This is a genomic window from Chloroflexota bacterium (genome assembly GCA_034717495.1).
Lineage (GTDB): Bacteria > Chloroflexota > Anaerolineae > JAAEKA01 > JAAEKA01 > JAYELL01.
The window spans coordinates 26,802-76,731 of sequence record JAYELL010000033.1 but is presented as its reverse complement, the minus strand read 5'-3'; the positions used below and the strand labels follow the sequence as shown (position 1 = coordinate 76,731).

At 58.1% G+C, this 49,930-nt stretch carries 41 protein-coding genes and 1 pseudogene; 20 read left to right on the top strand and 22 right to left on the bottom strand.

Annotated features, from left to right (window positions below; translation table 11 throughout):
• From U9R25_06560 to U9R25_06500, 13 genes and pseudogenes are all read right to left on the bottom strand, one after another.
• A partial coding sequence (locus U9R25_06560) for a S1 RNA-binding domain-containing protein (GenBank protein ID MEA3335555.1) occupies positions 1–1,659 on the bottom strand: 1,659 nt, incomplete at its 3' end.
• Positions 1,660–1,769: 110 nt separating this feature from the next.
• Positions 1,770–2,153, bottom strand: a complete 384-nt coding sequence (locus U9R25_06555) for a RidA family protein (protein MEA3335554.1) — start codon at positions 2,151–2,153, stop codon at positions 1,770–1,772.
• Positions 2,154–2,201: 48 nt separating this feature from the next.
• Complete coding sequence (glpX, locus tag U9R25_06550; GenBank protein ID MEA3335553.1) at positions 2,202–3,212, bottom strand: class II fructose-bisphosphatase; 1,011 nt, start codon at positions 3,210–3,212, stop codon at positions 2,202–2,204.
• 134 nt (positions 3,213–3,346) lie between these two features.
• Positions 3,347–4,810 (bottom strand): MFS transporter, encoded by a 1,464-nt coding sequence (locus tag U9R25_06545; GenBank protein MEA3335552.1) that lies wholly within the window; start codon positions 4,808–4,810, stop codon positions 3,347–3,349.
• Between the two features lie 70 nt (positions 4,811–4,880).
• A complete protein-coding gene (locus U9R25_06540) occupies positions 4,881–5,678 on the bottom strand; it encodes a phosphatidate cytidylyltransferase (protein ID MEA3335551.1) in 798 nt (265 codons plus the stop codon).
• A 3-nt stretch (positions 5,679–5,681) separates the two neighbouring features.
• Entirely contained in the window at positions 5,682–6,425 is a 744-nt protein-coding gene (gene uppS, locus U9R25_06535; GenBank protein MEA3335550.1) for a polyprenyl diphosphate synthase, read from the bottom strand.
• Between the two features lie 23 nt (positions 6,426–6,448).
• On the bottom strand, positions 6,449–7,006 hold the full coding sequence (gene frr, locus U9R25_06530; GenBank protein MEA3335549.1) for a ribosome recycling factor: 558 nt from the start codon (positions 7,004–7,006) through the stop codon (positions 6,449–6,451).
• Positions 7,003–7,779 (bottom strand): UMP kinase, encoded by a 777-nt coding sequence (gene pyrH, locus U9R25_06525; GenBank protein ID MEA3335548.1) that lies wholly within the window; start codon positions 7,777–7,779, stop codon positions 7,003–7,005. Before pyrH ends, frr begins: the two co-directional genes overlap by 4 nt.
• A 143-nt stretch (positions 7,780–7,922) precedes the next feature.
• Entirely contained in the window at positions 7,923–8,516 is a 594-nt protein-coding gene (gene tsf / locus U9R25_06520; protein ID MEA3335547.1) for a translation elongation factor Ts, read from the bottom strand.
• A gap of 633 nt (positions 8,517–9,149) precedes the next feature.
• A pseudogene (rpsB, locus tag U9R25_06515) lies at positions 9,150–9,821 on the bottom strand (30S ribosomal protein S2).
• A gap of 219 nt (positions 9,822–10,040) precedes the next feature.
• On the bottom strand, positions 10,041–11,336 hold the full coding sequence (locus U9R25_06510) for a Gfo/Idh/MocA family oxidoreductase (GenBank protein MEA3335546.1): 1,296 nt from the start codon (positions 11,334–11,336) through the stop codon (positions 10,041–10,043).
• Positions 11,337–11,397: 61 nt separating this feature from the next.
• Positions 11,398–12,648: a glycoside hydrolase family 2 TIM barrel-domain containing protein gene (locus U9R25_06505; GenBank protein MEA3335545.1), complete on the bottom strand. Its 1,251-nt coding sequence runs from the start codon at positions 12,646–12,648 to the stop codon at positions 11,398–11,400.
• 64 nt (positions 12,649–12,712) lie between these two features.
• Positions 12,713–15,436, bottom strand: a complete 2,724-nt coding sequence (locus U9R25_06500; GenBank protein ID MEA3335544.1) for a glycoside hydrolase family 78 protein — start codon at positions 15,434–15,436, stop codon at positions 12,713–12,715.
• A 116-nt stretch (positions 15,437–15,552) separates the two neighbouring features.
• On the opposite strand from U9R25_06500, the gene U9R25_06495 reads away from it, so the two are divergent.
• Genes U9R25_06495 through U9R25_06465 form a run of 7 tightly spaced genes read left to right on the top strand, consistent with a single transcriptional unit; the run spans position 15,553 to position 21,765 of the window.
• Positions 15,553–16,668: a LacI family DNA-binding transcriptional regulator gene (locus tag U9R25_06495; GenBank protein ID MEA3335543.1), complete on the top strand. Its 1,116-nt coding sequence runs from the start codon at positions 15,553–15,555 to the stop codon at positions 16,666–16,668.
• A gap of 24 nt (positions 16,669–16,692) precedes the next feature.
• Positions 16,693–17,448: an extracellular solute-binding protein gene (locus tag U9R25_06490; protein ID MEA3335542.1), complete on the top strand. Its 756-nt coding sequence runs from the start codon at positions 16,693–16,695 to the stop codon at positions 17,446–17,448.
• Between the two features lie 39 nt (positions 17,449–17,487).
• The gene (locus U9R25_06485; protein ID MEA3335541.1) at positions 17,488–18,576 is read left to right on the top strand and encodes a uroporphyrinogen decarboxylase family protein; all 1,089 of its coding nucleotides are present in this window, start codon (positions 17,488–17,490) and stop codon (positions 18,574–18,576) included.
• 1 nt (position 18,577) lies between these two features.
• Positions 18,578–19,549: a beta-galactosidase gene (locus U9R25_06480; GenBank protein ID MEA3335540.1), complete on the top strand. Its 972-nt coding sequence runs from the start codon at positions 18,578–18,580 to the stop codon at positions 19,547–19,549.
• Positions 19,546–19,857 carry a family 43 glycosylhydrolase gene (locus U9R25_06475; GenBank protein ID MEA3335539.1) on the top strand — a complete coding sequence of 104 codons (312 nt, stop codon included), beginning with the start codon at positions 19,546–19,548 and terminating at the stop codon, positions 19,855–19,857. Before U9R25_06480 ends, U9R25_06475 begins: the two co-directional genes overlap by 4 nt.
• Positions 19,784–20,350 carry a hypothetical protein gene (locus U9R25_06470; GenBank protein ID MEA3335538.1) on the top strand — a complete coding sequence of 189 codons (567 nt, stop codon included), beginning with the start codon at positions 19,784–19,786 and terminating at the stop codon, positions 20,348–20,350. The genes U9R25_06475 and U9R25_06470 overlap by 74 nt, the downstream gene beginning before the upstream one ends.
• Positions 20,347–21,765 carry a hypothetical protein gene (locus tag U9R25_06465; protein MEA3335537.1) on the top strand — a complete coding sequence of 473 codons (1,419 nt, stop codon included), beginning with the start codon at positions 20,347–20,349 and terminating at the stop codon, positions 21,763–21,765. The genes U9R25_06470 and U9R25_06465 overlap by 4 nt, the downstream gene beginning before the upstream one ends.
• A gap of 106 nt (positions 21,766–21,871) precedes the next feature.
• Here U9R25_06465 and U9R25_06460 read toward each other — a convergent pair whose 3' ends face one another.
• The 6 genes from U9R25_06460 to U9R25_06435 form a co-directional block, all read right to left on the bottom strand.
• Complete coding sequence (locus tag U9R25_06460) at positions 21,872–22,849, bottom strand: ribonuclease Z (GenBank protein ID MEA3335536.1); 978 nt, start codon at positions 22,847–22,849, stop codon at positions 21,872–21,874.
• Between the two features lie 17 nt (positions 22,850–22,866).
• On the bottom strand, positions 22,867–23,982 hold the full coding sequence (locus U9R25_06455) for an RNA 3'-terminal phosphate cyclase (GenBank protein MEA3335535.1): 1,116 nt from the start codon (positions 23,980–23,982) through the stop codon (positions 22,867–22,869).
• Positions 23,979–26,030: an excinuclease ABC subunit UvrC gene (gene uvrC, locus U9R25_06450; protein MEA3335534.1), complete on the bottom strand. Its 2,052-nt coding sequence runs from the start codon at positions 26,028–26,030 to the stop codon at positions 23,979–23,981. The genes U9R25_06455 and uvrC overlap by 4 nt, the downstream gene beginning before the upstream one ends.
• An 812-nt stretch (positions 26,031–26,842) precedes the next feature.
• Complete coding sequence (locus tag U9R25_06445; GenBank protein ID MEA3335533.1) at positions 26,843–27,613, bottom strand: DUF4013 domain-containing protein; 771 nt, start codon at positions 27,611–27,613, stop codon at positions 26,843–26,845.
• 155 nt (positions 27,614–27,768) lie between these two features.
• Positions 27,769–28,545 carry a DUF4013 domain-containing protein gene (locus U9R25_06440; protein ID MEA3335532.1) on the bottom strand — a complete coding sequence of 259 codons (777 nt, stop codon included), beginning with the start codon at positions 28,543–28,545 and terminating at the stop codon, positions 27,769–27,771.
• Positions 28,546–28,764: 219 nt separating this feature from the next.
• Positions 28,765–29,616, bottom strand: coding sequence for a DUF2085 domain-containing protein (locus tag U9R25_06435; protein ID MEA3335531.1), 852 nt, complete (start codon positions 29,614–29,616; stop codon positions 28,765–28,767).
• A gap of 196 nt (positions 29,617–29,812) precedes the next feature.
• On the opposite strand from U9R25_06435, the gene U9R25_06430 reads away from it, so the two are divergent.
• Positions 29,813–30,814 (top strand): asparaginase, encoded by a 1,002-nt coding sequence (locus U9R25_06430; GenBank protein MEA3335530.1) that lies wholly within the window; start codon positions 29,813–29,815, stop codon positions 30,812–30,814.
• A 64-nt stretch (positions 30,815–30,878) separates the two neighbouring features.
• On the opposite strand, the gene U9R25_06425 is transcribed toward U9R25_06430, so the two are convergent.
• From U9R25_06425 to U9R25_06415, 3 genes are all read right to left on the bottom strand, one after another.
• Positions 30,879–32,204 carry a hypothetical protein gene (locus U9R25_06425; protein ID MEA3335529.1) on the bottom strand — a complete coding sequence of 442 codons (1,326 nt, stop codon included), beginning with the start codon at positions 32,202–32,204 and terminating at the stop codon, positions 30,879–30,881.
• Positions 32,201–34,075: a M14 family zinc carboxypeptidase gene (locus U9R25_06420; protein MEA3335528.1), complete on the bottom strand. Its 1,875-nt coding sequence runs from the start codon at positions 34,073–34,075 to the stop codon at positions 32,201–32,203. Before U9R25_06420 ends, U9R25_06425 begins: the two co-directional genes overlap by 4 nt.
• 434 nt (positions 34,076–34,509) lie before the next feature.
• Positions 34,510–35,313, bottom strand: coding sequence for an alpha/beta hydrolase (locus tag U9R25_06415; protein ID MEA3335527.1), 804 nt, complete (start codon positions 35,311–35,313; stop codon positions 34,510–34,512).
• Positions 35,314–35,577: 264 nt separating this feature from the next.
• Between U9R25_06415 and U9R25_06410 the strand changes: the two genes are divergently transcribed.
• The 12 genes from U9R25_06410 to gmhB all read left to right on the top strand — a co-directional run bounded on the left by U9R25_06410 (position 35,578) and on the right by gmhB (position 49,804).
• Positions 35,578–37,362: an alkaline phosphatase family protein gene (locus tag U9R25_06410; GenBank protein ID MEA3335526.1), complete on the top strand. Its 1,785-nt coding sequence runs from the start codon at positions 35,578–35,580 to the stop codon at positions 37,360–37,362.
• Positions 37,363–37,378: 16 nt separating this feature from the next.
• On the top strand, positions 37,379–38,884 hold the full coding sequence (locus U9R25_06405) for an O-antigen ligase family protein (GenBank protein MEA3335525.1): 1,506 nt from the start codon (positions 37,379–37,381) through the stop codon (positions 38,882–38,884).
• 166 nt (positions 38,885–39,050) lie between these two features.
• Entirely contained in the window at positions 39,051–40,079 is a 1,029-nt protein-coding gene (locus U9R25_06400) for a glycosyltransferase family 4 protein (GenBank protein MEA3335524.1), read from the top strand.
• Complete coding sequence (locus tag U9R25_06395; GenBank protein MEA3335523.1) at positions 40,076–41,578, top strand: sulfatase; 1,503 nt, start codon at positions 40,076–40,078, stop codon at positions 41,576–41,578. Before U9R25_06400 ends, U9R25_06395 begins: the two co-directional genes overlap by 4 nt.
• A complete protein-coding gene (locus U9R25_06390) occupies positions 41,575–42,780 on the top strand; it encodes a glycosyltransferase family 4 protein (GenBank protein MEA3335522.1) in 1,206 nt (401 codons plus the stop codon). Before U9R25_06395 ends, U9R25_06390 begins: the two co-directional genes overlap by 4 nt.
• Positions 42,781–42,794: 14 nt before the next feature.
• A complete protein-coding gene (locus tag U9R25_06385) occupies positions 42,795–43,511 on the top strand; it encodes a sugar transferase (protein MEA3335521.1) in 717 nt (238 codons plus the stop codon).
• An 18-nt stretch (positions 43,512–43,529) separates the two neighbouring features.
• Positions 43,530–44,648: an NAD-dependent epimerase/dehydratase family protein gene (locus tag U9R25_06380; protein MEA3335520.1), complete on the top strand. Its 1,119-nt coding sequence runs from the start codon at positions 43,530–43,532 to the stop codon at positions 44,646–44,648.
• A gap of 126 nt (positions 44,649–44,774) precedes the next feature.
• Positions 44,775–45,914, top strand: coding sequence for a nucleotidyltransferase family protein (locus U9R25_06375; GenBank protein MEA3335519.1), 1,140 nt, complete (start codon positions 44,775–44,777; stop codon positions 45,912–45,914).
• Positions 45,915–45,937: 23 nt separating this feature from the next.
• Entirely contained in the window at positions 45,938–47,071 is a 1,134-nt protein-coding gene (locus tag U9R25_06370) for a GHMP kinase (protein ID MEA3335518.1), read from the top strand.
• The gene (locus U9R25_06365) at positions 47,068–48,546 is read left to right on the top strand and encodes a sugar transferase (protein ID MEA3335517.1); all 1,479 of its coding nucleotides are present in this window, start codon (positions 47,068–47,070) and stop codon (positions 48,544–48,546) included. Before U9R25_06370 ends, U9R25_06365 begins: the two co-directional genes overlap by 4 nt.
• Before the next feature lie 33 nt (positions 48,547–48,579).
• Positions 48,580–49,206, top strand: a complete 627-nt coding sequence (locus U9R25_06360; protein MEA3335516.1) for an SIS domain-containing protein — start codon at positions 48,580–48,582, stop codon at positions 49,204–49,206.
• A 4-nt stretch (positions 49,207–49,210) separates the two neighbouring features.
• Positions 49,211–49,804: a D-glycero-beta-D-manno-heptose 1,7-bisphosphate 7-phosphatase gene (gmhB, locus tag U9R25_06355; protein MEA3335515.1), complete on the top strand. Its 594-nt coding sequence runs from the start codon at positions 49,211–49,213 to the stop codon at positions 49,802–49,804.
• Positions 49,805–49,930 lie beyond the last annotated feature (126 nt).

Here is a 49,930-nt window from a genome sequence, read left to right as displayed (position 1 = left end):
GCTGTCCGTTACTTCATCCTCGTCCTTCTCGGCCGTGACTGGCTCGACATTATCTTCCCCTTCGCGCCAGTCCAACTCGGCATACTCATCCTCGGTAGCGCGTTTGAGGCTCAAACCCATGCGCCGGCGGGCCGGGTCGATGCGAATAATGCGAAGACTCAAGGCATCGCCCTCGCTGACCACCTCTTTAGGATGAGTCACTCGATGGTTGGCCAGTTCGGAGATGTGGATCAGTCCTTCGATCATACCGTCGATGCGGGCAAAGGCACCAAAGCTGGCTAGCTTGGTGATCACGCCGTCCACGATCTGACCCACGGCATAGCGATCATGCACGACGCTCCACGGTTCGGGCTCGATGCGCCGCATGCTCAGACCAATCCTCCGGCGTTCCGGGTCGACGTTCAACACATAGACCTCAACCTCGTCGCCGACGCTGACGACCTCGCTGGGGTGGTTGACCCGGGACCAGGAAAGCTCGGAAACGTGGACCAGACCATCAGCACCACCCAGGTCGACAAATGCTCCGAATTTCGCCAGACTGCTAACGCGGCCCTTTCGGACGTCGCCCTTCTTCAACTCACTGAGCAACTCTTCCTTTTTTTGGCGCCGACGGTCGCGAACGGCCAGTCGCTCGGAGAGAATCAGGCGGTTGCGTCGACGATCCAACTCAACGACCTTCAGCCACAGATTTTCGCCAACCAGACCGGACCAGCGGTCCTCTTCGCCACCTTCGGCCGGACGTTCGGGTTTTGTGACCAACTGGGAAGCGGGGATGAAGCCGCGTACTTTGCCCAAACGACAGATAACTCCGCCGCGATTGAAGCCAATTACGCTGCTTTCAAATATCTGGCCAGACTCCAGGAATACCTCTGCTTCACGCCAATCGCGTTCCTGCTGGGCGCGGCTGAGAGACAAAACAACATTGCCATCGCGGTCTTCGGGCCGGACCACATAAACGACGACCGGATCGCCCACGTTGAGGCTTTCCCGGTATTCCTTGCCCATGCGCTCCATCTCACGGTTGTGGATGAAGCCCTCGGACTTGGCACCAACGTCGACCAGAATCTCGCTGGGGGTAATGCTAACGACGACGCCGTCGCGGATTTCACCGGAGCGCAGCGGCTTGAATTCGAAATCTGCCACGAATTCTTCCATTGAGATTTCCGTGGACTCGATGGACTCGAGATCGAATTCTACATCATCTTCATCTGCCGCTTCAACCTCTGCTTCGGCTTCAGCCTCGACCTCAGCTTCCGCCTCGGCGACTACCTCTGCCTCGACTTCCACTTCAACCTCTGCTTCGGCAACCGCTTCGGCTTCAGCCTCGACCTCAGCTTCCGCCTCGGTGACTACCTCTGCCTCGACTTCCACTTCAGCCTCTGCTTCGGCAACCGCTTCGGCTTCAGCCTCGACCTCAGCTTCCGCCTCGGCGACTACCTCTGCCTCGACTTCCACTTCAACCTCTGCTTCGGCAACCGCTTCGGCTTCTTCAGCGACGATTTCCTCAGGCATGGCTTCGCCGTTCGGCTCAACAGAGGTGGCCTCAGTGACGTCCGTCGAGTTCACCTGCGATTCGGCCTCGGCTTCAGGCGTGGTTGCGCTAGCCCCTTCAGCCATGTCCTCTTCCGGGACCGGTACAACTTTGCTGGAATCATTCATATGGTTTTAATGCTTCTCCTCCAAGAGTGTCGCATGATTATAACGGATAATCTTTCAAATGGCAAGCAGAAGATTGTTCGGAAGAGGGACGCGATCATACCCTCAATTGCCTATTTCTCACACAGGGCAATGGCCTCGACTTCGACCAAGGCGCCCAGGGGCAGGCCTGCCGCCTGCACCGTCGATCTGGCAGGTGGCGCGCTGGCGAAAACCTCGCCGTAAATGGCATTCATGGCGGTGAAATCCGCCATGTTTTGAAGGTACACGGTGGTCTTGACGACACCGTCGACACTGCTTCCCGCCGCTGTAAGCACAGCCTTGAGATTGGATAGCACCTGTCGAGTCTGCGCTTCCAGCCCTTCAGCCATGTCGCCGGTTTGGGGATCGATTCCAATCTGTCCAGCGGTGAATACCAGGTCTCCCACCCGAACTGCCTGCGAGTAAGGGCCAACCGCGGCAGGCGCTGCCGTCGTCTTGATTATTTCGCGGTCCATGATTCTTCTCCGTATCGAAAGAGAGTTTGTGTCGGTGGAAAACCAAGTTCAATCTGGCATGGCGAGATCAGAACTGGCGTAACTGATCTGGCTGATACGCATCAGTTTATCCCAGCGGTGCTGCGAGACGATGGTCCGGATCGTGCCCGACCTGGAGCGCATGACGATAGAAGAGGTGCTGGCACCGCCGCGCATGTAGCGGACACCTTCAAGGAGTTCGCCGTCGGTGATGCCGGTGGCGGCGAAAAAGACATTGTCACTGGCAACCAGGTCATCGATTCCGAACACCTTGTTCAGGTCGTGTCCATGCTGCTCGGCATAGCGTCGTTCGTCATCGTTGCGGGGCCAGAGTTTGCACTGCATGCCGCCTCCCATGCATTTCAGTGCTGCTGCCGTGATGACTGCCTCGGGTGAGCCGCCGACTCCCAGTAGAACATCGATGCCCGTGTCCGGACTGGCTGCTGCAATGGAGCCAGCCACATCCCCGTCTGCGATGAGACGGATGCGCGCCCCGACGTCGCGCACCTGGCCGATAAGTTCTTCATGGCGAGGGCGGTCCAGGATCATTACTGTAAGGTCGTCAACCTGTTTTCCGACGGCGTGAGCGACCGCGTGCAGATTGTAGGCGGCCGGTTGGTTGATATCGATCACGTGGCTGGCTTCAGGCCCAACTGCAATCTTATCCATGTAAACCAGACTGCCTGGTGAGTACATGCTGCCCCGTTCGGAAAGAGCCACCACGGCCAGCGCTCCTGAGCCACCCTTGGCCGTCAAGGTGGTACCATCGATGGGGTCGACAGCAATGTCCATTTCGGGCCCTGCGCCGGTGCCCAACTCCTCTTCGTTGAAGAGCATGGGCGCTTCGTCCTTTTCCCCTTCCCCGATTACGATGATACTGTTCATATCGATGGAGTTAAGGATCAAACGCATGGCATCGACGGCGGCCTGATCGGCGGCAATTTTGTCGCCACGACCCATCCAGCGGGAGGCTGCCAGGGCAGCGGCTTCGGTTACGCGGACAAGATCTAAAGCGAGATTGCGATCGGGTTGTTCAGCCATGGATGAACTCCTCCTTGATGATCCATCGGACATGATCCCGGGTCAGCTTTGACGCGGGCCGATTATAACACAGGAACGGTCGACAAGTGAAAGTCAGGTTTGGTGGCTTGCAGAGAGCGTCGGGCCCCTTGCGCTCAGGTGGACACCGATTCCTTCAACTCTGCGGGCCAGTCTCTTGGCGATTCGTCGATTCCCTGCAGGATCACGAAAGCGATGACGATGAAAACCAGCAGGCTAAGGATGGCCATCGGTCGTCCCAGCCCGATGGTTTCGGCAATGTAGCCCCACATGAAGGGACCGATGATGCTGCCAAAGCGGCCCACCATGCTGTACAGCCCATAGAATTCACCGATGAAACGGGGTGGAGCCAGTCGCAGCATGTAGGGACGATCGGCGGCCCAGGTGCCGCCCAGAGCAATCCCTGCCAGGGTGCCTACGACCCAAAACAGCCAGGGAGACAGGTCCATCATGGCGATTAAGGCAGCCAGGGCCAACACCACCATCCAGAGCACCAGCACCATGTTGAGGCTGCGTTTGGGACCGATCTTATCGACGACCACTCCCCACAGCAGACCTCCGATCACGGCGAAGACAATGGATATGAGCAGCAGGTACTGGGCCTGATCATCGCTGAAGCCGACCTCGTTAGTGACGTAGATGCCCATGAATACGATTACCGTGTTGACAGGATCGGTGTAGAAGACCCGCCCCAAAAGAAAACGGGGTAGCCCCTCGTAACGGGTGGCGTGCAGGACGGGGCCTACCACGGGCATCAGGATAATCGATTGGACCAGGCCGACACCGATACCTATGATCGGATACCACCAGGCGACCTGGCTCCCTGCCAGTGCCAGCAATCCGGTAACCAGCAAACCCTGCAGGATGCCCAGAACAGCCCAGAGTCCGAAGTAGCGAGTCCAGTTGTTGATTCTTCGAAAGCCCTGGACATAGGTTTGATTGATCGCTGCCCGTCCGATTTCAACCAGGCCGCGTTTCCCCCGGGTTGTCCGTTCCTTGACGAAGATGAAACAAGGTATGGCAAAGACCAGAAAGAGAACTGCGGTCAGGCGGAAGATTCCTGTGTAGCCAATCCTGTCCAGGAGCAGCAGTCCGGCTCCCACGCCAATGAAGGAGCCCATGTAACCCAGGCCGATCCCCAGGCCGCCAACTCGCCCCCGGTTTTCCTCGGTGCTGACGACGGGTAATAACGAGTCGTAGAAGATCAGGCCGGCCTGGAACATGTAGTTTGCGACGATGAAGAGCAACAGGCTGATCATCAGTCCCCAGGTTCCCAGCAGCGCGGTGAAGCCCACGCAGAGCAGGGTTGTGACAATGAGGAAGGGCATGCGACGCCCCGCCTGATCAGAAAGCGCACCCAAAATCGGCGCGGTGAAAAACATCAACGCCATCGAGATGCTGTTGGCATTGCCGTAATCGGCGTCATTGCCTCCCATCTGATTGACGACCCAAAGGCCGAAATAGAGGGAGACGATGTTCATGGAGAAGATCGTGTTGGCCAGGTCGTAAAGGGCCCACGACAGGACGGAAAGGCGAGACGGTTGAGGGGGTGGCGCAACGGCAACTTGTGCTGTAGTCATTGAGTCCTTCCTCAGATTGACCGGGGATGGTCGGCTGAACTACGGATAATGACAAGGGCGGGCTGACAGATTAGATTGGCCAACGCGGCATCAGCGATGCCCAGAAAAATACCAGAGGGATCGTTACCAGAAGGCTATCTATGCGATCGAGGATGCCGCCGTGGCCGGGGATCAGATTGCTGGAGTCTTTGGCGCCTACCTGGCGCTTAATCATCGACTCAGCCAAATCACCCAGCGGCGCGACCAACCCAATCAGTAAACCCAGTGCAGCGCCTTCGAGCCAGCCAAGGCCCAGTAGCCAGTGACCAAGCAGGGCGCTGGAAAGTGTGCTGGCAACCGCGCCTGAAAGGTAGCCTTCCCAGGTTTTTTTGGGACTATGCCTGGGCCACCAGGGATGCCGTCCGAAGGCGCGACCGGCAAAATAGGCGGTTACGTCGGCCGCCCAGATAGCGATTGCTCCCACCAGGAGCCAGAAAAGGCCATCTTCAAGAGCGCGCAGGCGGACGAATTGACTGAGCAACCAGCCCAGGTAAAGGGAACCAGCCAGCGCGATGGCCCAGTCGGTAGCAGGGGTCTCGGAATTGTGAAAGAGACTCCAGAAGATAGACCCGATGACCGCCACGGTCAACACCAGGCTCAGCGGAAAGAGATCGCTCCACTGGCCCTGGACAATGAATAACAGGGTAAGGATGATTGCGAGGACAAGGCTTGGCTCATAGCCACCTTGCCGAAAGAGGTTGACATGTTCCCAGGTGGCGAGGACGCCCACGGCAGCGATCAGTGCAAAGAAAGGCAGGCCACCAAGGACCGCAGGGACAGCCACGACGACCATCAAGACGGCGGCACTGAGGACGCGGGTGCGGAGCACGGGTCAGGTCACCTGGACATGGCCGAAGCGCCGGTCCCGATCGCTGAAAGCTTCAAGGGCTTTTCTCAATTCGGCCTCGTCGAAATCTGGCCAGTAGGTGGGTGTGGCGTAGTATTCGGCGTAAGCTGCCTGCCAGATCAGGAAGTTGCTTAACCGGTACTCGCCGCCCGTGCGGATGATCAGATCGGCATCTGGAAGATCGTGGGTGTAGAGGTAATGGCTGAAGATGTCCTCGGTGATCTGTTCCGGGGCAAGGCCATCCTCGATGACGCGCCGGATGCCGTCGATGATCTCGGCTCGACCGCCATAGTTGAACGCGACGTTGAGAATGATCCGGTCGTTGTTGCTGGTCAGTTCCAGAGCCCGGGTGATCTGCTTTTTCAGTGGCTCGGAAATGCCCACGAGACTACCACTGTGGCGGATTTGGACGCCGTTTTCATGGAGTTCCTGGAGTTGCTCTTCGATCGTGCGGCTGAGCAGCCGCATCAGGCCTCGCACTTCCGCCGGTGGTCGGCCCCAGTTTTCCGTCGAAAACGCGTAGATGGTGAGCACTTTGATCCCGAACCCAACAGATGCCTCCAGGACCTGACGAATATTGTCGGTACCGGCTCTATGGCCCATAAAGCGGGGCAATCCCTGCTCTTGCGCCCAGCGGCCATTGCCATCCATAATGATACCGACATGATGGGGAATCCGCAGTTGTCCCGCCATCACCTGTGTACCGTTGGTCTCGTCGTTCGAGGTCATAGGTCCGCTTCCGGGAAACTGGATCAGATTTCCAGGATCTCTTTCTCCTTGGCCTCACCGATCCCATCGATCTGTTCGATCATTCGGTCGACCAGTTCCTGGATTTCGTCTCGACCCCAATAGAAGTCGTCCTCCGGGATATCCTTGGATTTTTCGGCTGACTTGAGTTCCTCATTGGCATCCCGGCGGATGTTGCGGATCGAAATCCGGGCTTCTTCCACCCGTTTTCCCACCTGGCGCACCAATTCCTTGCGACGTTCTTCGGTCAGCTGTGGGATTGCCAGACGAATCACCTTGCTGTCGTTAGAGGGTGTGATTCCCAGATCGGAGCGCAAAATGGCCTTTTGGATGTCGCCAATGTCGCCAGGGTTGAAGGGGCGAATCACAATGAGGCGCGGTTCGGGCACACCGATGACTGCCAGTTGGTTCAACGGTGTCGGTGCGCCATAGTAGTCTACAGGGATATGTTCCACCAGCGCGGGAGTTGCGCGTCCTGTACGGATGGTACGAAGGTCAAAGTTCAGGGACTCGATGGATTTCTCCATGCGATCTTCGGCGTTAAGAAGGATGTCGTCAATCATCGTCGTTGGCGCTCCTGGCTGTTGGTCGTGGCTGGCTGTCGCTCTTGCCAAACTGCTTCATCTGCGATGATGGTGCCAACTTGCTCGCCCATCACCACCGATTCTAACACGCCTGGCTGCCACAAGTCAACCACGTAGATGGGCATGTGATTCTCCATGGAAAGGGTAATGGCTGTGCTGTCCAGCACCCCCACCCGAAGATTGAGTGCATCGAGATAGGGCAGGAACTCAAACCGGGTTGCATCGGGGTTTTCCAGGGGATCGTCATCGTAGACGGCGTCAACCTTGGTGGCTTTGATCAGGACATCGGCGCCCACCTCCATTGCTCGCAGGGCTGCCGCAGTGTCGGTGGTGAAATAGGGGTTTCCGGTACCGGCACCGATGATCACGACCCTGCCTTTCTCAAGATGACGGATGGCTCGCAATCGAATGTACGGCTCAGCCAGAGAACGCATTTCGATGGACGTCTGGACCCGCGTGATTACGCCGATACGTTCAAGAGCATCCTGTAGGGCCAGGGCGTTCATCACCGTGGCCAGCATCCCCATGTGATCGGCGGTGGCCCGTTCCATGCCATGGGCCAGGCCGGTTTTGCCACGCCAGATATTGCCGGCACCCAGGACAAGGGCCACCTCTACACCGAGATCCGTGACTTGTTTGACCTTATAGGCAAGATCAACAGCTCGCTCAGGGTCTATTCCATAACCCTCGGGACCAGCCAGCGATTCGCCACCTATCTTAAGAAGGATACGACTAAACTTGGGCTCGCTCAAGGCACTTTCTCCTGAACTGCTGGTGTCGAAGACACTGTTTGAAAAGCCTTGTCCATGGGTTCGACCCTTTTTCAAACAGCTACTAACTGCTAAAGTTGGGCCGGAAGCCATTCTGCCATGGCCTCCGGCCTATCAAACCTGTCTCATTCGCCTACTTCGTAGCGGGTGAAGCGGCGGATGACGATGTTTTCGCCTAGTTTGGCGATCGCCCGGGTGACCAGGTCATCGACGGTCATCGAGTCATCCTTGGCGAAGGGCTGGTCTACCAGGCAGACTTCCTGATAGTATTTCTCCAGTTTTCCTTCGACAATCTTATCGAGAATATGATCAGGCTTGCCCGAGTCAGCCATCTGAGCTGCATAGATCTCTCGTTCCTTTTGCAGGACCTCTTCCGGGATATCCTCGCGACTGACATAGATGGGCTTGAGCGCCACGATCTGCATCGCAAGATCCTTGACAAGCTGCTGGAAGTCATCAGTCCGTGCCACGAAATCGGTCTCACAGTTGACCTCGATCATGGATGCGGCTTTGGATCCCATGTGGACATAATTGCCGATCAGGCCTTCATTGGCCTCGCGACTGGCTTTCTTGGCGGCCGTGGCAAGTCCCTGCTTGCGCAGAAACTCAACCGCTTCGTCGAAGTTGCCATTGGCTTCAGTCAGCGCGTTCTTGCAGTCAAGGACGCCGGCGCCGGTGGCAGCTCGCAGTTCTTTTACCATCGCTGTTGTAACTGTCAACGTTTTTCTCCTGTATCTTGTTCGTCAGGCAGTCACAGCTTGTTGCCCCAGACCTAAGGCTACCGCGGAAGACCAGACCTGGCGACAGGGTACAGTTGCTTGTTTTTCCTGTTCTCTGCCGCTGGAGGGGGATGGGGTTTCTGGCTGTGCCGCGCCTGGTTAACTTTTCGCAATTAGGGCACCGGCGGTAAATTCACCGGTGCCCTCGTTTACTACGTAAAAAAGAGCTGCTCAGGCAGTTTCAACCGCTTCGGTTTCTTCCTGCTCCTCGGTGGCTGTTTCTTCTTTCTCATTCACGTCGACTTCTTCGACCACCTCAGCCACCTCGTCGACCTCGGTTTCCGCGATCACCTCTTTTTTAGCTTCCTCGGCCACCTCGGTTTGCTCTACCACCTCGGTCTCTTCGATTACTTCACCTTCTACTTCGGTCTCTTCAACTATTTCGGTTGTTTCGGTTTCGGCGACCACCTCGACCACCTTTGTCTCAGGGGTGTCACTGGCAGCGCCCACGCCGCTGGCGAGTTTCGCCAGGGTAGAGGGACCGAGATAGATCTCAGGTTCCTGGATCTCTTCGTCGATTACGGCCTTGTAGTCTTCCTCCTCATCGGCCTCGATCACCTCACGCATGTGGCGACCTTCCTGGGCTGCCTGCGATATGACATTGGTGATCAGTTTGATGGCGCGAATCGCGTCGTCGTTAGCCGGGATCACCAGGTCAACGGGATCGGGATTGACGTTGGTGTCGACCATGGCGATGATCGGGATACCGAGTTTGCTGGCTTCCCGAACTGCAATGTCTTCGCGATTGATATCGGTGATGAATACCAGATCAGGAAGGCGGCGCATATCACGCAGGCCACCAAGACGCCGTTGCAGCTTATCGATCTCCCGTTGCTGCTGCAGGGCTTCCTTTTTGATCAAGAGATCGAAATCACCACGTTCCTTTTGTTGCTCCAGCTTGATCATATGATCGACACGCTGGCGGATGGTGCGGAAGTTGGTAAGGGTACCACCCAGCCATCTTTGATTGACGTAGGGCATGCCGGCCTTTTCCGCAGCTTCCTGGACATTCTGTTGGGCCTGACGTTTTGTGCCGACGAAGAGCACAGTGCCACCTGACGCGACCACACTGCGGGTACGCTGGTAGGCGGCCTCAATCTGCCGCATCGTCTGCTGCAAGTCGATAATATGGATACCATTTCGCTCGGTGAAAAGGTAGGGTTTCATCTTGGGATGCCACCGGCGGGTACGGTGTCCAAAGTGGACGCCTGCTTCGAGCAGGTCTTTCATTTTTACTACTGCCACGGTTCGAGATACCTCCTGAAAAATGCGTTTAGTCGTTCGCCCTCGCGTGTAATCCAGTTTACCCCGTACCGCGGAATACGGAGCACGCAGCCGGATTTAGACGACCGCGAGTGGCGTGCGTAATTTGAGCGCGCAAAGCGCGCTCGGCCTGGCAGTATACCACAGGGGAAAACCAGGGGCAAATTGCTCAGGGAGAATTTTGACCGGTGATGGCGAGTCTCAGTTGCCGGCCTGTTGCTCAGACAACGCTACTTCTTCGGCGCGGCGTCTAAACACCGCCATATCGACTACTTTGCCCTTTTTCCGGGACTCTTCGGCCGCGAAGGCCATCATATGGCTTTCGAGCGCAACGCGCGCCCTTGTCAGGGGCGCTGCGTTGCCTCGAATGGTTTCCAGGAAGGCAGACACCATGCCGAAGTCACCTCCGCTGTGGCCGCTCATGGTAGCGTCACAGGGAATTACCTCCATTGCGCCGGTCACATGGTCGTGGATCTCGATGACACCACCCCTGTAAGTGAACTTGCCGCGCAGCGTGGCTCGTGTACCGTCGTAACGCAAGGTGCGACTTTCCTCGTGCGAATGGCCTTGCATGAATAGAACAGCGGTCGCACCGCCGGGAAACTCAAGGTTGACCGTTTGATGATCGACCACGGTGTTATCGCAGTGGAAAACGCAGCGCCCATAGGGGCCACTTTCCAGCGCTTGAAGCCGTCCCTGGTAGCTCAGATCCGAGGTGATCATCGTTACCGGCCAACCTGTCCGGTCCATGTCCAGATAAAGACGGCGTGCATCGAAGGGGCATTGCTCGCTCACCGGGCAATCATCGGTACAGCGCTGAGTGGCACCGGTTGGCGCCATATCGCGTCGGAAGTGCAGGAGTGATCCGAAGGATTGCAGCCGTTCGGGGCCGTGACCGAAATTCCAGGTGAGGATATCCAGATCATGGCAGCATTTGGAGAGGATCATGGGGCTCGATTCCGCTGCGTTGCGCCAGTTTCCCCGGACGAAACTATGGGCCATGTGATAGGTCTCGACATTTTCCCGGTGCTCCACCGTGATGATGTCGCCGAGCTTTCCGCTTTCCAGAATGTCGTGCAAGGTGGAGAAGAAGGTCGTGTAGTGCAGGACGTGGCAGACCTGTAACAGACGTCCCAGTTTTTCGGCATGCTGAACCAGTTGAACGGTGGGAGTCAACCGGTTGGTCATGGGCTTTTCCAACAGGACATCATAGCCGGTATCCAGGGCGCCCATTGTGGACGCGTAATGCATCTGGTCCTTGGTGCAATTGAAGAGAGCATCGGCCAATTGTGGCCGGGAAGCGACCTCTTCCCATGTGGTGAACTGGCGCTCGCTCGGGATTCCGTGAGCCTCGGCAAATCGTGTTCGCCGGATTGGGTCGGGCTCGGCGACCGCAACGAATCGAAGTTCTTGAGGATATTCGAGGGCATAGGGGCCATAGGAATCGGCTCCGCGTTGGCCGGCTCCCAGAAGCACTGCAGTGATCGATTCCTTCATGAGCAATCAACTTTCCTTGTGTGAGTAACTCCAGTGAGTGTCTTGGCACCTCTCCCAACGTTCAAACGGCAGGCACAGGAAATGGTTGGCCTACCTGGGAAAGGAACTCGGCATAGAAGCGCTGCACGTATTTCAGAGGATCGTGATAGTACTGGTCCGGGGTGATATCCAGATCGATCGAATAGCGAGGCGGTTGCACGGTGGGTCGGGATGTAGCGAAGCGCTTGATGACTTCGGCATGGGGTTTCAGGGAGCCGTCGGGGCGCATCAGGCCAAAGAAACGCTCGTGCCAGGCTTCCAGGCAGGGGGGGCGGTCCCACAGGTCGGGGTGGTAATCTGCGAAACACCAGAAGACTGCCCCCGAAGCACCGACCTGTGGCAAGTTATGTAACAATTGCTCTACATAATCAGCGAATTCACCCTCAGCTGCCATGAATTGCGTTCTTGGTTTCCCATATTCGGTCCAGGCCCAAACGGAGGATGGTTTCCCTGGGGCTTCGGTGCAGCCGCCCAACTCCTCCATAAGGGTGGGCTTTCCACCGGAGAGTGCGGAGGTCAGGGCGCAGAGAAATGGCACATACCAGGCGTCCAGTGGACCGCGAGCCCAGTCGACGTACATGGGATAACCATGCATCACGGGGAAATCCACTTCGGCGAAAACGTCGCTGATCCGGAGACCGTTGTCTTCGAAAAGGCTATTGACGTGCAGTCCGCAGGTTACAGGGGTTGCTGGATCGATGCTTTTGATCAGGCTCGTAAGGTGCCGCGTCCAACTTTTACCCTGAGCTGCATTGTCCGGGAGGGCGAACAGGTCAGGTTCATTGCCAAGATTCCAGACGCCGACCGCCGGATGATCCTTGAAGCGCGCGACCACGGTTTCCACCATCAGGTCGGAGGCATTGAGCAGCATGGAATCGCTGTACTGGTTCCGGTAGGCACAATCTACGATTTTTCCATCGCTGACCACCTGGCGGATGTGCGCAGGCATGGTCTGATTCGGAAGTAACATCCACCCTGGTGCCCAGCTTGGCCCGCTCATATGACCGGTGAAAAAGGTGACATTGAGGGACAGGTCAAGGTTCTGGGCGATGTCACAGACGATCTCCAGGTTGTTCAACGCATCCTGGTTGACACTGTCGGGTGTTGGCTGCCAGTCCTCCCAGAGTAAAAAGATGCGCACCATCGACATGCCCAAATCAGCAATCAGGCTAAACTCCTCCCGGATTTCCCGGGAGTCGAAATTGGACCACCAGAACATAGCCTTGCGCCGAGGCCAGTAGTTGACGCCGAGGGTAAAGGGTGGATTCACCATGGAAAGATGCTCCTTCCGTATGGGATGACGCAATGGGATGGCGCCATAAGCGCTGCGCTTCTCTTCATGTTCTCAACCTTGATTCGAATTCGAACTGGCCTGAACCCAGTGTGACGACCAGGGCGTCGGACTCTATGCCGACAACCGATAGGCCTTCGGCCTGAGTTACCGGGATTGCGCTTTCCAGGACATGGGTGGTATCTATTGTGGGCACGAAGGCTGTTGCCGTGGCATTGGGAGGCACGCTGACCTGCCAATGCAGTCGATCGCCATCCACGCGCCATCCGCTTTCGATGAGCCCGTAAGGTGACTGATAGCTGGCCCTGGCATGTTCAAGATGGCCGCCGATGTGAGGCCGCAAGAGGATGTGTTTGAAGCCAGGGCGGGCTGGATCGACATCGATGCCAGCGACAGCGCGATAGAGGAAGGTGCCCACCGACCCATAGGCATAGTGGTTGAAGGAATTCATGTCCGGGTCTTGAAAGCCGTTGTCTTGGGTCCACCCATCCCAGCGCTCCCAGATCGTGGTGGCGCCCTGGATTACCGGGTACAGCCACGAGGGAATCGTGGTCTGCAGCAGTAGTGAATAGGCGATATCGATATGGCCTTCATCGCTCAGTACATGAAGCAGGTAGGGGGTGCCAACGAAGCCAGTCGAGAGGTGCATCTGGCGTCGCTGGATGTCGGCGACAAGGGCATCAACGATACCGGGTCGAAGCTCTTTGGGCAACAGGTCGAAGTGCAAGGCCAGCACATAAGCGGTTTGGGTCTGGCCGACCAGGTCGCCCTCCTCAGTGACAAATCGATCGATGAACACCTGGCGCACCTTCTGCGACAACTGGTCGAATCGATGGGCATCATCGATTCTGCCCAGGGTGCGGGCAATCTGAGACAAAAGATGGGCACTGTGGGCGAAAAAGGCGGTTCCGATCAACGCCTTGGATGTGCCACCAATCCTTTCCCCGCTGTCGTCCATGGCCAGCCAATCGCCGAAACCGCCAGCCAGCCATTGGTTGTTGGCCGTCCATTCGCCTCGCGTCGGATCTCCCCTGACCAGATCGGGGCTGTCGGCCACCAGGAAATCCATGAATGCAATAAACGAGTCATAATGCCGTTCGAGCAGCCGGCGATCCCCATAGGTGAGATATATCGTCCATGGACAGATCAGCAGCGCATCCGACCATGCCTGTCCCCCTTCGAACGATGTCTTGGGCGTGGAGGGAGCTACGGCGGGAATGCCGCCATTGGAAAGCTGGGAATCTGCCAGGTCCTGCTGCCATTTTGTGAAGAAGCTGGCAACATCCATATTGAAGGTTGCTGCCTGAACAAACACCTGAGCATCACCGGTCCATCCCAGTCGTTCATCTCGTTGGGGACAGTCGGTGGGAACATCCAGGAAGTTGCCCTTCTGTCCCCAGAGGATGTTGTGTTGCAGTTGATTGACCAGTGGATTGGAGCATTCGAAGCTGCCAGTTCGGGGCATGTCGGAATGCAGGACGACCGCGCTGAGAAGGTCGTCCGGGGGTTTGCCGGGATACCCCTGTACTTCGACGTAGCGAAAGCCATGGAAGGTGAAGCGAGGCTGCCAAAGCTCTTCGCCATCCCCGTTCAAGGTGTAGTGGTCCGTCTGGCGTGCGGTTCGCAGGTTCTCCGTGTAGAGTTTGCCATTTTCATCGAGCATCTCGCCGTAGCGGAGGGTGATGGTGGTCCCGGCAAGGCCCTGCACCTTGAGGCGGACGCGCCCGACCAGATTCTGTCCGAAGTCGAAGAGCCAATGAGAGGAGGGCCATGCCAGCACCTCCTGGGGCTGAGAAATCGGATGCAATTCCCCGTGGCGGCGCATTGGTGGGCCGGCGGTGGCGACCAATGCGATACCAGGGTCATCGAAGACCTGGGCGGGCAACCAGCCGGAATCGTCAAAATCGGGGCTTGACCAGCCGGGGAAGGAGAGCCGGGCGTCGTAGCTTTCGCCCATGATGAGATCCCCCTCCAACAGCGGTCCTACCGCCGTGCGCCAGGTCTGGTCGCTGGTGACAAGCAAGCGGCTGCCATCGTCGTGATCTATCACGAGCTGTGCCAGGAGCCTGGGCCGGTCACCGTAAAGCTGACGCCCCCGCCATTCCAGATGGCCACAATACCAGCCATCGCCCAGGATTGCGCCGATCACGTTATCGCCGGGTACCAGCAGGTTGTTCACATCGTAAACCTGATAGCGGACCCGTTTGTGGAAATCGGTCCAGCCGGGCATCAGCACATCGCTGCCGACAAGCCGCCCATTGATCTGACACTCGTATACCCCAAGAGCCGTGACATAAAGGCGGGCGGTCTGGATCGGCTTCTCCAGGTGGAAGGGCTTGCGAAAGAAGGGTGCCGGAATGGAAGACCAGCGGCCGCCGACCAGAGGCCCCTGGATCCATTGCGCCTGCCAATCGTGGCGTTCCAGAAGACCCATCTCCCACCAGGCCAGATCGCTCCATGGGGTGACCTGGTCCAGTTCGTTCCACGCTCTGACCTGCCACCACGCTTGTTCACCCGAGGCCAACAAGGTACCGGCATAGGCTACATGAATTGATCGATCACTGGCGATCTTGCCGCTATCCCAGAGAGAATCGCTGTTATCCTTCAGGGCCCCGGCCGATCGGGCCACGCGGACTTGAAAGGCTGTTTGTCGGGCGCCTCGCCGGGTTGACTGCATTTGCCAGCTCAGGCGGGGACCTGGCTCGTCGATTCCGAGAGGATTGGACTTGTATTCGCAGGTTAGTTGGACGGTGCGATCATCGGATGTCATGCGCGGATCTCCTGAGGCTTCAAAGCCACGTTTGTGTCGTGGATCGAATCGATGGTCTTGACCAACTGTCCGGTTCGTGGTATACTGTTATCGGTCCCGGAACCGGTAACAGTATTATGGCACAGGTTGCAGAAATGGGCAAGCTCCACAAGGTAACAATCGGAGAAGTTGCGAGAGAGGCTGGTGTTTCCAAACAAACCGTTTCCCGGGTATTGAATGATCGGCCCGATGTGGCGCCGAAGACCCGCAAACGAGTGCGTGAGGTCATGGATCGTCTGGACTATCAACCGAGTCAGCTGGCTCAAAGCCTGAGCCGGCGGCGAAGTTATACCCTGGGCGTGGTCACCGCCGGCCTTCAGTATATTGGCCCCTCCAGGACGCTTTACGGGATTACTCAGGAAGCGGAAGAGAGGGGCTACGCAATTCTGCTAAAGGAATTGCCCGGTTTTCAGGTTCAGGATTTCGAGCCGATCATACGTTCCCTGCTGGCGCGGCATGTGGATGGTATCATTTGGACCGTGCCCGAGGTAGGGGACAACATGGCATGGATCCTCGAGCATCGGACTGAGCTTCCTGTTCCTTTGCTCACCCTGTCAACCGAGGCGCAGCCTGGTTCGGCCAGCGTCATCATCGACAACTACCTGGGCGCCTTTCGAGCAAGCCAACATCTTCTCGATCAAGGCTATCGCCGGATCGGGCACATCGCCGGACCACTGGATTGGTGGGCTGCGCGCCAGCGCCTGGCGGGCTGGAAAGATTGCCTGCTGGAGGTCGGTGTCGCGGTTGACGAGCAGCACCGCGCGGAGGGAAACTGGTCCTCTGCAAGCGGTGAGCAGGCCATCCGAGCATTATTGGAGAGTTATCCCGACATGGATGCCGTGTTCGTTGCCAATGACCAGATGGCCATCAGCGTCTACAAGGTGGCCAGTGAGTGGTCGATCAAGATACCTGCGGACCTGGGGCTGGTCGGATTCGACGGAATCCCCGAGGTGGCCCATCTTTGTCCCCCCCTTAGCACCGTCTGGCAGGATCAGCCTACCCACGGTCGAATGGGTGTCTCCGAGTTGGTCGACCTGATCGAGACGGTGAAGAAAGGTGGCGACTTGCCTGAGTCAAGAACCGTTGTTTTGCAGCCAGAGCTGATTGTTCGGGAGAGTTCCTTGTATCCAGGAACCCTTTTTGGTCCAACCAGCCCTTTGGAGGTAGCCGATGACGTGACCCTCGTTCGATGATGAGCCGTAGCCTGCGCGCCCGCAGTGCCACCCGCCGCCCCTGCCCCGGCAGAACCGGCTCCAGCCGAGCCTGCCGAGGAAAAACCGGTCGCTCAGCCGGAACCAGAACCGGCCTCGGGCACGGTTGTGGTCATGCATTTCAGGCATGAGCTAACCGAGGAAATGGAAGCCCAGTTCGAGGATGACCATCCGGGCATCGAGATCGAATTTGCAGATGCTTCCGAACAGACTCGTTTCTTTGCCATGTATGCTGCCGGCTCGCCTCCGGACCTCTATCGGATTCAGGCGCCATCGATTCCGCAGTTCCTGGCGAGGGGGATTCTCTACGATCTGACTCCCTACTTCGAAGCCAGCGAGCTGATCAATATCGACGATCTGGCCGCGTTCAACAAGTATTACATGGCCGAAGGTCCCCTGGAAACCGGCTCGGGCAAGATCTGCGGCATGTGCAAGGATGCATCGCCCGATATGACGATCTTTGCCAACAAGGCCCACTTCGAAGAGGCCGGGCTACCCGTTCCCGACCCTGATTCCCCAGTTCATCCTGTATGCCCGCCTGCATTTGACCAATACCTACTGGCCCTGGATTCTGGAAGCGTTCGCGGGCAGCTCCTTTTTTATCTTCCTGTTTCGCCAGTTTTTCCTCGGATTTCCGCGGGAGTTGGAGGATGCCGCTGTTATCTATATCCTGCCTATGGTGATCGTATTCTTTTTTGCCCAGAAGCATATCCTCAAGGGAGTGGTTACCAGCGGCCTGAAAGGCTGATCGATGCATTATGAAGCCTTGCCCGCAACTCGACAGGGAGGAGACGACTAACCGTGGAGACCCTCACCGGCAGAGAAAGAATCGCTAACATCATCCAGCACCAGCCGGTCGATCGCATTGGCGTATTCGAACATTTCTGGGACGACACACCTGGGAACTGGCGGGAGGCTGGCCATATTGGCGCGAACGAATCGATGGAGGATCACTTCGACCTGGATATGGCGCTTTTCTGGTCCTTCAACTTCGTTGCCGACCTGGATTTTGAGCCTGAACTGTTGAGCGAAACGGATACGACCTACGTTCAACGGGACGGCAATGGCGCTGTGCTGCGCTGGCACAAGGTGAACCAGACAACACCTGAGCATGTGGACTATCTGGTTCGTGACCGCCAAAGCTGGGAAACCTATGCAAAACCACGCTTGACCACAGACCCGCGCCGCATCGACTTCGAGGGTTATCGGATGGCCAGACGGCAGGCTGCCGAGGCCGATCGCTTTTTCTGCTGGTCAGGCGTCAACGTGTTTGAACTGATGCATCCGGTCGTCGGCCATGAGAACCTGTTGATCGGTATGGCGCTGGATCCCGACTGGATTGGTGATATGGTGGCGGTCTACTCGCAGGTGACCATCGAACTCCAGGAGATGCTGTTCGCCCAGGAGGGATATCCCGATGGTATCTGGTACTACGAGGACATGGGTTTCAAACAACATCCCTTTTTCTCTCCCCATATGTACCGGAGCATGATCCAGCCGGGACACATCAGGACCATCGACTGGGCTCACGGGAAAGGGTTGCCGGTGATCATGCATTCCTGCGGATATATCGCTCCCTTGCTGCCTGATATGATCGAGGCCGGCGTCGATTGCCTGCAGGTTATCGAGGTCAAGGCTGGCATGGATCTACTGGAACTGCACCGGGCGTTTGGCCAACGGTTGTCGTTGATGGGTGGCATGGACGTTCGCGTCCTGTACACCAACGACGAGGATGTGATCGCCGAAGAGCTCAAGAGCAAGATCCCGGTTGTGAAGGAGGGATTCGGCTATGTCCTGCACAGCGATCATTCCATTCCGGTTGATGTGAGCTATGACAGTTACCGCTATTTTCTCGACCGCGGCAAGGAATTAGGCAGCTACGAGGCATGAAATGTTCCATTTCGGCGTAGATTACTATCCCGAGCATTGGCCTGAGGCTCGTTGGCCGGTCGATGCCGCCATGATGGCTGAGGCAGGGTTCAACGTGGTTCGCCTGGCCGAATTAGCCTGGTCTTTGATGGAACCTGATGATGGTCGCTTCGAGTTTGACTGGCTCGATCGGGCCATTGCCATCCTGGCTGCCGAAAAGATCCAGGTTATTCTGGGCACTCCGACGGCATCACCACCACCCTGGCTGATTGCCAGTTCTCCAGATATTCTGCGAACCACTGCCGATGGTCAACGGGTGGGATACGGCAGCCGGCGCAACACATGCCCATCCCATCAGGGATACCTGGCCTATTCCCGCCGTGTTGCTCAACAGATGGCGGCGCATTTTGCCGGCAATTCCGTGGTGATCGGCTGGCAGATCGACAACGAGTTCGGTGATCCCTGCTACTGTGCGACCTGTCGCCAGGCTTTTCAGACCTGGCTTCAGGCGCGTTATGGCTCGCTCGACGAACTCAACGAGCGCTGGGGCACCCGCTTCTGGAGCCACGTATACAGCAGTTGGTCGGAGATACCGGTGCCGTTGACGACCTCCTATTCCCACAACCCGGGCCTGGCACTCGATTTCAAACGCTACAGCTCTGATGCGTATGTGTTGTACCAGCAGGAGCAAATCGATGCCATTCGCGAGCGATGTCCGGATCAGTTTATTTCCCACAACCTCATGGGTTTTGGCTACGATCGCCTGGACTATTTCGATCTGGCCCGCCCGTTGGATATGGTCAGTTGGGACAACTATCCGCGTGGTTTCTGGAAAGAGGTCTTTCCCGACGATCCCAGCAGGATGGCGCTGGGCCACGATACCATGCGAGGACTCAAGAAGGGCCCCTTCTGGATGATGGAGCAACAGAGTGGCGCCAGCGGCTGGGCGAGATCGACCTTAGAACCGGTCAGGTCATCACGGCGCCCCGTGTGATCTGGCAAGGAAGTGGCGGTAAATCACCTGAAGGACCTCATCTGTACCGGGCGTTCGACCATTACTTCTTGCTTACAGCGGAAGGTGGCACTGAATATGGGCACATGGTCGCTATCGGGCGCGCTGACAATCCCTGGGGTCCCTTCGAGAGCTGTCCCCGCAATCCCATTCTAAGCCATCGCAGCCTGGACAGCCCGATCCAGGCAACGGGCCACGGAGATCTGGTGCAGGCCCATGATGGGAATTGGTGGCAAATCAGACAACTATTCTCTCAGCGACCGGCCAGGCTGGCTGCGTCTGACCTGTGACGCCGAGACCCTGGACGATCGCACCTCCCCCACGTTTGTAGGGCGTCGCCAACGGCACTTCAAGTGTCGCGCAGCCGCATTCCTGGATTTCGAACCCGAAGTTGACGAGCAGGAAGCCGGTCTGACGGCGTTCATGAATGACAGGCACCACTATGAGATCGCCGTAACCCGTCGCACCGGTCAGAGACAGATCATCGTCCGGAGACGAATCGGCAGTTTGCAGCAGATTGTAGCTCAGGCGCCGATCCCTTCGGGTCCAGTGGAGCTGGCCATCGAGGCTGACCGGGACTGGTATACCTTGCGCTGCGCAGTTCCGGGAGAACCGTCCATAGCGCTGGCCAGGGGGGAGACTCGCTATCTATCCAGCGAGGTTGGCGGCATGTTCACCGGTGTCTACCTGGCGATGTATGCCACCGGCGCCGGCTTGCCAGGCAGTGCAAAGGCCTACTTCGACTGGTTTAACTATCGCGATCTTAGCGAGGATGGGCCATGAACACAAGAAAATACCTGCTCTCTGCCGCTTCAATAGTTCTTAGCCTGACTGGCTGCCAGGCTGCTGGAATTGCGAGTCCAGCGCCGGACCCAACCATCGTTGCCATTGAGGCGGTAGCAGAACCAACCGCGACAAGCTCACCGGCTGAAACAGAGGTCAGCGATGGTTTGACCATCTTCTATGTTGACCCCGGACAGACCTGGCAGGCTATCGAAGATGTCAGCGGTGGCAATTTCATCACGCAGTTTGCGCAGACCACCGAGCCCCTGGAGGATGTGAGCCGATACAACCTGGCAAATCTGCCGGTACGAACCGCGCGCGTTCGTATCGGCCTTGAGGATTGGGAGCCGGTAAACGACGATGACGATCCGCTCAATTTCAACTGGGATGCCTTTCACGACGATGGCTACAATCACGCGACGTTCGAGTTGATGCAGCACCTTCAGGCACAGGGCAGCCAACTGATCGCCACTGTATGGGATGTGCCCGACTGGCTGGTTTCGAACCCGCAGAAGGAGAGGACCAGGTTCATGCCTTACGATCTCTATCCAGAGGTGGTAGAATCGATCGCAGCGTGGCTGATCACTGCTCGGGACAGCTATGGCGTCGACGTGGACTATGTGTCTTTCAACGAACCAGATATCGGGGCCTACGTCAGCCTGATTCCGGCCGAGATCGTCACGCTGCTTCGCGAGGCGGGGCCGCGCTTTGAGGCCCTTGATCTGCATACGCGGTGGCTGCTGGCCGACGTCAGCAACCTGGACGGCAGTGTGAGCTTCGCCAGGTCCATCTGGCGCGCGGAGGACGTGCGATCCTATCTGGGCCCGTTTGCCGTCCACAGCTGGGATTCGGACAGCGACGACAGCAAATTCAAAGGGGTTCGCGATTTTGCCGCAGAAGAGGGCCTGGACGTGTGGATTTCGGAAGCAGGCTGGGGCGCATTTCTCTGGTCGACGCCCGAGGTGTTTCCCACCTGGGAATACGCGCTGCGACTGGCAAACATCTATAGCCGCTTGCTGAAGATGAGCGGCGCATCCAGGATTCTCTATTGGGAAATGATGGGCGACGACTATCCTCTCAATGACGGCGTCCAGCCCTATCCATCTTTCGAGATCCTGCGCCAGTTTGCCGAATACCTTCCTCCTGGCACTGAGATCGTCGCGACCTCGGATAACACGGAAAGCCTACTGTGGTTTGCCGCACGGACGCCGCACGGTTTCCTGGTCAACCTGGTCAATCCGGGTGCCGAGCCTTTAGCGGTTCGCATAGTCGGTGTGCCGGAAACGGCATTGCGGCACCTGAGCACGAGCGAAGGTGAGACAGGTGCCGACCTGGGGCGCGTCGATGGCAGCGAAGGCCATGTCGAATTGATCTTGGCCGGCGGTAGCCTCAACTGGTTGATCGCAGAGAAGTAATGGCCTCGATTTTGGAAAACACCGAAGCATCATTCAAGAATCTCTGCGCCTTTGCGTCTCTGCGTTAATAATCGACCTTATTCAGGGGTGTCTGACTTGAGTGTCGCTAGCTGTCTTTATCTTTCCGTCGCTGGCGAGACCGCCCGGAGAGCACCAACGTAGCAGGTTCCCCTCTGACAATTCGGAATCGATCGAAGTCGTTGGCGACGGTCACATTGTCGAAGATCGGTTTGGCCTCGGCCAGGACATGGCGCGCTGAGTATCGGCGGGAGAGATGATTGAGAATCAAGCTGTCAACTTGCGCTTCCCTGGCCAGAGTGGCGGCGCGCGCCGCCGTCAGGTGCCCAAATTTCCGTGCCATCTGGGCCTCTTCCTCGAGGTAGGTGGCCTCGATGACCAGCGCGTTTGCCCCTTCAACCACATCCAACAGGTTATCAGTACGCCCGACATCTCCCACATAGACCAACTTGGTGCCCGCGGTGGTTGGTCCCAGAACATCTTGTGGTTCGATGACCCGGCCATCGGAAAGGGTGATTGGCTTGCCCTGGACCAGATCGCGGCGCACCGGGCCCGGCGGCACACCCAGGGCTGCTGCTTTGTCTGCCAGGAAAGGCCGGCGTTCTTTTTCCTGGAAGATGTAGCCAAAGCACCCGGGTCCTCGATGGGAAACCGGGAAAGCGCTCAGTCTGAATTTGCTGTCTTCAAAGAGGGTACCAGGCTCCACCGGATTAAGCCGGACGTTCATGGGCAAATTATCGACGGCGCCAAAAACGACCCGCAGCAGGTCGCCGACTCTCTGAAGCGCCCAGCGGCCGCCGTAGATGTCCATTTTCGGGATCATCTCCCAGCGTCCGAAGGTTGATACCAATCCACCCAAGCCAAGGATATGGTCCAGATGGCCGTGGGTGAGCAGGATGCGATCCAGTCGTTTGAAGCCCAGGCCGGAACGGAGCAGTTGGCGTTGGGTGCCCTCGCCGCAGTCGATCATGAAACGATACTCGCGATGCAGTATCACGGCCGAGGAAAGGCCCCGTTGAATCGTCGGCGCCGAGGCAGAGGTTCCCAAAAAAATGATTTCGAACATAAGATTCTTCTATCGGTTCAGTGGTGAGCCGCCCGGTTTGACCGGCCGACAACCTTGACACGGCCGGGATGGCCCTGGTTGCCTTCGATCTCGAAACGATCGCCCAGAAACCTGGAAACGACCCATGCGTTGGTCAGGAGGTGACTGGTAATCTCGCTGGTCGTGAAACTCAAGCTGTGTTCGCCCATGGCCAGCGGAAGGATCAACTGATCCGCCAGGTATGGATCCACGGTGGATCCGGTCCGATGAAATGCTAAAAAGGCGTCGACGGCATCATCGGCCACCCGCTCGGCTGGATAACCGAGCCTGCCGTAGCCGGTAAAACCAGCCCGTCCGCCGCCGCTATACGTGGCCAACAGGAACAGGCAGGTACCTGGTCCTGTGGACCGCGGGTTGACCAGCCTGGTCTGGGCCTTGAATCCGGCATCAGCCAGGCGATTGTAGGCCTGCTTGGCCTGCCTGGCGGTCACTTGGTTGCCAACATTGGAGGCTGCCGATAGCAGTCGCAGCTCCGCCAACTCTCCTCGCGACAGTGTCCACCCGGGCTGGGGCAGGTCGCCGCCTGAAGGTTGGTCAACGTGCCTGTCCATGCCGGAATCCGTTGTCTCAGCAACGGGCTGGACGAGGCCCCTAATCTCTCCGCCACCCCTGGGAAACAAGCCCCACTTTGGCAGTTCAAGTTTCGCCTGAAAACCAAGGGGCGCAATCGCTGGCAGATATACCTGCTCCAGATACTGGAAGGGAGGGCTCCACGCGACGTGAGTGCCGCCCGACACACGAACCCGGGAAGGGCCATCGGCCAGGCCCAGGGGCACGAGCATGGTCTGCAGTACCAGCGTCGCCGATCCGGCGGTCGCTATTTCAAAGCGATAGTTAGCGGCTCGTGGCGCTGATTGCGGCTCAAAGATCAGTTCCCGGCTGTGCTGCCGGGCACCGGTGGTCGTCGCACTGCAAAGTGCCGCTGCTGCCTTTACCGCCTGGACATGCTGGGGGCGCAGGCCGGGCTTGTTTCGTCCCGCTCGGATGTTGACGATGTGCACCCCCTTGCCAAGAATGGCTGCAAGGCTGAGGGCGCTACGTAAAATCTGTCCGCCTCCTTCACCATAGCTGCCGTCGATGGTCAGCAGATTCACAGCTGTTCCTTGAGGGCACGCGCCGCTGCCAGGGTCATGCCCGGAACCGCGGCCAGTTCCTCCACGTCGGCCTCACGGATGCGATCGACGGAGCTAAATTGCCTGAGCAAGGCCTGACGTCGCTTGGGGCCCACGCCAGCGATCTTCTCAAGGACGGAAGAGACGCTGGCTTTGCGACGCAGGTTTCGATGATAGGTGACGGCGAAGCGGTGAGCCTCGTCTCGAATGCGTTGTACCAGGTACAGGCCTTCTGAATCCCGGGGCAACAGGATCGGCCGGGATTTCCCCGGCTGAAATAGTTCCTCCCGCTGTTTTGCCAGCCCAACCACAGGCACCTGGTCCAACAGATCGAACTCCTTCAGTACCTCGATGGCGATACCAAGTTGACCTTTCCCGCCATCCACGATTACCAGATCGGGCAGAATGGTCCAGACGGCGCTACTGCTGCGAACCTTCGCGCCCGGTTCCTGAACATCAGGCTCCACGACGCGGCGGAAGCGCCGTCGAAGCACCTCTTTCATGGCGGCATAATCGTCGGGTTCTCCAAGCGCGCCTCGGCCGCGGACCTTGAAACGCCGGTAGTCAGATTTGCGGGGCGTGCCCTCGGCGAAAACCACCATGCTGCCGGCCGTGTTCGTACCCTGCAGGGTCGATATGTCATAACACTCGATTCGGCCGGGCGGCACCTCAAGGCCCAGGGCGACCTGTAGCTCCTGCAAGGCCTGCACCTGTTTGCTCTTGTCGGCCTGGCGGATTGCCCTGGCGGAACGGAGGGCTTCGAAGGCATTGTTCTCCGCCAGTTTGACCAGTTCCCTGGCATCCTTTTTTCGAGGTACCCGCAGCCGGAAGGCTGATTTTCTGCGACGGGTGTCGCTTCGTTTTTCCTTCAGCCAGAGGGCAATGACATCGCTGCCCGCGGGCTTAAGGGGCAGCAAAATCTCGGGAGGCACATTGCTTGCGTCGTCGTAGAATTGGGTCAGGAAAGATGCCAGAAGCTCCGATGGCTCCTCGTCGGATGTCTGGGGCAGAAAAAAGGTTTCCCGGCCGATCAGCTTGCCGCGCCGCACGAAAAACACCTGGAAGGCCGTTTCCGTGCCGCCATCGTCGTTGGCAAAGGCGACCACATCCTGGTCCACCAGCGAGGTAGAAACCATCTGCTGGCGCGATACGATTCTGCGGGCCAGTTCGACCTGGTCCCGGTAGATGGCCGCGCGCTCGAACTGCAGAGCGCCGGCTGCCGAGCGCATGCGTTCTTCCAGCGCGGCAATGGCTTCGTCGCTTTTGCCTTCCAGGAAATCGGCCAGTCCCTGCATGATCCCCCGGTATTCATCCCTGTCGACCTTGCCGATGCAGGGCGCCGCACAGAATTTGATGTCATGGTAGAGACAGGCTCGCTGGTCCTGGCCGGTAATCTCGCGGCTGCAGGTCAGGTAGGGAAAGACGCGGCGCAGGTTGTCCAGGGTCTGGCGCACCGCGAAACCTGATGTGAACGGACCGTAGTATCTTGCACCATCCCGCAGGACCTTGCGCGTTACCGAGACCTTGGGAAAGACATCCTGCCAGTGGATTTTGACATAAGGATAGGTCTTGTCATCCTTGAGCATCACGTTGAAGCGCGGCATGTGACGCTTGATCAGGGTGTTCTCAAGAATGAGCGCATCGACCTCGGTTGGCACGAGGATCCAGTCGATGTCCCCGATTTCGCAGACAAGGCGTACGGTCTTGCTGGTGTGTTGGGCTGAGCCCTGAAAGTAGGAGCGGACCCGCGAACGCAGGTTTTTGGCTTTGCCGACGTACAGTACCTGGCCCCTGTCATTCTTCATCAGGTAAACACCGGTCTCGGTGGGCAGGCTATCCAGTTTGGCCTGAAGGGAATCGGAGTTTTGGCGGGACATGGCGCTATTGTAGCATGCCGTCACTGCCTGGGTCAATCCGACAGCAATTCCAAAGGGGTTTCTCGAAAGCTCCGCCATGAATCCACGCGGCGGGTTCATTCTTATGGAAAGAAACTCGGTGAAGCGCGTGTTTCTTGGGAAGAATGTCGCCAACAAGCAATTCCAGACATGACCCCTCCCCCAGCCCCTCCCCGAACCGGGGAGGGGAGACGGGATGGCACTACTTTTCGGGCTCCCCTTCCCAGTTTGGGAAGCCCATCGCTTCGCTCTGACAATTGATCGTTGACCACTGGGATATCGACGGATGGCCTCGGTTGTTTCGTGGCCGTCCGCGAATTGCCTAGCTCACACCTCTCGGCGGCCTTACCTAGCTCTCGCACCGCTTGCTAGCGTCACGGTACGCCTGCTGGCGTGCGACGGCGCGAATACACGAATGCCGCCCCCCGCCACCACCCCATTCGTGGTTGACCGGGCACATAGCATCATGCAAACTCCCGCGCCAACACGCACCCACCATCCCCACGATCCTATTCGTGCATTCGTGACCCCATTCGTGGACGGCCTGCCCATCTTTCCCATTCGTGGTTGACCGGGCACATAGCATCATGCAAACTCCCGCGCCAACACGCACCCACCATCCCCACGATCCCATTCGTGCATTCGTGACCCCATTCGTGGACGGCCGCCCCATCTTCCCCATTCGTGGTTGACCGGGCACATAGCATCATGCAAACTCCCGCGCCAACACGCACCCACCATCCCCACGATCCTATTCGTGTATTCGTGACCCCATTCGTGGACGACCTGCATCAGGAAGGTGACAGCCAGTCGTGCCGTCTTGTCGTCGCCGGAGCATGCGGGCCATGCAAACAGCGGGGCTCATGTCGTCGAGGTCGATACCTTGGCGAGCGCTTCAATCAACGCTGAAGAACCTTCTGGTTACTGCAAAAAGGATCAACCGGCTGTTACTGAGCTTCTGGCGCCGGTTCCAACGGTGTTGTCAATGTATCGTTCGCTGGCGCCAGGTCGTCGGGCTCGTATTCAACCATATCCAGCGTTCCGGTGCCGACCTGCGCGTACAGATGCATCTGGATGAGCATGATGATCAGCTGAGCCAAAGGCCCGAGGATCAACACCCCGATGCCGCAGAGCAGCAAACCGACCATTCCCGCGACCAGAGAGACGGCCATCGAGGCCAGAAAGGTCACGATGATCGCTATCAGGACCTCACCCAGGTTATCCCGCGTAAACTCGATGATGTCGCCGAAGTGGAGTGCTTCACTCAATTCGCCTGTTTCTGCAAGTCGAATGTAGATGCCGGGCGATGCCACGAAAACCACCAGTGCCCAGAGCAGACTGAGACAGCCAAAGCAGGCCATGATGACCGCTCCGATGGCCTCTCCCCCTTCATTGCCAGCGATTACGCCGCCAAAAAAGATGAATATCCCAAGCAGGATTGCCGGAAGAGCCCAGACAATGGTTGCGACCCAAACTTTGAAGCCTTTGATGAGCCATTCACCCCATTTGTCCTTCCAGGCGGGCATGGGGGTCTTGTCACCGCCACGTACATTGGCAAGAACGTCGAGTCCGTAGCCGCTAACAATGAAATAACCCAATACCCCGATGAGAATAGGTGACAGCAGAGCGCTGATGATCAGCACCGCTGTGCCGATCGCGAGCTTGCTAATCCAATCGGGATCCTCAAACATATAAGTGAAAGACTTGCCGATATCCATGATTTCTCCTTGCGAGCGATCCAGGTCCTCAACTTGACCCGATCATTATAGCGCAAGCTTGCCGGTAACACAATCTCAGGAGGCAAAATCGACAGGGTTTGCTGAAAGTATCCGCAAATCCTGTCGATTGCAAGTTGCGGCCGAGCGACCAGATGTTATTGGCTGGCCGCGCCGGTATCGACGACTTCGGCCGTCACCGGTTCTGCCGGCTGGGTTGGCTCTGGGGTTGCCGGCTGGCGTCGCCCCTTGTCGTTCCCAATCTGAGCGTAGAGGTGCGACTGAACCAGGTTGACATAGAGACCCACGGCGGGCAGGGTGATGGCCAATCCGATCACACACAACATGGTTCCCACTACCGTACCGGCGAAGGCAGCAACCAAACCCAGGATAAAGATGACAACCACCGCTACCAGGATGTCCGCGATGTTGTTGCGGGTGAACTGGAGTATCTCGTTGAATTCGAAACCGCTGGAGATGTCTTGAGTTTCGGCCATGCGGATGTACAGTGCCGGGCTGACGAGGGCAACAATGATGTACCAGAGCAGGGAAAGACAGCTGAAGAAGGCGCCGATCGTCAAGCCGAACCAGGCTGCCCTGCCACCTTCTGCGGCAATGGTATTGCCGATGCTGCCCGGGATGCCGAGAGCAATGCCCGGAAGCGACCATACGAGAACCACTATGGCGAGCTTAATACCCAGCACCAGCCATTGACCCCAGTGATCCCGCCACTCGGGAAGGGGTGACTGAGAGCCTTTCCGGACGTTGCGAAGCACTTCCAGGGTGTAGCCGGCGACGACGAAGAACCCCAATATTCCGACCAGAATGGGGCTCAAAAGAAAACTGCCAAGAATGATGACGGCACCAATCAGCAGCTTACTCAGCCACTTCGGATCCGAAAACATATAACTGAAGGCCAAACCAATATCCATCATATCCTCCTCGAAAAAAACCATGCAACCGTGGCTGACCTGTTCAAACCAGCCAGGGGCCAGCGGGTGATTTCCCTGTCTGCAAACACACACTCATTCGATCAGGCGATGAGTGCTGCTGTCGATGGGCCATCCCAGGCGGGCGCCATTCTCAGCTCTCAATACTCTATACGGATGATCGAAAGGTTGGTTGCGGCTTTGAGGATGTATGTGGGAAACTACTTATAAGGGAAGGCCAAACATGTCAGTCAACCACGAGCGGCCCAGAACGATGATCAACAGGCCAACAGATGACAGTGCCAGTCCTGCCACCACAAGTGGCAGCGCCTCGCGCCAATTTCGCACTGCGCCATCTTTTTTGAGGACAAGAACAACGATCATGGTGTTCACCAATGTGAGCATGATCAGGGTTCCGGCTACGCTCAAGAGAGCCAAAGGATAGAGTAGCGGCGCAAACTCGCTGTTGACAAGCGCGACGATCAATGCAACGACAACAAGCAGCAGGCCGACTTCCCGCAACCTGCCGATGCTGGAGCGAGGTGAGGTTTTTGCCCAAAGGCTTACGTTGAAAAAGGGCCATACAAGAGCAATCAATGCTACCCCTTGCAGCCCGCCAGTGGTTACGCGCAGAAAATTACTGGGTTCGTATAGGTGGGGGGCACCGGGAAACAGGGTCAAATAGGAGTTGAGGCCATCGAAGGCCCAGATAGCGATGAAACCCGCCAGGATAACGACGATGGGAGTCGGCGGCATCCGGCCGGCGCGCCCCCGTCCCATGGCAATCATTGAAACCAGTCCGAAGAGGGCACCCAGATATTGGCCACTGCAGCGGGCACAGAGGGGAAGTTGCCGGTCACCGAAAAAATAGGAGCGAACTGGAATCTGGTGGCAGACGGCATATCCGACGTGGTCAGCCTTGTCGAGCAAGCCGCCAGGAGAGAGGAAAAGCGTGGCAACGATGATCGCGATTCCTGCCAACAACAGAATCCGATCGCCCGCACCTGGCGATTCCTTGAGACCATCGTTGGCCGCGTGGCGTTCCTGAGGATCGAATTTGTCCGGGCTCTTGTCCATCGAAGGGTTCCAATACTGTCAAGCAGTTTGATTATACCCTGTATCTTCTTTTGAAAGCAATCCTTGGATGCGCTTGCAGTTCAAGATCGCATCTGAGGATGCGATCTCCGCGTCAAACCATGTGGGTCGCTCAAAGTTATTGTCGCGGCATCCTCTCTTGCCCAGGTTGGCAATCTGGGTTAGGATTCCTGTCGCCATGAACGACAATGCTATCTTTCCCCGGTCGCTTCCCCGCATATGTGTGATGGCTACCGGTGGCACTATCGCCATGCGGACCGAACAGCGGGCCGGCGGGCCTGTGCCTGCCCTGAAAGGACGCGACCTGGTGGCGGCGGCGCCCGGCCTGGATAGGGTTGCCCAGGTGCGGGTTGAGGACTTTGCCAACATTCCCAGCGAGCGAATGCGTCCCGAGCATTGGTGCGGCCTGGCCCAACGGGTTTCAGCAGTGCTTGCCGAAGAACAACCTGATGGCATCGTAATCCTCCATGGCACCGATACTATGGAGGAGACCGCCTTCTTCCTTGACATCACGGTCCCGAGCCCGATTTCCATCGTGTTCACTGGCGCCATGCGCGCGGCCACGGATCCCGATCCCGATGGTCCTGCCAATATCCTGCAGGCTGCTGCAGTGGCCGTCGATTCGGGCTCACGGGACAGGGGCGTCTTGATCGTGATGCATGGGGAAATTCACTCTGCGCGACGGGGTACCAAGATTGACACCTCCGATGTTGATGCCTTCGAGTCTGTTCTGGAACCCGATCTGGGCATCGTGGGCGACGGTCTTGTTCAGTTCAGCCACATCTGGACTCCCCACGTGCATGTCCCGCTGCCATCGTCGTTGCCCAGAGTGGACATCATCCCTATGTACGCCGGTGTGGATGAGTTTGCCCTGCGGGCGGCGCTGGATCGTGGCGCCGCTGGCCTGGTAATCTCCAGCGTGGGCGCCGGCAATGTGAACGAGGCCTTGTATCAGGGAATATTGGAAGCCTTGTATCGGAGTGTTCCGGTTGTGATTTCCACCAGGGTCCCTTTTGGGGGTGTTCGTCCCATCTACGCTTACGCGGGGGGTGGCACGGCGTTGCTCAAGGCGGGTGCAATCTTCGCCAACGATCTGAATCCCCAAAAGTCGCGGGTGCTGCTCATGACCGGGTTGGGCGCCGGCTACGACCACCAGTCCCTGCGCGAGCTTTTTGCCTGACTCCTGACCTGGATAAGTGCAGAGGGCGGGGAGGATGAAACACACCCAATTCACATGACCTTTTTCAAGATCGGTTGATCGCCGCACCGGTGTGGCTGCGACGGAGCGTGCCGTGGGCTTTGCGGGTAAGGAAGGCCACCTCTGCGGACAACGAGAGCGTCAGCGCGAGGGCAGCAATAATGGCTCCTGGCAATGGGAGGAGGGAGGTGGCAAGCAGGATTGTGATGAGCAGCAGGCCGATGTTGAGTGCTGTCGCCACAGTGATTGGGGAAGTGCGGCCAAAGTGTATCAGCACGCCACGTTGCCACGAGGTTAGGGCTGTCAACCCGGGCACCAGGATGAGAAGCATCGCCGGAATCCTGGCGATCGACGCCAACTCGGGTGACAGGCCTGCCACGCCGACAAACCAGGCGTTGGCCAGGGGGGTGAGGCAGATGACGGCCAGCAGCCCGCTGAGCCCCATGGCAAGTCTATGGGCGAAACGGCGCAGGGCACGGTAGCTCGCTTCGTCCTTCAACAGGGCAACCACCACCTCCTGGAAGGCAACGCCGGTGCTGCGGAAAAGGAAAAGCAGCCCGTTGATCACCGGCCAGACGGCCAGAGATTCCAAAGCCCTCGGTCCCCGGCTGAGACCGAGGCTGATGATGGGTTGACCGGCAAGCGTGATAAACGATGTCATGGCCAGCGGCGTGTAGAAACGCAGCAGGCTGGGCCAGGTTAAGGGCGTTCCGACCTTCTTTTCCTGCGCAAGATGGAGACGCACCACCGGTCGCACGTAGAACCAGGCTGCCATGGCCGAGACAAGGACCCCGGCGACGACACAGAGCGATGCCAGGTTGGCCCCGGCAATGGAGCCGTTCTGAAGACCGACAACGGCAACCAGCACTGTCGCGGCCACGCGGACCGCCGTAATGATCGCTACCTGACCGGTGCGCTGAAATCGGATCAATACCCCCTGCCACAGGCGGCGGTACGCAATGGCAGCGGCCCACGGGGTCATGAACAGAAACGCAGTGCGGCTGGGTTCGACAACCTCGGCCGGCGCGCCTACCAGCCCCCCAACGATCATGCCGTAGATGGGTGTCAGTCCGATCAACAGGTGTAATGCCGTCAGGCTCCATGCCATGAAATGGGTGAACTGCATCAACAGCCGGTAGGATTGACGATCCCGGGCGAGGGCGGTACCCATTGTCAGAAACATGATGACAGGACTTTCCACCAGGAGAGCCAGGGAGAAGGTCAAGCCATAGGCGGCCAGGTTGAGTTTTGGATCATCCAGCCGGGCAATGACCGCGCCAAGAAATGGCTGCTCCAGGGCCATCAGGACCCACATGGCAGCCAGGGGAATCCAAAATCTAAAGATGTGACGCTGGCTGAGGTCTTGGGTCACGGAGCAGGGGATCCAAACAGGGCTGCTACCGTTTGAATGTCGACAATGTCCAGGACGCCGTCGCCACTGCCTGCATGGTTGATGTCGAAGATGTCGCTGAAGAATCCCTGGGTCCAGGCGCGTTGTACGGCGTTCGCGGTGAGGATTACATCGTTGACATCCACCAGCCCACTGCAATCCATATCGGCGAAGAAACACTCAACCCTGATCCGCTGAGCAGAAAGGGGCCCCCAGTTGCCGCCGCTGTCCAGGCCGCGCACCAGAGCAAGGTAGTGCCCGCGCCCCAGGCCTGCGGTATCGACGACGGCCCCGGCGTATTCGACCGGGGAATTGAAGCTGCCATCCGTTGGGGACATTGGCATACCACTGCCTGGCGCCCCTGGCACTCCTGCCCCCTGGGGCACCAGGTAATACTCGGCTGCCGCCACAGGCTGGTTGCCGTTCTGACTGTCGTTGATCTCGGATGAAAGATCAAAGGTCTCTCCGCTGGTGACCAGACCCGGACTGACGGCCATGTTGCGGGCGTCTGGACCGTAGACCCGCTGGTAGGGAAGGTCCGAAATGCTGGCTGCGTAGGTCAAGAGGGGCAGCATGTTGTCGATGATTCCGGGGAGCAGCGAACAGGAGGTGAAAAAGTCGTTGCCGTCGAGCTCGATGGTGTAAGAGGGGATGCCCAGTTCACCGTAGCCCCAATCGCGGGTGTTGCCACTGACGGCATAGAGGGAATGGCTCCAACCATAGCCGTTGTAGGTGCCCATCTTGGCTGCAATGGTTTCCAATTGACTGTTGTTGGGTCCTGGCGCCGTGGTCCAGCCCCAGGGAACCAGGATGATACCCCCGCTCACCACGTTGTGCAGGTTGATCAGGAATCCGGTGGTATCGGGCGGAGCCGGGTCGTTATCGCCTTCGCCGCGCTGGTCAGGAATGATGGAACGCACGAAGGTTTCATAGGCGTCGATCTCCGGTTCGGAGGCAGGACCAGGACCACGATAGGTTTGAGCGCACACATAGTCGCTATGCCCGGGCTCATCCCATTTGAAAACATGGTTTCGGTTGGGATCGGTGCCATAGTGGTTGCTTGAGGTGGGCGGCCAACTGCAGGTACTGGAATCGGGATAGCTGTTGTTGCCTGTCTTGCGCCAATACCAGGGGTTGCCGGTAAAGGGAGGTTCGGTACCCACACCCATCTCGACCAGGCGGCGTCCATCGGGGTTGACCGATAGAACCACGTAAATCTCCCGTTGATCGAGCATCCAGGTGATATCAGGGTCGGTGCCGTAGCCATCGACCAGCAGTTCGATGAAAGCCCTGGCCAATTCCGGGGTCGGTATCTCGCGGGCGTGCATGCCGGCGTCGACGAAAAGCCGGCCTTGCTTGGGGCCGGTGGCCAGTTCATTGGTTATGCGCGCCACCCAAAGGTCATCACCGGGTATCCATTGCCCGCCGGTAGTGGTGCAGCCGCCCTGGGTCTTGCACCAACTGTCGCCGTAGTCAACCAGGTCGACCAGGGTTGGGTGGGTTGCCGCGAAGTTTTGAAGCCAGGCAAACAAACTGTCAAGGCGATTGTAACAAGCGGGCCAGCCCTCTGGACTTCGGGGTGCAGGTCCCAGGATATTCACCTCATATCCCTGCTGGCGCACCAGATTGATTTCGGCTTGAGTCAAGACCAATCGAGTGGAACCAGCCTCCAGAGCCTCGTCCCAGTGGGGAAGTAGTCGGGCAAGAGTCGCTGCTTGCGATGGCGTGTTGTAGTCGATATCGACATAATAACGCTCTGGCTGGCCCTCTTGGGGTGTTGGCGCAGCCAACGCTGAGAGGGGTTGGATGATCAGAAGAAAGGCAAAAAACAATGCTGTGGCAACTCGAATCATGGCATACCTCGGGCGTGATTTTTTGGGTAGAAATACGGGTGCCCACGCTACCATACGCCCATCGGATTGTCAAACCGAATCATGCTCTACCATAAGTTTGCTGGTGGGAATTGGGTATGCTATACTAACTCAACCTAAAAATTGGAGGGCCCTGTACTTTGGATCGACGTCATGCCCGCTTGGAGCGGGTGTCATACGAGCCAGATGATAAGAGCAACAACGATTTACCTCGTGAGTTAGTTCTAAATCTATTGGCTCAGGGCTATCCACTGGAAGAGTTATTGGAGTTTTTTCCGATGTTCACGCTCGACCAGTTGATGCTATTATTGGACGACGAAGTAATCCACTAGATGCCCTAGATTACCCGCCTGCTAAACGAAGAAGCCCCGGCTATCACCGGGGCTTCTGGCATGTCGGCGAACTCTGGTCCAGGTTCAACCGCCGGCACCTGTCGACTCCAGGAAATCCAACACAGCCTGATTAAATACTTCGGGCTGGTCAATAGGTGTCGCGTGCCCAGAGTCATAGACCATGGTGAATTTGGCGTTTGGCAGGCTGTCGGCCAGGGCAACCTTTGGTTCCAGGGGTATTGTGATGTCCCGGTCGCCGGCAACCACCAGCGCGGGGCAGTCAATCAAGTCCAATAACAAGGTGACATCGAAGCGGGCGACCGCCCAGATGCTCGCTCGATAGGCCGACATATCATTGGTGGCCAGTCTGGAAATAGCCTCCGTTCGCAAGGGTGCCTGTTCCAGCATTGGAAACAATCGTTCAGCCACATCTTCGGCCACCTTGTCCATGCCCTGGAAATAGAGGTTGGCGAAGCGACGGGCACCCATCAAACGGTAGCGCCATTGCGATGATACGAAGCGAGGCAGGGTATTGACCAGGACCAGGCTGCGCACCGCGTCTGGATAATCGATAGCCAACTGTTGAGCGACGGCACCTCCCAGGGAAAGACCCAACACATGGGCAGGATAGGCGTCAACGTTCTTTAACAGCTTGACCACGTCGCCGGCAAACTGGGTTATGTGGTAGGGGCCCTTGGGCTTGGGCGAGCGACCGTGGCCTCTCAAGTCGACAGAGAGGGACCGGTATCTGGGTGCAAAAGCAGGCAATTGGAGTTCCCAGTCATTGCCGGTGCCGCCCAGGCCATGGAGCAGGACCAGCGGCTGTCCGACGCCACTTTCGCTGTAGAAGAGATCGACGGTTGGGTCCGAGTTGTGCTCGTTTTTCATGGTAGTTGGTAGGTACTAACCTGGACAAGCCAGAGAAACGCCGATCACGCAGACCTTCGGCGCAGATGGTCGCTGATCCTCTCTTTTCTTTTCTGGTGTCTGATCAGCGTATATCAGCGTTGATCTGCGGTTCATTTCGACCTTCCCGTTAGACCGGACAGAGGAAGGCTGATCACGCAGACCTTCGGTGAACTCATCGAGGTTGATCATACCGCAGAAGCTGGAGCGGGTCAAAGATAGGGGTTGGCAGGTCGAGCAACCCTTGTGGACATCACAACCTTTTCGCTGGCTTCTTTATTGGGGATGCCCCGACGGTACAACCATGTTCTTGGCACATCATTGGCTGCGTGGTACAATTCCGCGGCTATGCAGAAGCCGACAGTTGTACCCCTTTCCCCGGTCATTGTCATCGGTCTCGACGGTGCGACCTGGGATATCGCCCGACCCCTGATGGAAACGGGTTGCATGCCCAATCTGGCCCGATTGGTTGCCCGGGGCACGGCAGGTCCGCTGGCGTCTACCGTGCCTCCGATCTCGGCCGCTGCCTGGGTGACCTTTCTGACCGGACAGAACCCAGGCCGACACGGGGTCTACCAGTTTCGAAAGTTCGACCTGAGTACCTATGGCGGCTACCGGGACGAGTTTGCCACCAGTGGCGACTATCAGGGGCGAAGTCTTCCTGAACTGGTGAGCCAGCGAGGTGGACGGGTCGGATCTGTCGGGGTGCCGATGACCTATCCGCCCTTTGCGGTCAACGGCTTCCTGGTCAGCGGCTTTCCCAGGCCGTTCGGCCCGGCGCCTCAGGTGTATCCTGAATCGATGGCGCGGGACTTGGGGCGTTGGGACGAGATGCCTGATAATTTCAACTTCTCGTTGTCCCCGGAGGAAACGGCCAGAGCTGCCGATTATTGGGTGCAGAAGTATACCGATATTTCGCTTGATGCCCTAAATGAACAGGAATTCGACCTCTTCCTGATCGTATGGAACAGTACCGATAACATCCCGCATCTGTTCTGGAAATATGCCGACCCCGATTATCCCGCCTACGATGCAAAAGGGGCGCAACAGTTCGGCCAGGTCATCAATCACCAATATGAGGTGGCAGATCGGGAAATCGGCCGGTTGCTCGAAGCCATCCCCGAACCGGGCGAGACAACCATTTTCGTGATGTCGGACCATGGCATGGGACCCTATCCCCACCGGCAAGTACATTTGAACGCGTGGTTGGCCGGACAGGGGCTGCTTCGCAGGCGAGCTGGCACCTCCGGTAAATCGCGTCGGTTCAACAGGATGGTTAGCGGATTGCGCCGTAACCTGCCCACCCAATGGCGCGAAAGGCTGCGGCACCGGATGCCTGCCGGGATGCGGGCCAACCTGTTTGCCAGGCATATGAATCTCAGCAATGTCGACTGGTCGGAAACCCAGGTGTACCGGTTCAAGATATTCCCCTCCGTCGAGGGGATTGTCGTCAACATGGTAGGGAGACAATCCGAGGGCATTGTGTCGCCTGGCGATGAATACGAGCGCCTCTGTGAGCACCTGGTCGAGATGTTGGCGGAGCTGACCGATCCCGATACCGGCGTCCCGATCGTTGCCAGGGCATCCCGGCGCGAGGAACTCTTTGAAGGACCCTACCTGGACGATATTCCGGATATACTGGTTGAGTTGACCGCCGACTACACCGGCGGTGCTGCGATCGATGGACCCCTGGTAACGCCCATGCCGATGGATCAGCTCAGCGAGTACAGCGCGAGCCACCACCCCACCGGGTTGTTCGTGGCAGCAGGACCGGGAGTCCGCCAGGGAGAGTGGCTGGAAGGAGCGAACATTGTCGACATGGCGCCCACCATTCTGTACTCGATGGGCTTGCCAATCTCACCCGCCATGGACGGCAACGTTCTCATAGACCTCTTCTCGCCGGATGCACGAAAGCCGGTGGCTTTCGAGGAATACGAGACGCAACCCGCCGCGGACGGGGTACAGTTGTCGGCAGATGAAGAGGCAGCCATCCGCGAGCAATTGGCCGGCCTCGGTTATTTGCGAGAATAGCGGGACGGATCATCCAGTGTTCAACGCTCAAATTGGTCGCTCAGCAGGCCCCCGCAGCTTTCGTTTCCATCCCGCCTGGTTGTTGATACCGGCAGGATTGGCTGGCGCGGTCATGATTGGCCTGTTTCTGGGTTATTTCCAATCCCCCAGGCTGGCCCTATTTTTGCTGGCTGCCGCCGCAGGGATCATCTGGATCGCCGCTGTTGTCATGCGGCCTGAATGGGCACTGATCTTCTACACCCTGTTTGCCGTCAACCTGAACAGCGTCGATATCTCGTTTGGCGGGGTACGCCTGAGCCCGGACATCGTGCTGATGTCCTTGCTGCTCGTCGGAACCTTACTCCGGATTCTGATTGATCGCAAGCCCGTGGGTGGACTGCCCATTTCGGTGCCCTATCTGATCTTTCTTGCGGTGCCCATCGTGACTTTGATCTGGACCCCGGTGAAACTGGAATCTATCAAGGGCATTTTTCGCTTTGTTGGCTATTACGCGCTGGTCTGGTTGATTGTCGACACGATCCGTACCCGGGTGCAGGTCAGACGAATGGTTTTGGCCCTGGTGGTTTCGGCGCTAATACCCATTTTGATCGGCTTTTTTCAGGCGGCAACCGGCGGAGGTCAAATCATCTGGGCGGGCGCGGTCTTTAACCGTATCTATGGTCTGGCAGGCGGGCCTTTCACACTGGCGTACTATCTGGTGTTGATCATCCCGTTGCTGCTGGTTCTTTTCCTTGCCGAGCGAGGCGAGGACACCGATCAGTTGGGTGACTGCTCGGACGTTTCATGGTGGTTCAGCCGGCCGCTGCTATTTGCGTTGATGCTGGCTGCTGTCGTGGCCCTGGTTTTGACGTTTATTCGCGGTGCATGGATTGCCATGGTGGCTTCCCTTCTTGTTCTGGGTTTGTTGGAGAAAAAGGCTCGCTTCCGCCAATTGCTCTTTTCCATTCCGTTGGTTGCGGGTGTGGCGTTGGTCGCATTTGCGCCTCTGCTCAACCGCGTTACCCAGGTTTCCGAAAGTGATAGTACCCTTTTCGGTCGCCTCGATGTTTGGCGTTTCGCAACCGAATGGATCACCAGCAATCCGTTGAGCCTTCTGGGTGGGCTGGGCATGAAAGCCTTCGAGAATTACTACATTCTTCAGGCGGGGCCCGCGTCCGGAGGCCTTTATTGGCGGCGGGAGAAGTTTCTGGTTGGCAACCGTCCCCACAACGAGATTCTTGGCTTCATGCTGGATGTGGGCCTGATCGGTACGCTGGCCTTCATTGCTACCCTCGTTGTGCTGGTCATCGTGGGGTTCCGCGTCTACCGGAAAGCGCCCGATCGAATGCTTCGGCTGTTGGGCCTTGCCTTTTTGATCAGCACTGTCGGCATGTTTGTCGGTGCCATGGGAGACAACGTCTTTTCCCAGCCCACGGTAGCGGTCTATTTCTGGATCATGGCCGGGCTTGTCATGGCAATCGATAGATACATGCTTCCTGAGGACCAGGACCCGGCGCCCGGCAGCTTGACTGGCGATCCATGAGCTGGGCCCATGGGTTTTTAACACCTTCGACCTTATCAAATCGCGTGACCTGTCTCGCTCGTCCGGCCAGGTTGAATTGACAAACCCCATGCCCCTGGTTTCGGAGACCGGACTTCGAGTCTTGATGATTGGCCCTGTGCCAAGGATCTACGGCGGAATCTCTGCCGTGACCGGAACCATTCTGGACTCGAGCCTCTCTGAAGGCTGTTGCTTGACCTACCTGGCTGAAGGCACTCGCCACGGTTCCATCGCCAAGCTACGGCGTTTCGGCGCGACGCTGTGGCAGACGGCCGCCGATCTGCTGGGACGGTCCGTGGACGTCATGCATCTGCATGTCGGAGACGGCACCAGCTTCTATCGCCACGCGCTTTATCTGGCTCTGGGGAGCTGGTCAGGTGTGCCGGTACTGTTTCACTGGCATTTGCCAGGGGATGCAAGTGCCGCGACGTCGTTTTTCGACGGCGGTAGCGCCGTCAGCAGGCGTCTTGTCCGTTGGACGTTGCGCAGCGCGACCAGGGTCATTGTGCTTTCGCCCGGCTGGCAGCCTGTTTTGGTTGAGATTGCGGATGCCGGGCCCGGGTTCGTACAGCGGGTAGTGATGCTATCAAACCCGGTGGATTGCCAGCTGATCAGGCCACCGGATAATCCCGAAACCCGATTGCCCAACCAGGTACTCTTTCTGGGCGATTTCTCCCGGCGCAAGGGTGTGCGGGACCTGATAGCCGCCGTGCCCCAGGTTGCCGCGGCCCATCCGGGCGTGAAGGTGGTTATTTGCGGCGGCGAACCGCCACCCGACCTGCTGCGAGAGGCAGTTGCCTTTCCAGAGGCGGTGGTCTTTCCCGGCTTTGTGCGCGGCGATGACAAGCTGAAACTGCTGCAGGAATCGAGCTTACTGGTGCTTCCCTCCTTTGCCGAGGGTCTTCCGATCGCCGTGCTGGAAGCCATGGCTGCCGGCCTTCCGGTAGTAACAACGCCTGTGGGCGGCATTCCTGACATTTTTGAGGAGCCGCGCAATGGCCTGTTGGTGCCACCAGGGGATGTGACAGCCCTGGCCGGTGCGATCACTGCATTGCTGGACGATCCCGATCTCCGCGATCGCATGGGAAACCAAAACCGCAGGCAGGCACTAGCGGAATACGACATCTCTATCTACGTGGAACGATTATTGGAGCTCTACAGGTCTGTATCTGGATGATCAACGTTCTGGTCTACATCGTCGACGCCCTGCGCGCCGACCATCTGGGATGCCATGGCTATGGAAGGGAGACTTCGCCGAACATCGACCGTCTGGCGGCCGAATCGGAGACCGTGCGCTTCTCTCGTGCCTTCGCTCCCAGTACCTGGACCAAGCCAATAGCGGCCTCGATTCTCAGTGGGTGCTATCCGCCGGCCCATGGGGTTCGCACCCGCAGTGACCTGTTTTTGAAGGCTGTGCCACGCCTGCCGGAACTGCTGCAGGCAGCCGGTTACCAGACGGCGGCCGTGAGCACCATTGGCAATGTCTCCTCATCGCTGGGCTTTGCCATCGGTTTTGATCATTTCAACGATCTCTACAAGGATCCATCCCTGGTGGCCCGGCGCGAGGTCAGCAATACCGGCGCCTGGAAGCTTTACTTCGAGCAGGACACGACGGTCGTATTGCCTTTGGCCGAGGATGTCAACGAGCATGCCTTCACCTGGCTGGACGGGGCAACCGGTCAGGAAAAACCCTGGTTTCTGTTTCTCTGGGCCCTGGACCCGCACGATCCCTATTACCCGCCGTCCGGTTTCGATCGATGGTCGGATCCAGGATATGGTGGCCGGATCGATGGCAGCGCAGAAAGCGTGCGCCAGGTGCGCAATCAGGCGGACGTTCAGCGTCTCCTGGACCTTTACGATGGCGAGATCGCTTACACTGACACCCAATTCGGGCTGTTGTTGCAGCGCTTGAGGGAACTGGAGGTGTTCGACGATACGTTGATCGTTGTGGCAGGTGACCATGGTGAGGCCTTCGGGGAACACGGCGATTTCGTACATGGGCATCTGGCCTACGATGAGGTAATGCACGTGCCGTTGCTGATCAAGATGCCTCGAGGAAAAAAGAGGGTGCCTGCCGACGTCAGGAAGTCCTGCGGTGCATTGGTGCAGTTGACCGATATTGCACCGACGATCCTGGATGTCCTGGGCATGGCAGAGGAAGCGAGCGAAATGCAGGGGAAAAGCTTGCTGCCGGTATTGGAAGGCGTGTCAGAGTCGGATCGAGCCGTCTATGCCGAGACTCAGTCCTCCATTGCCAACAACCGGCTTCTGGCCGTACGTACGGAGAGATGGAAGTACCTGAAGGTTGCACCGCCGGCTGCCCTTGATGGCGAGCAGCATGGTTCGCAAACTACAGGTTGGCAGCGGCGAATGCAGGGATACTGGCAACACCTCACCAATCCCGAAATGGTCAAAAAACTGGTGCGCAATCCTATGTTCTATATGCGCCGACAGATGGCCGATCGGGAAATGCTCTTCGATCTTAAGGCTGATCCCGGGGAACAACACAATGTCATCGGGGGCTTTCCGGAGGTTGCGGATGGTATGCGCGGTCTGCTCGCTGACTGGTTGGAGCAATGCCATGCCTATGCCCGGATCAGCGATCAGCAGGCAGCGGGTCTTGGTTTGGATGATGAGACCCGGCGCCAATTGGAAGGGTTGGGCTATCTTCAATGACCGATCCCCTGCGCATCCTGATCCTGAACCACAATGTTGTCTGGAAAGGTGGCGGTACCTTTTTCCGAACCTATCATTTTGCTCGCCATCTGGCCCGCCGCGGCCATGAGGTTACCCTGCTCACGATCTCACCGGACGCCCGGCGCGGATTCCAGGAGAAGGTCGTCGACGGTGGCCTGCGGATGGTGGAAGGCCCCGATATGCTGTGGGGCATGGGTCGCTCAGGCTGGGATCCCTGGAACAGCCTTAACCGCATGAACTTCATTCGGGGCGACCGGTGGGATATGGTGCATGGCTTCGACAGCCGGCCTGCCGTTGTTTTGCCTGCCATTTACGCCCAGCGAGCCCGGAAAATGCCCATGGTGTTGGACTGGTGCGACTGGTGGGGCAGGGGCGGCACCAACAGCGAACGATCCAATCCGGTGGTGCGGACGGCGATGGCGCCGGTGGAGACCTTTTTCGAGGAGGCCTTTCGAGGCTATCCAGATGGCGCAACTGCACTGGGCCAACCTCTCTACGAGCGAGCGCTGCAAAAAGGGGTTCCTCATGATCGCATCATCGAACTGGCCCAGGGCTGCGACCTGGAGGGAATCGTTCCCATGGACATGCTCGAGGCCCGTCGCCAGGTCGGTTTGAGCAAGGATGGCATTTATCTGGGATATCTTGGGGTGTTGCGCCACAAAAACCTGCCCTTTCTACTGGATATCATGGAAGCTATCCGCCGGCGAAGTGGTCAGGATATCAAGGTGTTGCTGATCGGCAATCACAAGGTTGATCTGGCTCCGGCCTGGCAACGTGGCGCCGGGGACTATTTGATCGAGACGGGATGGATCAAGTACGAGCAGGTTTCAGCCTATCTCAGCGCGAGCAATCTGCTGCTTCTGCCCCTGCTGGACACGGTAGCCAACAATGGAATCTGGCCCAGCAAGGCCAACGATTATCTTTCCTCCGGCCGGCCCACCGTGAGTACCCGGCTTGATGTATTGGAGGATCTCTGGCAACGGCGCCGCCCTGGCGTGCTGGCAGGCAATGACGATCCCCAACAGTTTGCCGGGGCGGTTCTTGACCTGCTGGCAGATCCCGAGAACTGCCGGGAAATGGGTGAAAATGCCCGCCGAACAGCGGAGGAGGAATTCGACTGGCGCGTCTTGACGGAGAAACTGGAGGCGTTTTATTACAGGGTGTTGAGCTGGAGCAGGTGACAAGTTCTCCCGTGATGCCGGGTACTGCTAAAATGGAAGCGACGACTGACACAACACAACTGATTAGTGCCGAATGGGCGGACCAAAACGCACCGCCCGGGTATAGACCCATAAAACGCGCGGTTGATGTCTGGCTTTCCCTCCTGGTTCTCTTCCTGGGCAGTCCGATTTGGCTGCTGATTGGTCTGATGATAAAGTTCACGTCCAAGGGGCCAGTGTTCTATAGCGGTACCGTAGTTGGAAAAGGAGGCGTGCCTTTTCGCTACTACAAGTTTCGCACCATGGCTGCCGACAGCGACAACACGGCTCACAAGGAATGGCTGGAGCAGTTCGTAAAAAGCGATGCAGCCTTCGGGGAGGATGAAAGTGGCCAGCGGATCTTCAAGGTTGTCAACGATCCACGGGTAACTTCGATCGGACGCTGGCTGCGCAAGTTGAGTATCGACGAAGTGCCCCAGATGTTGAACGTGCTGATGGGCCAAATCAGCCTGGTAGGTCCCCGGCCGCCGGTGCCTTACGAGTACGAACACTATGACGACTGGGCCAGGCAGCGCCTGAGTGTGACACCAGGCATCACCGGGCTTTATCAGGTCACGGCGCGCAGTCAGGTTGGTTTCAGCGAGATGGTCGAGATCGACCTCGATTATATCAGGCGCCGTTCGATCTGGCTGGACCTCCGGATCATGATCAAAACGCCCTTTGTGATGTTGATCGGAAAGGGTGCTGGTTAGGCAGGACGAAAGGTTGTTATGACGAAGATACTGGTTACCGGTGGAGCCGGTTTCATCGGCTCCCACACAGTCGACCTGCTGCTGGAAAAGGGTTACACTGTGCGGGTGCTGGACGCGCTCATGCCACCGGTGCACATCCCTGGCCAGGTGCCGGACTATCTTCCGGCCGACGTGGAATTCATCCATGGGGATGTGCGGGATCGGGAGGTGGTGCGCCGGGCCCTGGAAGGCATCGATTGGGTGCTTCATCTCGCAGCCTACCAGGATTACCTGACAGACTTCAGCAAGTTCTTCGATATCAATGCCACCGGTACGGCGTTGATCTACGAACTCATCGTGGCGGAGCGCCTGCCGATCGAGAAGGTTGTCGTTGCCAGCAGCCAGGCAGTGTATGGCGAGGGCAAGTATCAATGTGCTGACCACGGCATACAATATCCGTTGCTGCGTCCGGAGGAGCAACTGATGGCCTCCAGGTGGGAGGTAAGCTGTCCCGTCTGCGGTGGCCCGATGAGTCATTCTCTGACAGATGAAGCTGTTGTCAGGCCCCACAACCAATATGCCATGTCGAAGTACACCCAGGAGATGATCGCCATCAACCTGGGAGGGCGCTATGGCATTGCTTCGGCGGCCATGCGTTACTCGATCACTCAGGGTCCCCGCCAGAGCTTTCGCAATGCCTACTCCGGTATCTGCCGCATATTCGTCACTCGGATGCTGGCGGGGCAACGGCCGGTCGCCTACGAGGATGGTGGCCAGTTGCGCGACTATGTCTACGTGGGCGATGTGGCCCGGGCCAACGTTCTGGTTCTGGAGGATGAGCGGGCTGACGGCCAGGTATTCAACGTAGGTGGCGCACACCCGGTGACCGTGCTAGAATACGGAGGACTGGTTGCCGATGTGCTTGATGTGGACTTGCATCCAGAAGTGCCCGGTGAATACCGATTTGGCGACACGCGGCATATCGTCTCCGATATCAGCAGACTGCGCGCTCTGGGTTGGGAACCAGAAACCTCGCTAGGTGAGATTATTGCCGAGTATGCGGCCTGGGCCTGGCAGCAGCCTGGTCTCGGAGATTACTATGCGGGGGCTGAAGAGGTTATGAAGCAGTTAGGGACTGTTCGTATCGCCGGTGCCTGATCCGGCTGGTAGAGGAAAGCGGTTCTTGCCAGCTCGATGGGCCTGATGCTTATGTATCCTTCACACACATCATCCGCATCCGAGATCGACAGGACGTCCGGGGCGGCGACCTCGGAGCTACTATTGTTGCTGTGCAGGACGGTACTGACCTCCGATGAGACCCGCCGTATCCGCGCTCTGGTTCAGGGGCCGGTGGACTGGACTTCATTGGCCAGGCTGGCAGAACTGCACGAAGTGACCGGTCTCGTGCGACACAATCTGGCAACGCTGGACCTGGTCGAAGCAGTTCCCGAAAAGCCGCGGCAACGGATCACCGATGGCGCCCGCCAGATTTCCTTCGATATGATGGTGCAGGCCAGACAGGCCGTGCTGGTGCTGAATAGGCTGGAAGAAGCAGGAATCCACCCCGTTTACCTCAAGGGCATTGCTCTGGCCGATATGGTATACGGTGACTTCACCTTGCGCCCCTCCATCGATATCGACTTGCTTGTCGAAAAGCGTGACCTGGAGGATGCATGTCGCGTGATGCAGTCCCTCGGGTTCCTTGATCCTGAAAAGGATTTCGTCGATTTTCATCTGGCCAATGGCTACGCCCTGAACTTACATGGTCGTTTGCTGACCGAGCAACCGTTGGCCGTGGAGGTGCATTGGGCTCTGTCGCCTCGTGGGCTGATTCCGCTCGATTATGCATTGTTGCGGCGGCGCTCGGAGATCTTTGCAATCGAAGGGACTCCGGCCACCAGGTTCTCGCCCGAGGATATGTTGCTGCACCAGGCCATGCACCTGCGTAAGCACAGGTTCGTCGGGCTGCGGTGGCTGTGCGATGCGGCTGAGTTGATTCGCCGCTTTGACACCCTGCTGGACTGGGAGTATATCGTGGCCAGTTCCCAATCTGCTGGCATAAGCACGCTGTTGTATGCTGCCCTGTCGCTTTCCAGTGACCTGCTGGACTCGCCCGTCCCGCCAGGCGTGCTCGACGCAACCTGTCCATCGTTGCTTCGCCGGCGCGTTTTGTCGACCATCCTGCCGGAAGATATGCTGGCTGTGCCGGAGATGGATGACAAGGAAGGCTGGACGCGGCTGGCAATGATCGAAGTGTTGCTGTTGGATCGACCTGCAGCCATGTGGCAGGAGTTTCGGTTTCGAATGTTTCCGCCGCCAGAGGGCAGTCTTGGTATTGGAACCAGAGAGATGAGCCGTAGCCAACGACTTGGATTCCAGGCACGCCGGCTTGCTCGTCGATCTGTAACGATGTTGTCGAAATGAAAGCCGATCTGTGAGATAGTTCAATGTTAATTGCCCGAGCGCCCGTGCGCATCAGTTTGGCCGGAGGAGGCACAGACCTGCCGGCCTATTTCAATCAACATGATGGTATTGTAATTAACACGACCATCGACAAATACTTTTACGCGATCCTGCGGGTCTACGATGGCGATTCCCTGCAGGTTGCATCCTCCGATTACAGCACCTTCTTTCGCCAGGACTCTCTGGGTGGCGAACGGGCGGACGATGGAATATTGGCGTTGCCAAGAACGATCCTGCACCACTTTGGCATCGACCGGGGCTTATCGATGTTCCTGGCTTCTGAGATCCCGCCCGGCACTGGCCTGGGCTCATCCAGCACGGTGACGGTGGCTATTATCAAGGCCTTGAGCATCGCCTCGGGAGAGCATCTAAAAAAACCGGAACTGGCGGAACTGGCCTGTGAGATGGAAATCGAAAAGATGGGCATGCCCATTGGCAGGCAGGATCAGTACGCCGCGGCATTTGGCGGGCTCAACGAGATTGTTTTCACCAGGTATGGGACAACTGTCACTCCGCTCGATGTCACCCTGGATACCCGCCAGCGACTTCAGGACAATCTCATGCTCTTTTTCACGGGCAGCTCGCGCAACTCGGCGGATATCCTGAAAAAGCAGACCGATGCCAGTCACAAGACCGGTTCAAAAACGGTGGAAGCACTTCATCGTGTCAAGGGCATGGTGGCCGATGTGAAAGAGAGTTTGCTACGAGACGACTTGACTGCCTTTGGCCAACTTCTTCACGAAAACTGGATGCACAAAAAACGTTTCGCTCCCGGAATCAGCAACGCGCTGATCGATGAGAGCTACGATGCGGCCCGGTCCTTGGGCGCAATTGGCGGCAAGATCACCGGGGCTGGCGGCGGCGGATTCCTGATGCTCTATTGCGAACCGGAATACCAATTGGCTGTCACCCAGGCTCTGGAGAAACTGGGCCTGCGCCGCATGGATTTTCGCTTCGACAACACCGGTGCGCGCGTGCTGATGAACGCCGGCCTCACCATTTCCCGCACTGCGCCGCATGGGCACCGGCCCGGATTGATTCGCGAGGCCGTCGACCGGCCGGCTGCGGCGTCAAACCTGATCGTCAATTCCCAATTGTTGGGCGAGGTGCCCGGATGACCGAAAAAAGCAAGCGGCGGATAAAGGTCGCTTTGGTCGTCATCGATGGCATAGCGGTTGCGCTGGCACTGCTGGCAGCCTATTGGTTGCGCATCGGCAGTGGCCTGTTGCCGGAGCGGGCTTTCGAGGAGTTCGCCATCTATCTTCGCGTCAGCCTTCTGATTGTGCCCATCTGGCTGGTGATCTTTGCCGCCAACAATCTCTACGACGTGCGCACCGTGCTTGGTGGCCTCGATGTTTACATCGACATCGCCAAATCGGGCATGTATGCCATTGTGGCGGTCATCATGCTCGGATACTGGGTGCGGATTGCTACCCTCAGCCGGGGTTGGCTGATCTTGTTATGGTTCTTTGGCGTTCTTTTCGTCGGTGCAGGCCGTTTTCTGTTCCGCCAAATTATCTACTGGCTGCGCCGCCAGGGGCACCTGCGCACGCGTACGTTGATCGTTGGTGCCAATGAGCAGGGCATGGCCATCGCCCGCCAGTTTCGGGCGGCCTCGTCAGCCGGCGTTGAGATCGTCGGTTTCATCGATGACTTCCTGCCAGCCGGTGCCATGGTAAAACTGACGGAGAGCGGGCCGCAGGACGATTGCTCGCTTCGGGTACTCGGTGGCCCCGACCGCCTTCAGGATGTGGCTGCCCAGTACGATGTTGCCGAGGTCGTCGTTGTCAGCAATGCCGTGGCCTGGGAAACGTTCCAGGAGATTATGCAGGATGCCAGTCTGGCTGGCGATGAGGTACCTTTCGAGATCAGGCTGTCGCCCGGATTTTACGAGATCCTCACGACGGGCGTCCAGGTGACCCACGAGGCCCACGTGCCACTATTATTGGTCAACCGGCAACGCATCACAGGCTTCGATGCGCTGTTGAAGTCCGGCCTCGATTACGGTCTGGCAGCGCTCAACCTGGTGATAGCATTGCCGCTCATGGGCTTGATTGGCGTGGCGCTCAGGTGGAATAAAAAGGGTCCCGCGTTGGAGCGGCATCGGGTATTGGCGTCGGGCGGTGGCACGTTCACGACCTGGAAGTTCCACACCGGCTTGGGGCACACGCCGCGACCCCTGTTTGCCCATCCGTTGATTGGGACCGTTGAAAGCGAGAGGGATATGGCGTCCGGCGTTGCAGCAGCCACACAGGTCTCTGGTCTGCAGCGATTCCTGTTCAATACCGGCCTTGACAAAATGCCTCAGCTGATCAATATCCTGCGGGGCGAGATGAGTCTGGTTGGGCCCAGAACGGTATCGGTTGGACAGGCAGACGTGCATTCAACCTGGCTGCCCAATCTGCTCACTGTCAAGCCGGGGATCACAGGCCCCTGGGCTGTAGGCGAAAAACGCACCCTGGCCGACGAGATGCGCTTAACCATGTACTACATTCGCAATTGGACGATCTGGCTTGATCTGCAGATCCTTCTTCAGACAGCGCAGCGCGTATTGCGCCTCGAACGAGGCAAGGCGCAGATGCCGGACCGCTGATTCTCCCGGGACCTCACTACTCGAAAGAACCCTATGGACTCGATAAACTGGATCAACACCTATCTACGGGATGTGTCGCTGTTGCTTGACGAGCTTTCTGCTGAACAGATCGATGCGGCAGCAGGACAGTTGCTGGATGCCTGGCGCCGGCAGGCTCGTGTCTTTGTCTGCGGAAACGGTGGCAGCGCTGCCATCGCATCCCACTTTGCCGGCGACCTGAACAAGGGAACCAACGTGGCTGGCCGCCATCGCTTCCGCGCCATGTCCCTGGTCGATAATGTGCCCGCGCTCATGGCCTGGAGCAACGATGATGGCTACGAAACGGGCATGGCGGAACAGTTGCGCAACTTCGTCGAGCCGGGGGACCTGGTGATCGGTTTCAGCGGCAGTGGCAACTCGGCCAACGTCCTGAACACGATCAGGCTGGCTCGCCAGGCAGGCGCCTCCACAATCGGTATATGCGGATTCGATGGAGGTGGGTTGCTGCAACTGAGTGATGTGACGATTCAGGTGCCCAGTCACGGCATGGAACAGGTCGAGGATGTTTTTTCCGTGATCTGCCACGGCTTGCTTTTCGCCCTGCGCAGGCGGATACGCATGGAACCGCCCTCCGGCGATGCATTGCTTGCCAGCGCCCAGGATGCATATCCCGAGGAGTGAAAAATTGTCGATTGTCAGTGGTCAATGGTCTACGGTCAATGGGGGCGGGCGACGTGCCGTGTTTCTGGACCGGGATGGGGTGATCAACGAGAACCGGGCCGACTATGTGCGCTCCTGGGCCGATGTGGAATTCCTGCCGGGCGTTTTCCCGGCATTGGAACGCCTGGCTGCCAGCGACCTGGCGATCGTGGTCATTACCAATCAATCTCCGGTAGGCCGGGGCATTCTGACGATGGAAGAGATGAACGCGATCAACGATGCCCTCGTGGCCCGTATCCGCTCCGAGGGAGGGCGCATCGACGCCGTGTATGCATGTCCCCACCGGCCCGAGGATGATTGTACCTGCCGCAAACCGAGACCGGGCATGCTGCTGCAGGCGGCAAAAGATATGGATATCGATCTGGGAGCCTCTTTTTTGGTGGGAGATGCTGTCACCGACATTGAAGCCGGCCTGCGTGCCGGGTGCAGGCCAGTGATGGTTCGCACAGGCCGGGGAGAATCGCAACTGGTGCAGCTGCGGGCGGCGGGGTACGAGTTGGTCCCGGTGGCCGACGACCTGGCTGGGGCGGTTACCTGGATCTTCGATTCAGAGAGGTAGGGGAACGGAACAAGGAGTCCAGGCTTCAGCCGTCGTCTTGTCACTTTCCCGGCTGATCCCAACGGAGGCTACACACAGCCGCGGGGGGGCCCCCCCCCGGGCCGCGGGGGGGGGGGGTTGTTTGGG

Coding starts and splice junctions, on each gene's coding strand:
- U9R25_06370 (MEA3335518.1), top strand. CDS start 45,938: ATGTTAATTGCCCGAGCGCCCGTGCGCATCAGTTTGGCCGGAGGAGGC.
- U9R25_06465 (MEA3335537.1), top strand. CDS start 20,347: ATGAACACAAGAAAATACCTGCTCTCTGCCGCTTCAATAGTTCTTAGC.
- U9R25_06505 (MEA3335545.1), bottom strand. CDS start 12,648: ATGGTGAATCCACCCTTTACCCTCGGCGTCAACTACTGGCCTCGGCGC.
- U9R25_06420 (MEA3335528.1), bottom strand. CDS start 34,075: ATGATTCGAGTTGCCACAGCATTGTTTTTTGCCTTTCTTCTGATCATC.
- U9R25_06415 (MEA3335527.1), bottom strand. CDS start 35,313: ATGAAAAACGAGCACAACTCGGACCCAACCGTCGATCTCTTCTACAGC.
- U9R25_06480 (MEA3335540.1), top strand. CDS start 18,578: ATGTTCCATTTCGGCGTAGATTACTATCCCGAGCATTGGCCTGAGGCT.
- U9R25_06460 (MEA3335536.1), bottom strand. CDS start 22,849: ATGTTCGAAATCATTTTTTTGGGAACCTCTGCCTCGGCGCCGACGATT.
- U9R25_06495 (MEA3335543.1), top strand. CDS start 15,553: ATGGCACAGGTTGCAGAAATGGGCAAGCTCCACAAGGTAACAATCGGA.
- U9R25_06435 (MEA3335531.1), bottom strand. CDS start 29,616: ATGGACAAGAGCCCGGACAAATTCGATCCTCAGGAACGCCACGCGGCC.
- U9R25_06440 (MEA3335532.1), bottom strand. CDS start 28,545: ATGATGGATATTGGTTTGGCCTTCAGTTATATGTTTTCGGATCCGAAG.
- U9R25_06385 (MEA3335521.1), top strand. CDS start 42,795: ATGCCGGGTACTGCTAAAATGGAAGCGACGACTGACACAACACAACTG.
- U9R25_06365 (MEA3335517.1), top strand. CDS start 47,068: ATGACCGAAAAAAGCAAGCGGCGGATAAAGGTCGCTTTGGTCGTCATC.
- glpX (MEA3335553.1), bottom strand. CDS start 3,212: ATGGCTGAACAACCCGATCGCAATCTCGCTTTAGATCTTGTCCGCGTA.
- uppS (MEA3335550.1), bottom strand. CDS start 6,425: ATGACCTCGAACGACGAGACCAACGGTACACAGGTGATGGCGGGACAA.
- U9R25_06555 (MEA3335554.1), bottom strand. CDS start 2,153: ATGGACCGCGAAATAATCAAGACGACGGCAGCGCCTGCCGCGGTTGGC.
- U9R25_06500 (MEA3335544.1), bottom strand. CDS start 15,436: ATGACATCCGATGATCGCACCGTCCAACTAACCTGCGAATACAAGTCC.
- U9R25_06360 (MEA3335516.1), top strand. CDS start 48,580: ATGGACTCGATAAACTGGATCAACACCTATCTACGGGATGTGTCGCTG.
- U9R25_06545 (MEA3335552.1), bottom strand. CDS start 4,810: ATGACTACAGCACAAGTTGCCGTTGCGCCACCCCCTCAACCGTCTCGC.
- U9R25_06430 (MEA3335530.1), top strand. CDS start 29,813: ATGAACGACAATGCTATCTTTCCCCGGTCGCTTCCCCGCATATGTGTG.
- U9R25_06445 (MEA3335533.1), bottom strand. CDS start 27,613: ATGGATATCGGCAAGTCTTTCACTTATATGTTTGAGGATCCCGATTGG.
- U9R25_06395 (MEA3335523.1), top strand. CDS start 40,076: ATGATCAACGTTCTGGTCTACATCGTCGACGCCCTGCGCGCCGACCAT.
- U9R25_06470 (MEA3335538.1), top strand. CDS start 19,784: ATGATGGGAATTGGTGGCAAATCAGACAACTATTCTCTCAGCGACCGG.
- U9R25_06380 (MEA3335520.1), top strand. CDS start 43,530: ATGACGAAGATACTGGTTACCGGTGGAGCCGGTTTCATCGGCTCCCAC.
- U9R25_06390 (MEA3335522.1), top strand. CDS start 41,575: ATGACCGATCCCCTGCGCATCCTGATCCTGAACCACAATGTTGTCTGG.
- U9R25_06510 (MEA3335546.1), bottom strand. CDS start 11,336: ATGAAGGAATCGATCACTGCAGTGCTTCTGGGAGCCGGCCAACGCGGA.
- frr (MEA3335549.1), bottom strand. CDS start 7,006: ATGATTGACGACATCCTTCTTAACGCCGAAGATCGCATGGAGAAATCC.